Origin of the sequence: Yoonia maritima (assembly GCF_043641945.1) — a bacterium.
GTDB classification, from domain to species: domain Bacteria; phylum Pseudomonadota; class Alphaproteobacteria; order Rhodobacterales; family Rhodobacteraceae; genus Yoonia; species Yoonia maritima_B.
The window spans coordinates 56,578-111,890 of the sequence record NZ_JBHZRX010000001.1; the positions used below are offsets into that span (position 1 = coordinate 56,578).

A 55,313-nucleotide genomic window follows, 5' to 3' on the forward strand; every position below is an offset into this window, starting at 1 on the left:
CAAATGTTCAGCGCCCATATTTGGGCACTGTCGCACGGCGTGGTCGAATTATTTGCCCGCGGAAACCCCGGCACCAAAAGCCCCTTTGCCCCAGAAGACCTGCTTGAAAGCGGGATTGGTATTTATTTACGCGGCCTAGGGCTGCTTGACGCCGACAATTAGGTATTACGACGATGGACGGCACACTTGCGTTAATTTTTCTTCTCACCAGCCTTAGCGATATGGGGCTAAACGATTGCAAAACAGGTGGTTGCCTTCAACAGCACGACGCAACTGCACGTGTGTCGGTCCAAGGAGCGCGGGTGGTGTTTCAGGAAGAAGAACAAAGCGACGAAATCTATTTTGGCTACGATATGCCTAATCGGCTCGGCCCTTTTCAGCCAACGATTGGTGGGTCATTGACTGGTGAGAACGCGCTTTGGGTCGGCGGTGGGCTAAAGTGGAGTAGCCAAAACTTCAGTGACTTCCCTATCTTTATTGAAACGTCTTTGATGCCTGGGCTTTACGCGCGCGGTGGCGGCGAAAACCTCGGTGGCAGTCTGCACTTCCGGTCCGCTTTTGGCCTCGGGTATAGGTTCGATAACGGAGCGACGCTTTCGGTACTGTACGATCACCGGTCAAATGGCGACACTCAAGCCCTTAACCCAGGGTTAGAGACAATCGCGATCCGCTATGCGTTTGTGATCGACTGATCGCTATTTCAACAAGACCAGAGAACGTTCATCCCAAATCACGCGTGTCTTGGCGCCAACATCTAGAACCGGACGACCAATCAGGTTCTTCATCGCGATATTCAACGGTTGCGCGACGCCATCGACCCGGACGTCGTAATAGGTCATATCACCGTAATAGACGACCTCATCCACGACGCCATCGACCAACTTACGATCAGTGGTTTCGCCTTCAAACAGAATACCCAGTGTCTCGGGGCGAATACCCGCAACTGCAGGACCAACCGAAACTTCCTCAGGTGCTTGTTCCGCCGATATTTTCAGTGGGCCTAACCCCTGAACTGTCACATCGATCTCCTCAGATACCGCTTTAACTTCAGCATCTAAGAAATTCATCTTACCTATAAAACTTGCTACACGTCGAGAATTTGGACGACGGTAAAGCGTTTCGGGGTCGGCCAGCTGCCCAATCTCGCCTTCGAACATAACTGCGATACGGTCAGACATAACTAGCGCTTCTTCTTGGTCATGGGTAACCAGAATAAAGGTGATCCCGACCTGACGCTGCAGCCGGATCAATTCGACCTGCATCTGTTCGCGCATCTTTTTATCCAAGGCTGAAAGCGGCTCGTCCAGCAACAGCACCTTTGGTTTCAAGATCAGGGCGCGCGCCAGTGCTACCCGCTGCCGCTGCCCGCCTGACAATGCGTGTGCCGCGCGTTTACCATAGCCAGCAAGACCAACCATCGTCAGCGCTTCCTCGACCATCTTCGCCTTTGTTGGCTTATCAAGGTCTTTCGATTTCCGAAGCCCAAAGGCCACGTTTTCGGCAACAGTCAAATGCGGAAAAATCGCATAAGACTGAAACACCATATTCGTGGGCCGCAGGTTGGCGGGAACATCTGCCATGTCCTTTCCACCGATCATCACAACACCGTCCGAGACGCTCTCAAAACCTGCAATGGTGCGCAGCAACGTGGTCTTACCGCAGCCCGAAGGCCCCAGCAGGGAAAAGAACTCTCCGGCATTGATGGTCAGGTTGATATCACGCAACGCGTGGTAATCAGCGTAGTATTTGTTAACGCCCGTAAGCGTGATCAAAGCGGTCACAGAAAGCCCCCTTCGTCTTTCACACCTGCACGGGCCAATCCCCGGCGGCGCAAAAGCTCTGCAATAGTCAAAAGCACGATGGACAAGGCCACCAAGATCGTTCCAAGCGCCATCACGACCGGCAATGATGCAGGAAAGCGTAGCAAGCCCCAGATATAGACGGGCATCGTCGGGCTGGACCCGGATAAGAAGAATGCGATGATGAATTCATCCAGCGAGATCGTGAACGCAATCAGCATCGACGAAATGATCCCTGGCATCACAAGCGGCAAGGTCACTAGGCGGAACGCGGAAAACCGGCTTTCGCCAAGGTCCATCGCTGCTTCTTCCATTGCTGGGTCAAGGTTTTGGAACGCACCATTTAGGATTGCGATACAAAACGGCGTACAGATCAGCACATGCGCCGCGATGATCGTCCAATTCGACAGTCCCAGATCAAGGATTTGCACCACAACAACCAGCAATGACACGGCGACAATGATTTCAGGCAAGACCAGTGGCAACATGATGAACCCCATGATCCCCGCCTTGAACCGAAAACGATGCATTGCCCCTGCCCGCGCGGCACAAACGCCCAGAATTGTTGACGTCACCGCTGACACCAAAGCAATGAAGAGAGAGTTTTTGACCGCTGCATGAAGGGATTTGTTGCTTGCCAGTTCTGTGAACCAATCGGTCGTAAAGCCACTTAGTGGAAACGCAATAATCGTTGCGTCGTTGAACGCAAAGATCGGCAGCAAGATGATCGGCGCATAAAGAAAGATCAGATAAGCGATGGCATAGATACGAAGGCTCATGAACGCCCCTTTAGCCAGCGACGGTTGATTAACACAAAGGTCAAGCTGATCGCTGTGACACACAACATTGCGACAATAGCCAGCGCGGCGCCGAGTGGCGCGTTATTCAGTGCCAAAAACTGCGTCTGGATCATATTCGCAATCAGCTTACCACCAGCACCACCCATCAGCTCTGGTGTTACGTAATCCCCGATGGTCGGGATAAAGACGATCAACACCGCACCAACCACACCCGGCATCGCCAGTGGTAGCGTGATACGCATAAACGTCATGAATTTGCTTTCCCCAAGATCTTGCGAAGCCTCAAGCAGCGAGCGGTCGATTTTTTCAAGCGCCACGAAAATGGGCAGGATCGCAAACGGGGCAAATGCGTGCGCAAGCGTGATGATCACAGCATTCACGTTATACAAAATGAACGTCAGTGGTTCGTCAATCAGCCCCACATTGATCAGCCCAGTGTTGATCACGCCATTATAGCCCAAGATGACTTTCCAAAGAAAAACCCGGATCAAATAGGATGTCCAAAAGGGAATCGTGATCAGGAACAGCCAGAGCGACTTGCGATCTGGACGCACATGGAAAGACAGGAAATATGCCACCGGAAAGGCCAGCAACACTGTCACAGCCGTGACCGACGCCGACACGAACAGTGACCGCTGTAGCAGTGCGCCATAAATCGGCTTTTCGGCTATTTCGCGGTAGTTATTCAACGTGAATGTCGTATCCAGCGTCATAAAATCTTGCGTCCAAAAGCTGAACAAGAAGATCGCGATCAATGGGAACGCCATAAGCAACATGGCGTAAAGAAATGGCGGGCTCACCATCAAAAGCCCGCGACCATTTTCAGAAGAGAGGAATTTACTCAGCATGGACCGATGCTTTCACTGAAGCACGGAAAAGATCAATATCCAAAATGAAATCTAGTCATCGGCTTTACAAATCAGCGGACAAAACGTGCAGAATTTATGCCTGTTTGTCAGTTGGCTGCATTTTGCGGCTTAGCCCAACTTTGCCGGCCGTATTTAACTGCGATGCGACGCTTTCAATGTCATCGGACGATCTATTTTGGCTTAGCTTCGATTTGGCTAAGACTTTGGTAACCTCGATCTCAAACGCGACGATATTGTCTAACATGCCCGCCATGAATTCCTTTGGCGCGTCCGACATCTTCCAAGCATCGACGCCATTCACGACCCGTTCATGTTTTTGTGTCAAACGACCGACAGCCGCGATTTTGGATTTGTTGTCGTGCTGAAACGTAATCTTGCCGTGGATATGAACTGTTTGGTAATTCCATGTTGGAACAGCCTTGTGATGCTCGGCCTTTGATGGATACCAATTAGGTGAGATATAGGCGTCATCCGATTGAAATATAGCCATAATATCTGATCCGGCTGGCAGCAAACGATGTAAGTCATTCGCTAAAGCCAAATGACCTACCAATTGATCTTTACCGACTGCGATCAATGGAAAATGGTTCGCAACCAAACCATGATCCGTGTGCGCCACCAAAGTCGCCAATGGAAACTCGGTTATTAATGCCTGCACAGCTTCCGAGTCAGTTTCATTGAAATGTGCCGGAATATACATCGGGCTTCCTTTTCTGCAGCCAAACCTGCAATGCAATCTGGACCAACACAATGCAAAAAGGGCGGCCCGCTGGACCGCCCCTTTCGAAAACATGTAGCAGCGATTAACGCTTAGAGAACTGGAAGCTACGACGCGCTTTGCGCTTACCGTATTTCTTACGTTCAACAACGCGGCTATCGCGTGTCAGGAAGCCAGCAGCTTTCAGAGCAGCGCGCAGTGACGGATCGTACAACTGCAGTGCTTTAGAAACGCCGTGCTTAACCGCACCAGCTTGACCGGACAGACCACCACCAGCAACAGTTGCCATGACGTCGAATTGATCAACAACACCAGCAACTTGGAAAGGCTGACGCAGGATCATTTGCAGAACTGGACGTGCAAAATATTTGTCCATGTCTTTGCCGTTCACGGTGACCTTACCAGAACCTGGCTTGATCCAAACGCGTGCAACCGCGTCTTTACGCTTACCAGTTGCATAAGAACGACCTAGTTCATCACGAACAGGCTCGCGTGGTGCTGCAACTTCAACAACAACTTCAGCTGCTTCAGCGACTTGGCCCAGCTCTTCGAGAGAATTCACTTGATCAGCCATTATGCAGTCCTCGTGTTCTTTTTGTTCATGGATTTAACGTCCAGAACTTCGGGCTTCTGGGCTTCCATGCCGTGCTCTTCGCCTGCAAAAACGCGCAGGTGAGTCATCTGCTGGCGAGACAGTTTGCCGCCGGGCAGCATGCGCTGAACAGCTTTCATAACAACGCGCTCTGGGTGTGCACCCTCGAGGATCTCAGCCTTAGTTTTAGACTTGATCCCACCTGGGTGGCCAGTGTGCCAGTAGTATTTCTCATCACGCTTGTTACCAGTCATCTGGATTTTTTCAGCGTTGATAACAATCACATTGTCGCCCATGTCCATGTGCGGTGTGAAGGATGGTTTGTGCTTGCCGCGCAAGCGCATAGCGATGATCGAAGCAAGGCGACCAAGAACAACGCCTTCAGCGTCGATCAGGATCCATTTCTTGTCGATATCCGCTGGGGTAGCGGTAAAGGTTTTCATATCTCACCAAAGGTTTGGGGTGGCACGAGGCCACAGTCATTCGGATTGGGGCGTTATATAGCGGTTACAAACGCAGTCAAGCACGCAGGACAATGATAAGGCCAACAATAACAACAACTTATAAATTAGGTATTATTTTACCCCAATTAAATTGCGATCCTTTCTGGCGGATGATCCAATAAGTCACGCAAACGTTCCATTGCCTGAACGAAATGGGCGTGCGGCACCAAACCATTTACCGCAATTCGCACAGCGTGCACCGATCTGCTTTCTCTTAACGCAAAGTCATCGGCGGATTTAATCAAGACACCAGCGGCCTCGGCCGCCTGACAGAACTCTCCTGCCCGCCAACCCATCGGAAGATCGAGCCATAAGAACGGAACCGTCTCTGAATACCGCATATCGTAACCGTCCAATATACGAACCGCTGCAAGAATATCGTCGCTGATACGCGCCTTTACGCGATCGACGATCACATTCAAATCCGGGTGCCGAATGATCGCAGTATAAAGATCGGTCACAATCCGCGTCACACCAAACGATGTAAACGTCGCCGTCCGCGTCAGCGCCTTGCTCCATCCTTTCGGGGCGACAGCAAAACCGATCCGCAGCGCAGCTGTGATAGATTTCGAAGGTGACGTTAGATACCAACCCAAGCCCGGCAAAAGCGCACGGTAACTTGGGCCGACACGTTCTGTATTCATTAACCGGTAACAATCATCATCAATGATATGAACACCATGCGCCTGCGCAAGTGCTGCAATCTGTTCACGTCGTTTCGGCGTCGTTTGCTTTACTGTCGGGTTACATACCTCGGCAGAGGTACAGAACACCTGAATTTTATGCTCTCTGATTGCTACTTCCAGCGCATCAACCATTGGGCCGTCATCGTCCCACGGAATACCGATAACCTCGGCGCGGCACAAAACTCCGGCTGACCGAAACCCACCATAGCTAAGTTCGTCAACGGCGATAACGGGGTTCGCGCCTTCCAGCACACTTTGTAAAATCATCAAAATTGCGTTCTGGCCACCATGGCTTGCAACGATGTTATGAATATCAAACGCGCCAATATGCTTTGGGTCGAGAGTTTCCGCAAAAGCCTCTCGCGCTGGGAGATCGGTGTCGCGAGTCGGATAACGCAGTAACATGTCGGGCGCAGTCGTATCCGCCAGTTCATGCATAGCGGCACGGATGATTTCGCCCTGCCCGACGTCTGGCATTTTAGGGCTAAGAAGATGTGCCTGACCATCACGATCTAGCGCAGGATCAAAAAACCGATCCGCCGATGGCAGGCTACGCACTGGCTGAACCTTGGGCTCCGAAACGAATGTGCCACGACCGACACCCGCGTGCAGATGCCCTTCGTCAATCAGCAGCTTGTAAGCGCGCGCAACGGTTCCCGGCGTCACACTGACGCGGTAAGCCAAATCGCGGACCGGCGGCAGCTTTTCTCCCGGCAACAACTGACCGGTCGTGACGCCTTCTCGGATCGCCTGAGCAAGCGCCTGATATTTCGACTTTCCAGACTCGGCAAGATTTGGCTGCCAAATTGTATCGGATACAATCATTTTATAGACCTACACAAAAACACTTTGTATCAATTCACCTATAGCATTTCGCTATATTGTGTCAATACAATTGAGGGAATTTCCATATGTCACACGCGCTCCCAGCGGCGCAGTTCGCCGCACTTAGCTCCCAACCTAGCATGCCACTTGTGGCGCGCATGGCGGTACGCTTTGCCGTGGCCGTGACGAAATGGGATATGCGGCGCAAGACGCGACGCCACCTTAAGAACCTAACACCACACTTACTCAACGATATTGGCTTGGATGCGTCCACTGCCCACGCAGAACTGTCCAAGCCTTTCTGGCAAGCCTGACACGTTTGCATCTTCCTGACTGGGCCGGATACTCTCCGGCCCATTTTTTATGTCTGGATTGCAGACATTGTACCGACACATAACATCTGAATTGGTACAATCAGACACAGGGCGTGACTAAAGCCCGTAAATGCCGCCAAATTTCTTTTCGAGATAGTCAAGAAGCGGTGCTTCTGACGGTACAGCGCCAGTCGCATGGGAAATTGTATCAATCGGCGTGCGCAGCCCGCCATGCTGTTGTAGGTTTTCACGCAACCACCCTGTCGCGGCCGATGTATCACCGCGCGCCAGATCCGCATCAAGCGAAGGAACAGCAGTCCGCAGCGCCTCATGAAGGCAACCGGCATAGACGTTGCCCAGTGTATAGGTTGGAAAATACCCAAACAATCCTTCGGACCAATGCACATCCTGCAGCACACCGTTAGAAGGTTTATCCACGGCAAACCCGAAATCCGCGGCAAAACGGTCGTTCCATGCTGCCTCAAGATCATTCACGGCAAGATCGCCAGAAATCAATGCGCGCTCTAAATCAAAACGCAGCAAGACGTGCAGGTTATACTGGACCTCATCAGCGTCGGTCCGGATGAACCCATTGTTCACGCGGTTTACCGTCGCATAAAACGCGTCTTCATCCGGTATGCCAAAGTCACCAAAACTGTCGCGCATTTGCCCATAGAGCCAGCCAGTGAAAGCGCGACTGCGCCCTAACTGGTTTTCGTAAATCCGGCTTTGACTTTCGTGAACGCCCATCGAAACACCCGCCCCCAATGGGGTCAGTAGGTGCTGTTCGTGGATCCCCTGCTCATATGCGGCATGGCCCACTTCATGAATAGTCGAGTAGAAGCAGTTAAACGGATCGGTGGCATTCGTGCGTGTTGTGATCCGCACATCAAGGCCCGAACCAGATGAGAACGGGTGCACCGCTTTATCAATCCGGCCATGGTTTAGGGTATAGCCAAAAGCCAGCGCCAGTTTTTCTGATAACGCCAATTGGGCGGTTTCATCAAAGCTGCCAGACAAAGCCTCGGGCGCTTCGCTATCAAGAATCGCAGCGCGCAACGCCACCAATCGTGGACGCAGCGCATCAAACATCGCACTTAAACTCGCGCCTGTCGCACCGGGTTCATAGTCATCAAGCAAAGCGTCATAAGGATCGGTATCGCCCGCAACCGCCGCCGCTTCTTCTTTGCGCAGGTCAACGACCTTTTGCAGGATCGGCAGGAACCCGGCCACATCTTCTTCGGCGCGAGACTTGGCCCAAATCCGATGTGCGAGCGATGTCGTTTTGGCCAGTTCTGCGGCAAGTGCAGCAGGCACTTTTGCGGTACGTTCAAAACTACGCTTAATATGGCGCAGGTTCGCGGCAGCGACATCATCAACTGCCTCTGCTTTTTCCAGCCATTCACCAACGCGTGGATCAATGCGACGCGCATGCAGAATATTCGCCATCGCGCCATGTTCCTCGGCGCGTTGCGGTGTCGCGCCTTCGGGCATCATCGTTTCTTGATCCCAACCAAGACGGCCCGCAATCTGACCTAAGGCTTCGGTCTCACGTTGGAATTGCATCAAGTCATCATAAGCAGTCATAAGTTAGCCCCGAACAGATTGAGAAATAGGATATTGCGCTAAGAAACGGCCACGCAGGATCAAACCCCAAAGGGCAACCGCACCGATCTGGTGCACAATCGCGATATGCCATGGCGCAGAATAGATGACAGTAAAGATGCCCAAAACCATTTGCAGGAACATCATCCCAAACACCCCGTGGAATGCCGCGCGGATTTTACGGTTCGCGGATTTGCGCGCGCGTAGGAACACGAACAGGCCATAAGCAAACAGCGCATACCCAGCCATGCGGTGCATGAACTGCACCAGCCCGTCGTTCTCAAAGAAATTCCGCCAGACCGGAGTGATGTCGAATGGCTGCGGCGGAAGGAACCCACCAGCCATCAACGGCCAATCAGGATATCCGCGCCCGGCATCAATCCCCGCAACCAATGCACCAAGGATAATTTGGACGAACGCCATAACGACCAACACATTCGACAGGACCACCATGCGCTTATCCGCGCTACGGCGCGCCTGCAGGAGGTCAGCTTGCGAACGCCCTAGACGCAACGCATAGACCATCATCATTCCTACAATGATAAATGCGAGCCCCAAGTGGGTTGCCAAACGGTAAGACGCGACATCCAGCATGCCCTCACCAAGACCAGAGGACACCATCCACCAACCAATTGCACCCTGAACACCAATCAACGCGCCAATACCGAACAATCTTCCGGTCCAGCCAGTTGGTACCTTGCGCATTGCAACTAATACAACAAACCCGACAGCCCACACCAAACCAATCAAACGGCCAAGCTGGCGGTGCCCCCATTCCCACCAGTAGATGGATTTGAATTCAGACAAGGACATACCTTTGTTTTGTAACTGGTATTCCGGAATTTGCTGATATTTCGCGAATGCGTCCGCCCAAGCGGCCTCGCTCATCGGCGGCACAGCGCCCGTTACAGGCTTCCACTCAGTAATCGACAGGCCGCTATCGGTTAGTCGCGTTAGACCACCAACTGCGATCATGACAACGACCATCACCAAAAGCGCTAACAGCCACCGGCGAATACCGCCACGGGCACCCTGCCCGGCACGATCAATCGCACCCGGGGCTGCGACCTGCTTTGGGGTATCCCCGACCTCTTCGAAAATTGAACGCTTTGTTGCCATCATGGCCTCCGGATGTGTCTTGAGGTGGAAACTAGGGCTGCGACTGGACCACTGCAAGCGGCAGTATGACGCAAGACCACGTAGGGTGGATCTTGATCCACCTACCCCCGGTCCTTCCATCGAACCATTTGGCGCATGACACCATGCAACATCTGAACATCAGCGCGCGTCAGCGGCATACGGGACCAAAGATTACGAAGGTTCACTTTCATACTTGCAGCCTTGTGTTCCGGGAAAAAGAACCCAGCATCTTCTAGGCGCTGTTCATAGTGTTCGCTTAACTTTTCAATCTCGATCTGCTCGGCCCAGTCGCCCGCAGCGCTCATTGTAACTGCCTCTGTAGGCACAGCCTCGCGGCGCCATTCATAACCGGTCAACAGCACACATTGCGCAAGGTTCAGTGAAGCAAAATCTGGATTTACAGGAACAGAGATGATCGCATTCGCCCGCGCGATATCATCGTTTTCCATGCCAGCACGTTCCGGGCCAAACATCACAGCGACCTTTCCACCTGCTGCGATCCGTTCACGTGCGTCTTTCATGGCGGCCTCCGGTGTCAAAACCGGCTTGGTCAAATCCCGCGGGCGCGCTGTTGTTGCATAAACATAGTCGCAATCGCCAATGGCACTTGGGGTATCGTCAAAAAGCTGTGCCTCGTCCAGCAACCGACCTGCACCGCTGGCCATCGCTACAGCCTTTTGGTTCGGCCACCCATCACGCGGATCAACGATCCGCATACGATCCAAACCAAAGTTCCACATGGCGCGTGCGGCAGCACCAATGTTTTCACCCATCTGCGGGCGGATCAGGACAAAAGCAGGTTGAGGATCAGGGCTTGGCATCGGACTTCCTTTGATATCGGCTGGCGTGATACGCTGGCAGGTAACACAACGCAAGGAAACCCGATGGCTTATGATGAAGGTCATGCAGAACTGCTGCGCCAAGAATTGGTCGATGAGCTTGGGCTGACCGAAAAAAAGATGTTCGGCGGCCTGTGTTTCCTTATTCACGGCAATATGGTTTGCGGCGTTCACAACGGCGGCGGCATGGCGCGTGTCGGCAAGTCACTTGAGCCAAAAGCGCTTGAAATAGAAGGTATTCAACCCTTTCTTTTACCGGCAGAAAAATGGGCGGTATGGTTGATGTTGCCGAAGAGGTCATGGATGACGATACACGTCGTGGCCAAATCATTGGACTTGCGCTCGAATATGCGCGCAGCCTCCCACCGAAGCCATAGCCAAGCGTCGCAAACCCAGATAGAACGCCCTGAAGCAAGATTAACTCGGAATATACGCCCATGTCAGACGCCCCTGAGCAGCCACAAATCTACCTGATCACACCTTCAGAATTCGATTTATCGACCTACCCGGATCAATTGGCCGCCTGTCTAGACAGCACCGAAGTGGCCTGCGTGCGCTTGGCACTTGGCACCAAAGATGAATCGCGGATCAGCAAAGCAGCGGACGCTCTGCGTGAAATCACACACGCCCGCGATGTGGCGCTTGTGATCGACAGCCATATTATGATGGTCGAACGGCTTGGCCTTGATGGCGTTCACCTGCAAGACGCTGCGAAATCTGTGATTAAAACACGCAAGGAACTGGGCGAAGAAGCTATTGTTGGCACATTCTGCGGCACATCCAGCCATGAAGGCATGTCAGCAGGTGAAATGGGCGCCGACTACGTCAGCTTTGGCCCGATTGGGAAATCACCGCTGGGCGCTGGCGAACAAGCCGGGCTTGATCTGTTCGAATGGTGGTCAATGATGATCGAAGTACCTGTCGTCGCAGAAGGCGCATTGGATGCTGATTTGATCCGTGCTTTCGCGCCACACACAGATTTCTTCGGTATCGGGGACGAAATTTGGCGCTCTGACGATCCAGCAAAGGCTCTAGCTGATTTTCGTGTGGCTATGGCCGTCTAGGCCAGCCCGCACTGTATTTTCTAGTGTTTTTGCAAGCGTCTTGCGGTCATCAAAATCACTAAGCTGAACTGGCGGGTGGTAGACTACGGTCACGCCACCTTGCCGTTTTGCGGCCAATGTCGACAAAAGATGCGGCCCGAATTCCATATCCCCCCACCAGCCGTAAAACCGCGGATCTTCGCCTTCCGGGGCTTGATAGATCAATGTGACCGGCTGAAGCGCCATTTGATCGCGTATCGCTGGGTCAAAGAAAGCTGCAAACAATGTTGGCTTAAACGGCAACACGCGCAGGCCGTCTGTCGATGTGCCTTCGGGGAAAAACAACAGCCGATGGCCAACGCCCAAGCGCTCTTTGAACATTGCAACCTGCTCGGCGGCTTCTGTTCTTGAACGCCGAATAAACAAAGTACCTGTTGCACGTGCGAGCCAACCAATGCCCGGCCAGGCGGATACTTCATGCTTTGCGACGAAATAGATGCGCTTGCGTGCATTAAGCGCGAAAATATCAAGCCACGACGCGTGGTTCGCAACAACGGCGCCCCCACTCTTCATTGGCGAACCGACACTTTTGAAACGGATACCAAGCAGGATAAACGCACCACGGCATACAAATTGCGTGATATAGGGCGTAACAGGCCGCCCAACCCCGCAAATTGGCCGCTCAAACAGCCTAACAAGCAAAAGCACGATAAGCCCGCCAAAAACCAAAATGATCAAAGGCACGGCGCGGGCAATGACACGTAACCAGTCCACCCAACCAATGTGGAGTTGAGGCGGTACATCTTGGCTGGTCCAGACATTAGACACGGTGTTCACCTTTGCCATAGATACTACCCTGCAAAGTAGAGACCGCGTCAGCAGCCAAAATCAAACAAATATCCACCGTGTTGAAGGCGTGGTCGACAAACGCGCCTTGGCCCACAGTTCCGCCAAGCCGTAAATACGCCTTGATCAACGCAGGAGTCTCACGCATAGCGGCAACACGATCAATTTGATCCTCTGCCAGCATATCCATAGAAATTGCATTCGCTCCGGTTGCGCGGACACCCATTTCTGGCGGTGCCAAATGACGGTGATGAAGCAGGCTCAGCGGCCCCGCTAATGCATCTATATCGGTTCCATGAAATGACGCTGCACCGAACATCACGTCGATGCTTTCGCGTCGCCCATAATCGGCCAGCGCACCCCAAAGGTGCATCATAGCCGTGCCACCACGATAGTCCGGATGCAAACACGAGCGCCCTAATTCTAGCAAGCGCTTACCACTTTGTTTTAGAACCGATAGGTCGAATTCATCTTCGCAGTAAAACTGCCCTACATCTTTCGCGCGTTCTTCAGTCAAAAGACGATAAACACCCACAACCTGATCATCGCTTGGGCGCGTCACATCACGCAGCAACAGGTGCGTGGCAAATGGATCAAAGCGGTCTTTCTCAAGCCCGGCATCATGATCAACCATGTCGCCAGCACCCCCAAGTTCACGCACAAACACGTCATAGCGCAAACGCTGTGCAGACCGGATTTCATCTGGGGATTTTGCCAACGCAATCTGAAACTGTGGTGTGTGGTAAGACATTGATACCTGTGTCAGAGCCTTTGGCCTCGGGCGCGTTTTCTACTGCGGCGTTAACGATTTGACAACCTTTGTGGCACTACGTCTAAACAAGGAACATTAATCAACGATCAACCAGGATGAGCCCAAGCTGTGACCCATCAATGACAACCTTGCCCTCTTCTCGAAAGTTGACGGTAATTTTTCCGCCAATGTTTGACTGCACTTGTCCAACGCCCCAATCTGGTTGGGCGGGATTGCGTACCAACATACCGGGTTCTAAAATGGCGTTCATGCCGATCATTCAACTTCCCTCCAAAAGGAGACCACGCCATGCAACCTGATCTGGCCGCGCTTGTGGGTTCACGTATTTGCCACGACCTTATTAGCCCTATTGGGGCAATCGGCAATGGGGTCGAGCTTTTATCGTTAACTAATGGCAGCACCGCCCCGGAAATGGCGTTGATAAATGACAGCGTGCAAAATGCGAATGCACGCATCAAACTGTTCCGCATCGCGTTTGGTAGCGCAGCCGAAGGCCAGCGGATCAGCAGCACCGAAGTGCAGAGCATCTTGACCGCAATTTCGCAAGGCGGACGCAACAAATTTCACTGGGACATCCAAGGCGATCAGCAGCGGCAATGTGTTCGGCTGGCCCTTTTGGTTCTGCTTTGCTTTGAAACAGCGCTTCCCATGGGCGGCGAAGTCACAATCACCCAGCAAGGCGAAACGTGGTTCTTCACGGCCAAAGCAAAGCGTATTAACTTTGACCCGGACCTTTGGAACAGCACCGGCAACGCCACAAACGGACATGTTCACACAGCCGCACAGGTGCAGTTCGCGCTGCTGCCAACGGCCTTAGCCGAGGCAGATCGCGAACTAACTTTCGCTGCCAGCGATACGGGACTAACTGCGCAGTTTTAACTGCGCACGGTCCCGTCACCTGTCACCAAGTATTTAAAGCTGGTCAATTGCACCGCACCAACAGGCCCACGCGCGTGAAGTTTACCGGTGGCGATACCAATTTCTGCACCCATCCCAAATTCACCGCCATCCGCGAACTGCGTCGAAGCGTTCCGCATCAAGATCGCACTATCAAGTTCGCGGAAGAACTTATCGGCCACACTGTCATCTTCCGCAATGATAGCGTCGGTGTGATTTGACCCAAATTCGCGGATATGTGCGATTGCACCATCAATACCATCGACCACTTTGGCAGCGATAATCATATCCAAAAACTCGTGCCCAAAGTCGTCGGGCTGCGCCGCGACTGTACCTACGGTTTCAGCGAGCTTACCAGCTGCCCGCACTTCGACACCCGCGCCCAACAAGTCCCGAGTCAGAATATCGCCGTGCTTGTCAAAAAACGCCTGATCAACCAGCAGACATTCCGCAGAACCGCAGATCCCGGTGCGACGCGTTTTGGCATTCAGTAGAACCGCGCGCGCTTTTTCCAAATCAGCGCTCGCATCCACGTAGACGTGGCAAATCCCTTCAAGGTGGGCGAAAACAGGCACGCGAGCCTCGCGCTGAACCAATCCGACAAGCCCTTTACCACCACGCGGTACAATCACGTCAATGTAATCTGTTGCCTGAATCATAGCAGAAACGGCAGCGCGGTCGCGTGTTGGGATCAACTGAATTGACGTCTCTGGCAAGTTAGCAGCCTTTAGACCCTCAACCAAACACGCGTGGATCGCTTGGCTTGAATGAAAGCTTTCGGAACCACCACGCAAAATCACGGCGTTCCCCGATTTCAGGCAAAGCGCACCTGCATCAGCGGTCACATTGGGTCGGCTTTCGTAGATCACACCGATCACACCAATCGGCGTACGGACGCGTTTGATATTCAGGCCCGTTGGTTGTGTCCATTCCTCAGTCACGACGCCAATCGGATCCTCTTGTGCCGCAACAGCGCGTAGACCCGTTACGATACCGGCAATCCGGTCTTCATCCAGCATCAGACGGTCCATCATTGACGGTGAAAGACCTTTCTCCGCCCCGAATGCCATATCTTTTTTGTTCGCAGCGATGATCGCGGCACGTTGTTCCCAAACGGCATCCGCAGCGGCATTCAGCGCCTTTTCCTTTGCCTCAGCCGGAGCAGTCGCAAGCACGGTTGCCGCAGCGCGGGCGCCCACACCAATTTGGGTCATCATCGTTGCAATTTGCGTTTGCTCGTTCATCTTTTTGCCCTCTTAAAGCACCATATCATCACGGTGCACCAATGCAGCCCGGCCTTCATAACCCAGTATCGTTGCGATGTCATGCGACCGACGACCAAGTATCTGCCGAGATTCGGCAGCGGTATAACGGGTCAATCCCTGCCCCAGTTGCACACCTAGCGCATCCATAATCGCAACAACATCACCGCGCCCAAACCGCCCAGAAACCTGCGTTACACCGGCTGGCAGTAGGCTGTTCCCGCGCATCAACGCGGCCTTCGCACCATCGTCAATCGTCACGTTTCCGGCTGGCTTCATCGACGCGATCCAACGCTTTCGCGCGACCTGCGGATCTGTCTGCGCCGCAAACCAAGTCGTGCGCGCCCCATTTTCGAGCAAAGCCAGCGGGCTGTTTTCAGTGCCCAATGCAATTGCCATCGCGCAGCCTGCCTCGGTCGCCATGCGCGCCGCCATGATTTTGGTAATCATTCCGCCCTTGGAAAGCCCAGAGCCGACGTCACCCGCCATACCCTCAATTTCCGGCGTTATTTTATCAACATTATCAAGGTGTTTTGCATCGCTATTGATGCGCGGGTTAGCAGTATATAGGCCATCAACGTCCGACAACAACACAAGCTGATCCGCACCAATTGTGACTGCGACCTGCGCTGCAAGCCGGTCATTATCACCGTAACGAATCTCGTCAGTGGCAATCGTATCGTTTTCGTTCACAATGGGTGTTACGCCAAGCGATAGCATCGTTTCCATCGTCGCACGACTATTCAGATAACGACGACGATCATGAGAATCTTCAAGAGTAACCAGTACTTGACCGGCAATAATACCGTGAAGCGCGAGCACCTCTTCATAGGCCCGCGCGAGTCGAATTTGTCCGACAGCCGCCGCCGCTTGCGATTGTTCCAACGGCAAGGCAGCTGGCGGCAAGCCGAGAACACCACGCCCCAGAGCGATTGATCCGGATGACACTAGGACAACGTCAGTGCCACGTTCACGAATGCGGGCAACATCAGCGGCTAAGGATTTCAACCATTCTTGGCGCAGCGCACCAGTCTTTGCGTCGACCAGCAACGCAGAGCCAATTTTAACAACAAGCCGCTTGGCGTCGGTTAGGGTTGCCATGGGGCGTCCTCTTCCGCTTCCTCCGCAGCTTTGCGATGACGCAGACGGTTGTCGTCAATCTCTGCACGTAGCGCGCGCAGCACCTCAGGGATACCCTCTCGGCTAACACCAGACATCAATAGCACCGGACCTTCGGCCACGGCTTCGATCTCTTCTTTAAGGAACGCACGTTCTTCTTCGTCGAGCGCGTCGATCTTGTTCAGGACTGTGATACGCGGCTTTTCGGCCAGTTCACCGCCGTATGCTTCAAGCTCGCCGATGATCGTTGTCAAATCGCCGGCAGGATCTCCAGACGTCCCATCGATAAGATGCAACAGCACAGCGCAGCGTTCGACGTGGCTTAGGAATGTATCGCCAAGACCACGTCCCTCTGACGCGCCTGCGATCAGGCCGGGGATGTCCGCAACAACAAATTCCACCTCGTCAATACCTACGACGCCAAGGTTAGGGATCAACGTTGTGAACGGATAATCAGCAACCTTTGGGCGTGCGTTCGATGTCGCAGCGAGGAAGGTAGACTTGCCTGCATTCGGCATACCAAGCAGGCCCACATCGGCGATCAGCTTAAGGCGTAGCCAAATCGTGCGCTCAATGCTTTCTTGGCCCGGATTCGAACGACGCGGTGCTTGGTTCGTGGCAGACTTAAAGTGCAAGTTCCCCCAACCACCGTTACCACCCTTGGCAATAACGATACGTTGGCCAACTTCGGTCAAATCAGCGATGACGGTTTCTTCGTCCTCGTCAATGATCTCGGTCCCAACAGGAACGCGCAGCACCTTATCTTCACCGTCTTTACCGGTACGTTGACTGCCCATACCGTGCTGGCCGTTACCCGCAAAAAAGTGCTGCTGATAACGAAAATCAATCAGAGTGTTCAGGCCTTCGACGGCCTCGACAATGACATCACCGCCATTGCCGCCGTCGCCACCATCTGGTCCACCGTATTCGATGAACTTTTCGCGTCGGAAAGAAATACAGCCACCGCCGCCGGCGCCGGACCGGATATAGACCTTCGCTAGATCAAGAAATTTCATAGGTTTTGCTTTCCGCGCTGTTCAGATGTGGCGATAGTCTATTGCGCGCCGCTTCTCAAGCGCTGACAATCGCATGCAATGCATCCGCATCCCCGGCACACAGATCGCGGTAGGTTAGGTTATGCATCTGATTGATCCCACCGTGCGCGTGTTAATTCAACAAGCCGCGCAGCCACATTCGCATTCCGCGCTTTAGAAAACTGGACCTTCTCCCCAACTTCAACGAACCCTAACTTTTCAAGCACACGGGCAGAGGCGCGATTTCCTACGAAATAGCTGGAACAAACCTTTCCAACACCCCTGTTAAGAAAATGCGAACTTAATGCCGCCCCTGCGGCCTCGGTCATGATGCCTTGGCCCCATGCAGGTTGGCCCAGCCAATAACCCAGCTCTTTTCCGATAGAAACGACCCCAAGGAATGCATCATTTTGCTTGATGACCCAAAGGCTACCCAATTGGCCGAGGCGATCCATTTCAAGAAACGCGTCCGCATCTGATTGGGTGTATGGATGGCACACCGGTACGAGCCACTTCGAGACATCATAGTCCCCAGCATACCGAACAACATTATCAAGGTCTGCACGGCAAAGCTCACCCAAAACAAGACGTTGCGTCCGCAGAGTTGGGACGGTCATTAATCCACCTTAAGGGTATATGTCCACGTCGGAACCGTCGCATTGCGCGCCACAGAAAACGCCTCTGCATCTCCAAGATAGTCAAAACCGCAATTTGTCAGCACACGTGCTGAACCCGGGTTATCTTGGAACACCTCAGCAAAGATGCGTTCAGATTGGTGTGGGTTCGCAGCGATCAAGGCGCGAACGGCCTCTGATGCCAATCCTGTATTCCAGAACGCGGGCGCGATCCAATAGAACACCTCGGATTGCTGACGGTCCATGCGCTCAAGGCTGATCAAACCCAAAGCTTCTGCATGGCCATGTTCTGAACCGTCGATGACCCATATATCCTCTGTCCGATCGGGCTGCGCGGCACGATCAATCATTGCCTCGATTGTGCCGGGCGGCAGCGGATGGGGAATAGAGCGCGTACCGCGAGCGACACGTTCGTCGGCCGCATACATCGCAATCAACCCGGCATCGGACTTACGACACGGGCGCAGAACGAAACGTTCTGCGTTTATTGTTTCTTGAACTGTAATCTCTTCATGAATCACTGCTTTCCCTCCTCGAAAACATGATCACCCCGAGGCACGTATAAATAAACAACGTGGCAAGAGTATGAATAAAAAAAGGGACCGGCTATCGCCGATCCCCTGAAATTTGCTACCTGAGGTAATCGGCTTATTCAGCGGCCTCCGCCACTGGGAGAACCGAAATAAAGGTACGGCCCTTGAGGCCTTTGTGGAACTGTACGTTGCCTTCGACGGTCGCAAAGATCGTGTGATCCTTGCCCATGCCAACGCCTGCGCCTGGCCACATCTTTGTGCCGCGCTGACGCATGATGATGTTGCCAGGAATGACAACTTCGCCACCGAATTTCTTAACGCCAAGACGACGACCAGCTGAGTCGCGTCCGTTACGGGATGAACCGCCTGCTTTTTTATGTGCCATTGGTGTCTCTCCTTAGCTTTGAGCGAATTCAGCGGCTTGCTTCAGCCACTCGTCGCGATCGATGCGGCCTTTGAACGAAAGCTTTTCGTCCATGTCAGCCACTTCTTCAGGTGTCCATGCAGCGATCTGTGCAAATGTTGTCACGCCAAGTGCGTGCAACTTCTTCACGATCACGGGACCAACACCGCTGATTTTTGTCAGGTCGTCACCACCAGTAGTCGCAGCAGCCTTCTTCGGTGCAGCAGCTTTCTTAGCAGGTTTTTTCGCAGCAGGTGCAGCAGCAACAGGCGCAGCGCCGTTTACAGCAGCTTTTACACCAGACTTATCAGCGCCTTTTTCAAGGATATCGCCAATACGTACCAGTGTCAGTTGCTGACGGTGGCCTTTTTTGCGTGCAGACGAGTGCTTACGACGACGCTTTACGAAATTGATAGTCTTTGGACCTTTGATCTGGTCGATGACTTCGGCTTGTACGCCTGCGCCTTCAACCAAAGGTGCGCCCACAGTGGAGCCAACCATCAGAATCTCGTTGAATTGTACTGTTTCGCCAGCAGCAGCTGCCAGCTTTTCTACGCGGAGCACGTCGCCAGAAGCGACTTTGTATTGCTTGCCGCCGGTTTTCAAAACCGCAAACATATGATCTTCCTTCGTTTTTCGCGTCTCTGAGGCCCCGGATCATTCCGGCGTTAGTGGCTGATGCCGCCTGTAAACAGCGCGCCCAATGGGCGTAATTTCGCATATACCCGCACAAAACCCTTGTACGGATGGCGGCTTATCTGACCAATACCCCTATAAGTCAACCCAAAAGAAGGTGAAAAACCCATGCGGCGTTTTCTGATCACATTGACCGCCCTAGCTGGATGCAGCACCGAGGCAAATCATCTGGGCAATCCGCTCATGCTACCGATATCGGGCATTTCGACAGGCCTTGGTAATGCGGTGTATAATCAACGTCGCGGCCAAGTCGAGGTTTATGTCAAAACCAACCACCCCGCGCTTTTGACCGACATATCAAACGAGGGCGGCCCGCATATTACCGAAGCAATGGATATAGCGCGCATCCCAGTGTCAGAGCGCCCTGCCCGCCTGATCCAACTCAAGTCCGATATCGGGCTCTACGAAACCAGCCCAGAGGCGCTTGTCGTCGCTCTCATGGTTTATTCGTCATAACCCCAACAGTGGATACGTAGTTAGGTTTGGAATTACAGTCCTTGCGCAGTGAATTTCCTCGCAAGGACTATTTGCGTTGCAGCTTAGAAACTGGCGTAGGCTGAATCGCGCTGCGCGACCAAATCCCAAAAGGCCTTTGACTTAGAAATATCGTCCGCCATCGCCGTTGGAATACCGCGTGCGATCATGCGCTCATACAGCGTCTCTGGATACCCCGGTGTAACTGGCGGCACGCTGACCATTGGATTGATGTCCGCAGCTTTCGCACGCGCCTCAATCGGGCAATCCTTTGTCGGGTTACCATTCGCAGCTTGCCCCGTCTGCTCTAGCTTTGCGACGGCGGCGTAATAAATCGCACATTCGCTTATAACGAGGGCCTGCTGACGCGGATCATCAGCGGGCAAATTATCCTCTACCACAATTGGCGGTGTCTGATCACATGCTGCCAACAAACATAGTGCCAGCGCGGATGTCTTGAATAGTGACAATACACTTTCCTTTTCTTGATTTTATGCGGTCACCATACGTCTCCAATCTGAGATTCCAAGACGTCAATCAACATCAAATTGTGATGCTTACTCCATGCGTTACAAATTGCCCTTGCACACAAACGCCCCCCATATTAGGACGCCGCCACCCCCCGCGGAGAGGTGCCGGAGTGGTCGAACGGGGCGGTCTCGAAAACCGTTGTGGATGCAAGTCCACCCAGGGTTCGAATCCCTGTCTCTCCGCCACTAAACTGCCCGTATGCTGGGCGTTTAATCACGAATTATTGTATCTTTTCAGTCCTGTAAGGATTTCTAAACCTTTGAGGGCAGTCTTTTTCGCATGAATTCCCGCATATAAGGTCAGGCCCAGAAAACAGGCTTTGCACAACAAATACATCCTGCCCGCGCACGCTCACCATCGGGCGTATTTTGGATTCACCATCGGAAAAGTCACGGTGTTCCAACGCGGACAATTCAATCCCCAACGCCTTTGCGATCCGCTTGCCGAGATAGCTACTTTCATTCAGCGCAAAGACTCTCATGTTCGCTTCCTGCTTTCAGCAGCCTGCAGCTCAGATACAGGCCATTTTGCGCAGAGCCTCATCGCCGCGACAACTTCGCTATCCGATGTTTGCGGAAAGCGCTGATAGGCGGCTCCAACAGCGTAGAACGGCTCTGGCTGATAAAGACACACGGTCTGGTCGGCGAGATTCGCCAAATCGGACAGCCTGTCAGGTGCAGCGACGGGCAAAGCCAGAATGATGTGGCTTGCGCCGGATTCGCGCAATGCCAACAAGCTAGCCCGGACAGTTGCACCCGTGGCCACCCCGTCATCAACTACAATCAGTGTTTTTCCTTTTAGGTCGGGCCGTTTAATTCCTTCCATATATAGCTCTCTACGTCGGGCAATTTCAGGCAGCAACGCCTGCCCCATCGCTTCGACATCTGCCCGTGTCCTGCCGAATGAATTAGCTATACGCTCGTTCACTGTTACTTTTGGGTGTGCCCCATCAGTCACCGCACCTATCGCGAGCTCGGGTTGCCCTGGCGCACCGATCTTACGCACAAAAACGAGGTCAAGTGGGAGATGAAATGCCTTACAAATCTCTTCTCCAACGGGAACACCCCCGCGCGGCAAGGCTACAACAACTGTATTCCTAGGGTCGACCGAAGTGAGAGCGGCGGCCAACCGTCGTCCAGCCTCGCGGCGATCCTTGAATAGAGGCAACCCTGTCATTCTATAACTCCTCTGGCCGTCCTACACCGCAATCGCCGCGCTGCTAGAGCAACTCCAATTACTTTTGTACCGATCCACGTTTCGCAATTTCCTTAGGACAAGCTAAAGTAACTCTGTGCCTTAGAATTGATCCCCCTCAATCAACGACGTTTCAAAGCGCATATGACCGAAAACAAAGCTAAGGGATCGTGCCTTGACCATGACAAAAATTCTGACCATTACTCTCGCCCCCTCAATTGATCTGGCTACATCTATTGATCGGGTCATTGCAGGAGCAAAATTGCGTTGCCCACCGCCTAGGATGGATCCGGGCGGCGGTGGCGTGAACGTTGCGCGCGCCATCAAGCAGTTGGGGGGAAGTAGTCAAGCACTGATAGTGGTTGGTGGTGCGACAGGAAATCAGCTGATCGACCTTCTGAACGCCGAGAGCATTGAAACTATCCCCGTTCAAGTCGCACAGCACACGCGTCAAAGCCTCGCAGTCACAGATAGTACAACAAGTGAACAATATCGGTTCAGCCTGCTGGCCGAACCGCTTGGCGCGGACGATGGTGTGCAGATACTCAACAGTATCACAGAGGCCACGTCAGACGGTGCGCTTGTGGTGTTAAGCGGAAGTGTCGCCCCGGGACTTGATGTTGAATTTCCGCAGCAGATTCAGGCTGCCATCGCAGATAGGACCAATCGGTTGATCGTTGATACCTCTGGCCTGCCACTTGCCCATTTGATCGCCCATCCAACCCAACCTTTACACTTGCTACGTGTTGACCAAAAAGAAGCTGCAGATGCCGCCGGAGTCCCTCTTGATACTGTACAATCGAGCGTAGAATTCGCCGCTGGATTGGTGGATCGTGGTGTAGCTGAAATAGTTGTCACCGGGCGTGGCGCTGATGGGTCCATTCTAGTTACCAAGGATAAACACCTGTTCTGTCATGCGCCTAAGGTGTCCGTACGCAGCAAAATCGGGGCGGGTGATGCATTTGTCGGTGCCATGGCACTTAGTATGTCGCGCAACGAACCGTTACAACGGACCTTGCAGTGGGGTGTCGCAGCCGCCAGCGCGACCGTAATGACCGAAGGGACTGCACTTTGTAGATTGGAGGATGTGCAAAGGCTGTTACCAGCCTGCACAATAACCGAAACTTGATCTTACAGCGCCTATCCGCGTTAGAAGATCGGTTCGCCTAGAAAGCTTTTCGTGCGACAAAAAACGGGTATGGAACGGTTTCGGTAATTTCCTAGAGCGAATATACACAAGCGCTGTCAAAGATGTTGACGTACGAAACCCTCAATATCTGCGGCTGGTCGTGCTCCGGAAAGACGGGCGACTTCGCGGCCATTGGCATAAAGGATGAGTAACGGGATGCCCCTTATGTTCAGGCGGCTTGAGATTTCTGGATACTGTTCGGTGTTTACCTTCGCAAACCGCGCGCGAGGCTTAATGGCCTGTGCTGCCTTAGCGAATTCCGGCGCCATCATTTTGCAAGGTCCGCACCATTCAGCCCAATAATCTATAAGCAGTGGCAACTGGTCCGTCCGCCTGGCTTTGTCGTGCACCTTGAGATCAAGCTCTGCAACATTGGCGGCAAACATCGGCGCGCCGCATTTGGCGCATTTTGGCCCTGAGTTCAGCTTTTCGGCTGGAACACGATTGCCCTGACCGCAGGCAAGGCACGTTAATACGACTGTTTCAGGCATGCTCACTATTCCTTAACTTCACAGGGAAAACTCCGACACATGGACTTCCCCCTGTTACATCAATCATTACCGAGTTTTGAAGCCGTTGAATTGATGGGGATCAAGACGCGATTTCGGTTTCAACATAGGCAATGTCAAATACTGTAGAGAACTGATGTCCATTGACCGGGAGAACCAGCACTTGGCCAAGAAGCAAAACGAGTGAGACAGGATGCGCATTGAAACCGTGCTAGACCTGCCGACAATCACCCTGCTTTGGGTTGGCAGTGTCGTCTTCATCGCCTCCTTTATACGGGGGTATTCCGGTTTTGGCTTTTCGACTGTGTTTATGGCTGCGCTATTGCCCGTGCTTCCCGTTTCACAGCTTGTCCCCCTGTCCATCCTTCTAGAAATCGTCGCGTCCAGCAGTCAAGCGCCGCGCATTATCAAGGATATCAACCAACGTTTTCTGGTCATTCTGTTGGGTGCCAGTGTGTTAGGTGCGCCTGTCGGCGTCTATATGCTGTCATTCGTTTCAGAAACCAGCCTACGGTTCATCGTATATAGCGTCGTTCTACTTTCGACTGCTGCCTTACTGCTCGTGAAAACACGTCCTCTTTCGACAAATTCGATCGGCCTATTTATCGCCGGCTGTATCGCGGGTGTCGTCAACGGGGCAACCGCGCTAAGTGGATTGGTGCTCGCACTATTCTTCAGCACGTCGACGATCGGAACGAAAATGATGCGGGCGACGATGATCGCTTACCTGTTTTTTACCGATATCATTACGGCGATAATGCTGTGGATTGCAGACTATTTTTACGTGCAAACGTTGCTGCGTGGTCTGGCGCTTTTGCCAATTATGTTTGCTGGTCTCTGGTTGGGATCGCGATATTTCTCCAAGGCTCCGGTCGAAACCTTTAAGACAAGGATCATGTGGCTCCTGCTCATATTCTGTACAGCCAGCCTGATTCAAATGCTGTAATCGCGCTAGTGCACGCCCTAACGCCCTACCAGCATTGGTCCAAAAAAACTTTCACTTCTTGATTTCTGTCAACGGACAATTTCACGTGACTTGGCAGAGTGTTTTCACAGCCCAACAAGAATGTGAAACGATGCCCAATACCACACAGCAAGATCAAAACGACGGGCCGGTCGGCCCAAGATGGCAGGTCTGGCTTTTGCTGACTTGGTTTTTGGTGGCGATGTTCGTTTCAGGCTACTGGCTCGAATCCGATTCGAGCCAAACCACCCTTCCATATAGCACCGTCAAAGAAATGATCCGTGACGGTGTCGTCGTATCAGCAGAGCTGCATGAGCATGCGATCATCATAACAAATAGTGTGACTGGTTCGGAGACCGCTGAGGTCTATCGCGCAGTAACACCAACACAGGACGATCCCGAGCTACTGCCACTATTAGAACAACATGGGGTTGAGATTATTGCCGAAGCCCCGGCTGAGGTGTCAATACTCTCTTATATACTGCCCTGGGCTTTGATCCTTGGGGGCTATTTGTGGCTGCAGCGGCGTATGATGGGAAACATCGCCGGTGGACCGCGCGGCGTGACAGGTGGTCTACTGGGCGGGCGCTTTGCCAAACCCAGCCCAACGCGCGAACAAATCACCTTTGATGATGTTGCAGGACAAGATCAGGCAAAGAAAGAGGTCGCAGAACTCGTCGAATTTCTACGTGAGCCTGAACGGTTTGAAAAAGTTGGCGCCGAGGTGCCTCATGGCGTCCTACTCGTCGGACCGCCGGGCACCGGTAAAACACTACTAGCCAAAGCGTTGGCCGGCGAAGCTAATGTACCATTCTTTTCGACGTCTGGTTCAGAATTTATCGAAATCTTCGTTGGCGTTGGGGCTGGCCGAGTACGTAAGATGTTTGAAGCAGCGCGCAACGCCGCACCATCAATCATTTTCATCGATGAACTTGATAGCATCGGACGCACCCGCGGCACGGGGCTCGGCGGCGGGCATGACGAGAGAGAGCAAACGCTAAATCAGATTTTGGCCGAGCTTGACGGCTTTGCAGGTCGAGAGGCGGTTGTTGTTCTCGCCGCGACCAACCGGCCCGATGTGCTAGACCCTGCTTTGTTGCGGCCCGGACGGTTCGACCGTCACGTCACTTTGCATCTGCCGGACAAAACAGCACGGCGCGCGATCCTTGATATCCATGCGCGAAACCTCCCACTCCAAGACACCGGTGACTTGGATGTCATGGCTGCCGGCACACCCGGGTTTTCCGGCGCTGATCTAAAGAACCTCCTGAACGAGGCGGCAATCAACGCCGCACGTCGAAACGGCGACTTTATTACCTCGGACGACCTAGGCGAAGCCCGCGATAAAGTCATGATGGGTACAGTCCGTTCACTTGCAATCCGGCCCGAAGAAAAACATCGCCTCGCCGTTCACGAAGCAGGCCATACTGCGGTCGCTTATTTTACGCCCGGTGCAGATCCACTGTACAAAGTGACGATCATTCCACGTGGCCACGCCTTGGGCGGCACGCATATGCTTCCCGAAGCTGAACGGCACACGCTCGACGAAGACTATCTGCGCACGCAGATTGTGACGCTTCTCGCAGGACGCACAGCTGAAAAGCTTTTGATCGGCACGGTCAGCTCTGGTGCTGATGACGACATTCGGCGGGCAACTGACCTAGCCCGATCCATGGTCGCGCGTTGGGGTATGACCAGCGAACTCGGGCCGATTGATCTGCGCCAATCCGAAGATCACCCGTTTCTTGGCCAGACCATCGCGCAACCGCGTGACCATGCCGATGCCACAGCTGCACAGGTCGATGCCGCAGTGATCGCCCTCCTCAAAGAAGCGGAGAAGAAGGCATCAAAAATTCTGTCCGACCATCGTCCTCAGTTAGAAAACCTTGTCGCGGCCTTGGAGGTCAAAGAAACGCTGAATTACGATGAAATGCGGGCCTGCCTCGACCCCGACAGCAATGTTACCCGACTAAAACGCACCGTTGGAAACGTCGATAAAATCCCCCCAGTGCGCTGAAATATAGTGATGGATCAACTGATTGATACTGGCACGGTCCAGCGTGAACGACTTGGTGTGATGATCTAAACCCTACCGCACGATCTTACCAAAGCGCTGGGCGTGACGTCACACAGGGTGCAATCGTAACTCAGGTCGAACCCGGCACTCCTACTGATGCATCCGGTTTACAGGCGGCGATGTCATCGTTGCGGTTGATGCGAAGGCAACAGACGGTGCGAGTGATCTACGAAGCAGGATCGCGATGTACCACGGAACGCACCCGCTTCAATAAGCACACATATTTTCAGGACGCTGCCAAAACCTTCTCGATCGCCGCCATCATATCTTGTCTGTTTACTGGTTTTTGCAGCCGAATGACGTCCTGCTCAAGGAAATCGGGTGAGAGCGTGTTCTCGTCCGTGTAGCCCGAGATGATTATCACTGGCAGTTCTGGTTGTGTTTTGCGCAACGATTGGACCAACATTGGTCCTTGAATTGGTCCGGGCATGACAACATCCGTGATCAGCAGGTCGAAAGCCGGGTCCGCCTCAAATAGCGTGGCGGCTTCTTGTCCGCTGGTCGCTGAAGTCACCATATAGCCTGCCCTCGTCAGCGTCTTCACCATGACAGTAAGGACGGCTTCGTCATCTTCTACGACCAAGATACGAGCCGATTTATTCGCAGGTTTGTTCGTGGGTAAGTCGTCGTTATTTTGACGTTCAACAAAGCCCAAAGCCGCCTTAAAATACAGGCTAAACGTTGTGCCAATCCCCACTGCAGATTCCACGCGCACATGTCCGCCCGCCTGCTTCATGTAACCCATCACCATCGACAGCCCCAACCCAGAGCCAGAACCAATAGGCTTTGTGGTGTAGAACGGTTCAAAGATGCGTTCGATCACATCTTCGGCGATACCAGCGCCTGTATCACTGACGGTCAAAACCACATAACGACCTTTGGGAATGAGTTCGTTCGCATCGTCATGCTCATCTTCTGTAAGGATGAAATTTCCGGCATTGATCGTCAGTTCTCCACCGCCGGGCATCGCATCGCGAGCGTTAAGGATCAGGTTTAGAAGTGCGCTCTCAGTTGAGCTCGCATCACCTGATATCTTCCATAGATCTGCAGGGAACGTGGTCTTTAAGCTAATCGTTTCTGGCAAGGTACGCCCAATCCAAGCGCCCGCGCTCTTAATCAACTCAGCGAGATCAAGCGGCTCCAATTTTAATTGAGATTTGCGCGCAAATGCCAGCATGTTTCGGTTCAATTCGGCGCCCCGGTTCACGGCAGCAATGGCATTATCGATCAGTTCGCGTTGGCCGGCGATGTTTTCTTCCGACTGCAGCAAATCGAGATTTCCGAGAATAACGGCGAGCACGTTATTGAAGTCATGTGCAATACCACCAGTTAGTTGGCCAATTGCCTCCAACCTTTGACTGTGGGCTAGGGCCTGCTCTGCGGCATGACGCTCTGTTACGTCAAGCATAATCCCCTCGAATTCGATTGTACCGTCGAGCGCTTGTACTGGTCGTCCTCGGTCCGACACCCATCGTTCTGATCCATCTGCAAGTAAAACAGGATATTCCATCTCGTATGGGGTGCCCTCGGCTGTGCTTTCACGCAGGGTCATATTAATCCGTGCCCGATCTTCGGGACGAAGTGTTAGTGCAGTAGTCTCACCTTCCTCCCCGTAGTCATCACCATAGAGGAACTGGCGTGCAAACCCTGGACTTCGATAAAGCGGTGTAAAATTTGCATCATCTTTTACGCGGTACAACGCACCCGGTATATTCGCTACGATACTGTCAAGCTGCGCCTCTTGGCGCTGTAATCTTGCATCCAATTCGATACGTTCCGTCACATCCTGCACGACGCCTGACGTTGCCACAAAGCGACCGGCGGAATCGAATACCGCTTCGGTGTTTTCATGCAAGGTACGAACTTTGCCATCGTCACGAACGATACGGACGATAGTTTCGTATCCGGTCTGATCACGTACGGCTTCTCGGATCAGTTTGGCATAGTGATCGCGGTCATCAGGGTGGATCCAAGAAAGATCACCATCTACCGAAGATAGTCTCTCAAGCAAATCCTCTACAGTGACGCCGTAAATCTTGGCGAATTCGGGAGAGCAGTAGCTACATCTGTTTTCAATTTCGTTCCAAATCCAGCTTCCCAATCCGCCTATTCGCGCAGCGGACCGATACCGCTGTTCGCTTTGTGCAAGTTCCATCTCGCGGCGCATGCGAGCGGTGACATCTTTGGCTGTTCCCCAGTACCCAATAAAACTGCCGTCTTCAGCATACTTCGGGAACCCCGCCAACTCTGCGTAATGCGCCATCCCATATGGATCAGTTGACGCTACAACAAAGTCGTAGATCCGTTTTCTTTGTCGCACGCGATCCTTTAGCCAATCCCACGAACGTAAGACCGGAGAAAGATGGTCAACCTCCCAGAGAATTTTTTCAACAAAGCTATCAGGTGTCTGCCCGTCTCTTGCGTCGTTTCCATAGACGCGTTGCATACGAAAATCTTCGTCAGTGTCCCAATACCAATCTGTAGCTAAGCTGGTGTAATCGCGCAGACGGTCTTCATGAGCACGTGCAGACCTTTCGGCTTTCAGACGCTGATCATGCTCCATTGTCAAAGATATCAGCCCTGACACCGCCAACGCAAAATTGACCTCTGCCACCGTCCAGTCGCGTGGTGCACCCGTTTCTTCGATGCAGACGACCCCAGCCAGACCACCGAAAGTCCGAATAGGACAATCAAGCATGGCACGCACATTATTTTTGGGCAGATATTCCCGGGCGAGTTCCGCACAGCGCGGATCGTTCATGGCGTCGTTAATCTTTAGGACAAAGTCCCCCTTAACTGCATCAATGTATTTAGCCGCATCTTCCGAGTTTAATCGCAGGCTGTTGAAATGTGGTCCACCACCCCGATCCCACATCAAGATCGAATGCAAGCTGCTTCCGTTATCTACGAGTTCCCAAACGCCAACCCGTGAAACATTGAGCCCATCCGCCAGACGCTCTACAAGATATAAAAGCGCCTCATCAGTACTCAGATTACTAAACTCGCGCTTTGTAACCAATTCGCGCAAGATACCGTCAAGCCGCGCCTCGGTTTCCGAAGGACCTGATTGCTCGCGACGGCGCCGAATTATACTAGACTTCAAGAACTGTAACCCCCATCACACCCACGCCTCAGCGTATCGCAATCAATGCCGACTAGTAAAGAAATTGCCTGTTTCGCAAGGATGCTCCGCCAATACTGGTGATCTCAAGCACCTGTTGCGTTCAAAAACAAATACTAAAGACGAGTGACAGTAACGTATAAAAAATTGTGCTATAGCTAGAATAATCCAGTCAAATCAATTGATCTCTATCAATACATTTTCAGAACAAGCCGGATAGAAAAGTAGCATGAACATAGCCATCGCACATCCACTTGCCAGAATTATTGGCGCGCCAACTGAGCGGGCTTCATGAGTGTTTTGCCGACTGCGTCATGTCATTTTGACGATGAAAACTGTCTTCATATTGCCGGGACGTTGACGATACGCACCCTTTCGTCAGTTCAGGAAGCAAGCAAAGCAGAACTGAATTCCGGCCACCCAAAACGCATTGACATTCACAGCACCAAAATCCTGGACACTGCTGGCGCTTGGTTTTTGATTGACCTTAAGAAGCGATCAAGAACCGCCTCTGGCGAACCAACGGTTGACGGTGCAACGCCAGAGCAAGCCGAACTTATCGCGACGGTCGAGGCTGCTATGGTCGACGAGCCACTCGTTCTAAAGCAACCTCACGGTTTGTTCGTTTGGCTCGAAGAGCTAGGCGAGCGAACAGTATACGAAATTCAGCGTCTGCTGGAAATCCTCAGTTTTATGGGGCTTGTCATTTTACGTACCTTTGGTGTGCTAGTCAGGCCATGGCGCATGCGGTTCACATCGCTTGTTTACCACATGCAAAGTATTGGCGTGAACGCCATCCCAATCGTATCGCTTATGGCGTTCTTAATCGGTGTCGTCCTCGCTTTTCAGGGGGCAGCACAGCTGCGGCAATTCGGTGCCGAAGTCTTTGTCGTCGATCTGATCGCCATATCAATCTTGCGCGAACTCGGTATCCTTTTGACCGCAATCATCGTGGCTGGGCGCACCGGATCGGCGTTTACCGCCTCTATTGGGTCGATGAAAATGCGAGAAGAGATTGACGCGATGCGTACGCTTGGGCTTGACCCGATCGAAGTGCTCGTCGCGCCGCGTGTGCTGGCGCTTATCTTGGTGCTGCCGATCTTGGGTTTCATTGCCGATATGGCTGGTCTCGTTGGCGGCGCGGTGATGTCGTGGATTGAATTGGGCGTATCGCCCGGCATGTTCCAGACGCGGATGATGGATTCGATCTCGGTCACACACTTTTGGATCGGGTTGGTCAAAGCCCCGTTCTTTGCGATGATTATAGGTGTTATCGGCTGCTATGAAGGGATGAAAGTCGAAGGCAATGCTGAATCCCTTGGACGCTTAACATCGCAATCCGTGGTCTTTTCGATCTTTATGGTTATCGTTGCAGACGCATTGTTTTCTATCTTTTTCGCACTGGTTGGACTGTGATGACAGACGCCCAAGAAACCATCATCGAAGTACGCGGCTTAGTGACCCGTTTTGGGGATCACACGGTCCATGACGGGCTTGATCTGGATGTGCATCGCGGTGAGGTGCTGGGTGTGGTTGGCGGCTCTGGCGCAGGCAAGTCGGTTCTGCTGCGCGCAATTGTCGGGCTGTTGAAACCCGCCTCCGGACACGTCCGGGTTTTGGGCTGCGACATGTTGAACGCCCCGGACAACATGCGCCGCGAAATTGAACAGCGCTGGGGTGTCATGTTCCAAGACGGTGCGCTGTTTTCATCGCTTACCGTGAGACAAAACATCGAAGTGCCGATGCGCGAGCAGCTTGATCTTGATGACGCCACGCGCGCGGCGTTGGCCGATCTCAAACTCCGCTTGGTCGGCCTGCCGCTAAACGCCGCCACGAAATATCCGTCTGAACTCTCTGGCGGAATGCGTAAACGCGCGGGTCTTGCCCGTGCGCTCGCACTTGATCCAGAGATTGTATTTCTTGACGAACCAACCGCCGGCCTTGATCCAATTGGGGCGGCAGCGTTTGATACACTTATCCTGAAACTCCAAAAGGCACTTGGATTGACTGTCTTCTTCGTGACCCATGACCTCGATAGTTTGTACACCATCTGCAACCGCGTGGCCGTTTTGGCCGAGAAAAAAGTCCTTGCAACTGGCACGATCGAAGACATGCAAAATATTGACCATCCTTGGGTTCATGAATACTTCCACGGCCCCCGCGCCCGGGCCGTCACGAACCCAGCCACGAAAGTTGCTGGCTGATGGAAACACGCGCCAATTACATCCTCATTGGGGTATTCGCCCTATTTGGCATCTTGGGCACGCTTGGCTTTTTTGTCTGGCTCGCAAAGGTCGAGGTTGATCGGCAATACGCCCACTATGACATTCTGTTCGAAAGCGTGTCTGGGCTCGACCGGGCGGCGGATGTGCAGTTCAACGGCCTTTCTGTAGGACGTGTTATTTCGCTAGATCTATATCCCGACGACCCAAGCAAGGTCATCGTCCGCATTGAAATTGCATCAGAAACGCCCATCAAGACCGACACAAAGGCGCAGATGCAATCGCAGGGTTTGACGGGGGTTGCCTTCGTTTCACTTGCGGGTGGCAGTCCACAAGCCGCTTTGCTTCGCGACACGGCCGGGACAGAAGTTTCAATCATCGAAGCAGAAAGGTCGATGGTGCAAACCTTGACAGCCGAGGCCCCCGATTTGATCGCAGAGGCAGTGAACCTTATGCGCCAGCTTGAAGTGCTAACCAACGAAAAGAACCAAGCGCATTTTGCCAACATATTAGAGAACATCGAAGAGACGACAGAGCTACTCCCTCCCCTCGCCTCCCAAACTGAGACGACGATGGCAGCCGCAGCACAAACGCTTGAAAGGATCGACACTGCAATGGTCGATCTCGAAGACGCCATTGACGCAATCGAAACAACCTTCCAATCCGCGAATGAAGCTTTCGAACGCGCGAACAGTATTTTGGATGATGACGCCGCGCCTGCCATCGCTGACATGCGGTCCGCCGCTGCCCAATTCGAAGAAGCGATGCGCGGCATCGCAGAGGACATACCCGACATTTCTGCAGAACTCACCGCAGCACTCGACACCGCAAGCGCCGCCGTTGACCAAATCAACGAAACAGTGTCGGCCATCGGTCCACCGTTTCAGAGTTTCGTCGAAGACGGCCTGCCCCAATATGCGCGGCTCGCACGTGAAACACGTGACTTAGTAGACAACCTGCAACGACTAACGGCCCGTATACAACGGGACCCGGCCCGGTTTTTCTTTGGAAGCAACGTTCCAGAGTTCAGGAGATAGTAAATGATAAAACATGCGAAAAACGCCCTCGGCATGTTCAGCGCCTCAATTCTCTTGGGTGGCTGCGCTGCACTAACCAGCGTTGAAAACGCGACCGTTCCACTTAATGTGTACGAACTCCGCGCCCTAGAATTTGATCAGTCAAACCAGACCCGCAGCAGCCAAAGTCTTTTGATCGAAACACCTACTGCTTCAGGCACTCTGGCAACGGACCGGATCGTTATCAAGCCATCTGATCTTGAGGTTAAGTACCTTCCTGATGTGCGTTGGACGGATGAAGCACCGGTGCATTTCCAACGGCTTTTGGCAACATCATTCACAAACTCCGGCCGCTTTGGTGCCGTCGTGCTAAACGACGTAGGGATCACGCCCGACTACATGTTGCTAAGCGACCTTGGCGCATTTCATGCCACGATTACACAAGATGACAGCACAAACTTTTCTGTCGTAATCAAAGCGACGCTGACGCTTGTTCGCGACGATGATCGTGCCGTTCTTGGTACGCGTAGCTTTTCAGCGACCGCGACAGCAGGGTCCGACGATCCATCCGTCCTCCTTCCTGCTTTTGATACAGCAATGCAAAATCTGCTGAACGAGTCCTTAGACTGGCTCGTCAGGCTGACGCGATAAGCAGTCGGCCGGAACCGCAAAAAATAAGGGGGCAGTTAACCCTGCCCCCTGTAGTCACGCGACGAGAATTCGCGAATTAGTTAAATGAGTAGACCAAAGACAGGCCAAAGGTATTATCCGTGTCCTTGAAACCGGGCTCTGGGTCCGAGTGGAATTCGGTCAGAACGCTCGTCCGCAACGCAAGTCCATCTGCCATTCTAACGCTCAGCGCCAAATCGTTAAAAACGACGGTGTCGGATTCCGACCCAATAATATCCGTATCGTTGGTCAAGAACACGGTTTCCGTCAAATCCTGGGCGTAGTCAGAGGAGATGCCAAAGGCCGCTTCGCTGATGTCGGCGGAGGTCACGTCACTTAGCTCAGCAAAACGATAGCCGGGTCCGGCCTGCACCGACCATTGGCGGTTTGCTTCGTTGAAGATGCGGTAACCGGCACCAAGGATCACAAACGTATCGCTTTCAAATGACGAAAACTCATCGATTGACCCTTGAAGCTTTGCAAAGCCAAAGAGGCGCGGATTGAAATCGCGTGTGTATTCCAGACCGTAGAAAAGGCTCTCTTCATTCTTGGTCCCATCGTCCTCGCCGTAGGTATAGCTTAGCTGGAGTTCAATGCCATTTGGCCCCCAGACATAATTCAGGTCAGAACCGATACCCAAATCGGCGCTGTCAGTGTTGCCAGAGCTGGCGGTGCCGCGCAGCGCAACCGAGCCTGTAAACCCTTGCGGGCGCCCTTCGTTACCAAGCCGGTCAAGATCACGCTCGGCGTCATCTTCAATAGCTTCAAGCAGATCTTCGTTACGATCTTCGGCAATATCCGAGTTCAAGAAAACGTCTTGCGCTGATACCGATGATGCAAGTGTCGTTGCCAAAGCAGCGGCCAGAACAAAGGTGAGAGGTTGCTTGTCTTCATTCCGTGTTTCGATAGTTTTCTTCATAGCCCTATCCTTTTCTAGAAATAATCGCCCTGGCACGCGGCTCGGAGCGCACTAAACTTTAAGCAGTGTAAGGTCTTCAAATTAGCGAAAATTGATTCATCTCAATTAGAGAAGCAAATCAAAGGAGTTTTACGTCATCTTCTGGCCGACGAAACAACAAGAAAAGAATCATCGTCGAAATAATTCAACTTTATCGCTTACAATCAAATACTTAATGCTTTAAAGTGCAAACGCGGTGTCAGGAAGTCGCTTAATCAAAATGCAGACATTCACAGCACATTTCAACTCCTAAGATAAGAATCGAAACGAGTTAGTGCGTCTGGATCCCATTCGTCACTCTATCTAGGGCTGTCCCACACTAAATTCGATTGACGCAAACCAAGCTGCGAGGTCCGATATCTGATCGTCGGACAATGGCCCTGCGATCAATGTCATGCGGCGGTCTTGCCTTGCACCGTTTCGATAATCCTTGAGGCTTTTTTCGAGATAGAATGCGTGTTGTCCGGCGATAATCGGCACTTCAGGGTCATTTGAGACCCCCTCCCGGCCATGACAGACGGAGCATTGACGTGCGAGTTTTTGGCCGTTTTCGATGTCATCGGATAGGACGCTGGTGCCAATCCAAGGTAAAGCGACAAGTAAAGCCAACAGAATGCGTGTCATGAGTAATCCTTGCGAAATGCCCGGCAGCGCTTGCCGCCGGGCGGGTACATTTATTCCGAATACGTGATCCGATAGATCGCGTTGGCAAAGTCATCAGATACAAGGATCGAACCGTCGCGCATCATCGCAACATCGACCGGGCGACCGTCATATTCACCGTTTTCGTCTATCCAGCCTTCCGCGAACGGCTCTGTTGTCGCGTTGCCGTCATCATCGATAAACGTAACCATCACGCGCGCGCCGACCGGTGTGGTCCGGTTCCATGACCCATGCTGTGCAGAAAAGATCGCGTTGCGATATTTTTCAGGGAACATGTTGCCCGTGTAGAAGGTCATCCCAAGATCGGCCGCATGTGCAATCGTTGCGACCGCTGGCATTACCACATCTACTGGCACCTCTTCGCCCGCGTATTCATTGGTGCGCGTGTCACCACCACCATACCACGGGTGCCCAAAGTGTTGTCCTGCCGCGGTTTGCCGGTTGATCTCACCCGGTGGAATATCATCCCCCATTCCGTCAACTTGGTTATCAGTCCACCAGAGTTCACCGGTCACCGGATGAAAGTCATGGCCAACCGAATTACGGACGCCGTAGGTATAGACTTCGCGGTCACTGCCATCCCTGTTCATCCGAATGATGCCGCCGATGCCGACCTCATTATAGAGATCAAGCTTCTCACGCGGCGCGACGTTAAAGGGCTGCCCTAGCGAAATGTACAACTTATCATCTGGCCCGATTTTAATCACACGCGCTGTATGGTTATAGCTTTCTTCTTCGACCGGAATAAGCGTTCCCTGCGGGACAATAGGCACCGCAACAACATCCGGGCTTTCATGAAAGAACTCGGCGGCTGGATACATCATGACCCGGTTGCGTTCCGCAATAAACAAGAACCCATCGTCCGAGAATGTCACCCCGTTTGGGACGTCAAATTCGAGTGATGGCGCGAAGTCTTTGACCTCATCCGCGACCCTGTCACGATCCCGGTCCATGACAGCCCAAACCTTGTCTTTCTTAGTCCCTACAAATAGCACCGTGCCTTGGGGTGCCATCGCCATGTGGCGGGCGTCTGGCACCAAGGCATATAGTTCGATCGAAAAGCCTTCGGGCAGGCTGATCCCTTCGAGCACACGCCTGATGGAATCCGCCGCTGGCGCGTTTTGGTCGATGTAGGTGTGCTCTTTCGTTCCGGTGACCTTGAACTCTCCTAAAAGCTCAAGGTTACTTTGCGCGGTCGCACCACCCGTCAGCAGAGCGGTCGCCGCAACGGCACTTAACAAATATCTCATTTGATCCTCCCAGTCTGATTATTAGCGACGGCGCAGATGCGACTATCGCTCTTTCAAAACTGCTCTGATCCTTGCCTCAAATATCCCGCGATTATTGTCGCGGCGTGATTGGCAAACACGCGTTGCACGGGTGGATAAATCTTTAAGCGTCCCCGTACCTGAAATAGCTAAAACAGCAACAAAACCTTACCTTAACTCATCTACACGGGCAGACCGCACCTGCCCCTATCTTCTTTCACCTTACAGCAAGTCACCCGGTGCGCGCCCTGCAAAGAATGCATCCAGATTATCCAGCGCACGAAAACCCATTGCATCGCGGGTCTTTCGGGTCGCGCTTCCGATATGAGGAAGCATGAAGATGTTATCGTACTGCGCAAACGCAGGGTTTCCGCCCGGTTCGACCTTGAAGCAATCCAATCCCGCTGCCGCGACATGACCACTGTCGAGCGCCGCCATCAAAGCATTCTCATCCACCAGCGCCCCACGTGCAGTGTTAACGACGACTGCCCCTTTGGGAAGCAGTGCAAACCTGTCTGCGTTCATCACGTCGGTGGTCTCGGGCGTAGCTGGGCAATGCAGCGACAAGAAGTCAGCCACACTAAGCAGGCTTTCGATCGACTTGTGATATGTGGCCCCCAGCGCTTGGTCAGCTGGTAGTTCACTGCGGTTATAGTAGTGAATATCCATCCCGAAGCCACGTGCCTTAGCTGCAAATGCCTGCCCCACACGGCCCATTCCGATTATTCCCAAACGCGAACCCGTGACTTGCTTACCGACCATAAAAGCAGGTGACCAACTATCCCAAGCGCCTGTCCGCACGATACGATCCCCGGCTACCGCATGACGTGCCGCGCCTAGCATCAACAGCATGGCAAGTTCAGCAGTCGCATCAGACAACACATCTGGTGTGTTCGTGACCGCAATCCCGCGTGCCTTTAGCGCATCAAGGTCACAATGATCGACACCCACAGAATGGTTCGCGACGATCTTAAGACGCGGTGAAAACTGGGCCACGACCTCGGCGCTGAAATGTTCAGAGTGACACGGGATAATCGCGTCGAAATCCGCGCTTGCGGCGATAATCTGCGCGGCAGTGCCGGGTTCATCCTCGTAATTGATCACAACATCATAATCCCGCGCTGCGCGTTCAAGCGTGGCGTCAGACAAGCGACGGGTGATCCAGAGGCGCGGTTTTGTCATTTCTTGCGCACGCATTCATCCCAAAAGTCGAAAAGCGCAGCAGAGCAAACGACAATTGCGATTATCATAAACGGTAGCCCGCCGGAAAATCCTGCAAACCCGGTTGAGATGCTGTGCGACAGCCCGGCGATAAAGATCACGAACAACGCGGTACCAATCAAGCCCACAAGAAGCCTAACGCGATATGACATCTAGTCGTCCTTTCGTTCAATCGGCTTGCGCCAGTTGCATTTGTAGCCATCGCGCGGTGCGCAAAAGCCGGTCGTCTTTTTCAGCGGGGCCAATCAGCTGAACGCCAATCGGCAACTCATTGGCCCCCACCAATAAGGGTAACGTCACACAGGGCAGCCCCGCCAAGGTCCACAAAGTACAAAAAATCGGATCACCAGTCCCCACGCCAAACAGCGGCGCCTCGCCCGCCGCGGCAGGTGCGATGATGGCGTCAAATTCGGTGAACAGGTTCGCAAAGAATTCTTCGGCAGAGGCTTTGACGCTTAACGCGTCTTCATACTCGGCTTTGCTGATTTGGCGACCTCTGGTCACGATTGGTTTTAACGTATCGCTTAGATCATCCCAATGCGCGTCGAATGTCGCCGCTAAATGCTGACAGATTTCGTATTCGTGAATGCGGGCCTGAACCGCGACAAGGTTCGATAATGTGTCAGCAGCTGTCATCCGGCTAACCTGCGACCCCAGTAGGTCAAGGACCGCGCCCAGCCCGTCCCGCGCTTCATCCGAAAGACGGTCGTTAAAAGGTAAATCGAACCAAGCGAGATGCGGTGGCACCGGGGCGTCAGCAACAGCGCCCGCCCCCATGTTTGGTCGCGCATGTGTAAAACTGCATGGATCGCGTTGGTCCGCGCCGCTAATTGCATCGGTCAGCAAAGCAACATCCGCAAGCGACCTGCCAAAGCAACCAACCTGATCAAGCGAAACTGAGGTCTGCAAAATTCCTGTTCGCGAAATCACACCGCGCGTTGGTTTGAACCCGAAAGTCCCGCAAAATGACGCTGGCCTGATGACAGAACCGTTTGTTTGTGTCCCAATCGCAAGCGGTACATGTTGCGCGGCAACTGCAGCCGCCGAACCACTCGACGACCCTCCCGGGCTGTGATCTGGATTATGCGGATTGCGGGTTTCGTTGGCGTGCACGAAAGCCAATTCCGTGGTGACTGTCTTGCCCATAATAACCGCGCCTGCTTCGCGAAGATGTTCGACGATCCGCCCATCCGTGTCAGTTTGGCGACCCGAGTATATCGAGGTGCCGCGCTGCGTGGGCATATCGCGCGTGTCGATAATATCCTTTAGCCCAACAGGGGCACCATGCAACGGCCCCATTGCGAGCCCCGCTTTGCGAATGCGGTCCGCCTCTGATGCTTGGGCCAATGCGGCATCCGGGTCCAGATAGGCCCATGCATGGATCGCACCATCGGTTTCAGCAATCCGCGCGAGGCACGACTTTACCAAATCAACAGAGCTAAGCTGCCCCGAGGCTATCGCCTCGACGGCTTCGGTTGCGGTTAAACTGTAGGGCGCAGGTCTCACGGCACGTATTCACCAAACAGATAATCAGGAAACCAAAGTGCGATACCAGGGAAGATATACATCAACACCATAGTCAGGATGACGATGCCCAGATAAGGCATGATCCCTTTGAAGATTTCGATCAGTTCGATCTGCTTCTTTAAAACGCCCTTGAGATAATAAGCCGACATCGCCATTGGCGGGGTCAAGAATGATGTTTGCAGGTTCAGCGCAACGAGCATCGCAAAGAAGTATGGGTTCACGCCGAATGGCTCTAGCAGAGGCAAGAAAATTGGCACGAAGATAATCAAAATCTCGGACCATTCTAACGGCCAACCAAGCACAAAGATGATCAACTGAGCCATGATCAAGAACTGGATCGTCGTAAGATCCATCCCGATGACCCATTCGCTGATGAGGTCATGACCGCCAAGGTACGAAAACACGGACGCAAAGGTCCACGACCCGACAAAAAGCCAACACACCATAGCGGTGGCTTTAGCGGTCAGGAAAACGCTTTCTTTCAGCTTTGTCCAAGTCATCGACCGATAAAGAACTGCAAGCACCATACCACCAAGCGCACCCATCGCTGCCGCCTCTGCCGGGGTGGCAAGACCACCCAAGATCGAACCAAGGACGAGCGCGATCAGCACGGTCAGTGGAACAAACGAGATGAGTAGATCCAGATAGATTTTCATGCGCGGCGGCACGTCTTCTTGTTTCGGCTTAGGTGCCAAACCCGGATTCAGCCAAACCCTTACCATGACGTAGACGATGTAAAGGCTGGCTAGCAACAAGCCCGGAAACACTGCTGCCGCATATAGGCGCAGCGGCGACAAGTTACCGATTGCCGCATATACGATCAGCATAATCGATGGTGGGATCAAGATACCCAACGTCCCGCCAGCGCAAATCACGCCAGAGGCAAAACTGCGGTTATATCCCGCCGTCGCCATCGCCGGATATGCCAGCAGCCCCATCAACGTGACAACCGCCCCAACGATGCCAGACGCTGTTGAAAACACAGCGCAGGTCAACAGTGCCGCGATGGCAAGCGACCCCGGCAAATTGCGCGCCGCCATGTACAATGAAAAGAACAAACGATCTACGATATTAGCTCGTTCAACCACATAACCCATGAACAAAAACAACGGGATCGCGACAAGCGTATCGTTCTCCATCACCGAATAGGTATTCTGGTTCAGCAGGTAGAAAATATTGTTATTAAAGATGTCAGAAAAGACTTCGGGCGGACCCTGATAATAGGCGTAATAGCCAAACCCAACACCCATTGCGATCAAGGTGAAGGCAATTGGAAATCCTAGCAATACCAGCAGGATAAACATGCAAAGCATGAGGATGGCGACTTCGGGATTACTCATCTTTTGTTCTTTCGATTGAAGCGAAGTCGCTTATTTATCCGCAGGTACGATGTTCGGGATCTTGGCCTCGTCCATGTGCATCAACATGTCTTCTGTCTCACGCACGTCATCTAGACGCTCCATCCAGACACCAGTGCGCATCGCGCTCCAGCAGCGGACAAGCTCGGCCACGCCTTGCAACAGCAACAGGCCACCCGCCAGCGGGATCAAAGTTTTGAAAAAGTAAATTTGGATGCGTGCAGGGCTGTTCCAGCTAACTTCTTGATAGCGCCAGCTATCTGACGCGATCTCCCATCCGTACCAGAATAACGCCAGAATGCCGGGAAAGAAGAAAAGGAAATACAGCACGAAATCGACCCGTGCCTGCCATTTCACCGAGAACAGGCGATACAACACGTCGCCGCGAACATGGCTGTCTTGCGCCAACGCGTATGGTCCCGCCATCAGAAACAGTGCGCCATACATCTGGACCATCATATCAAACGCCCAGACGGTCGGCGAATTAAGGGCATAGCGCATAAAGACTTCGTATGAGACTGATAAGGTCAGGATCAGAATGCACCAACCAAATGCACGGCCGACCCAAACGCTAAGCCCTTCTATTGCGTGAACGAATTTAGTCACCACTGCCCTCCCGTAGGCCGTCAATGATCCGGGGGCCTTTGACGCCCCCGGAACCTGTCATTTAATGCGGATCACGCGAAGTAGTGATTATAGGCCAGCTTATAGTCAGGCTGGTTCAGGTTCAGATAACCCATCACGTTCTTGGCATAAGCCTTTTGGCTTTCGATGACCCGAGCAAAGAACGGGTCTTCGGCCGAGATACGGTCAACAACGACATCCCAAGCAGCCAGCTGCGCCGCCATGACATCATCAGGCGTACGCCAGACATTTACGCCCTGCTCGTTCTGCAATGTCTGCAGATCGTCGGCATAGCGTTTGGTGTTATTCCAGTAGAAGTTGGAATTCTCAGCCTCAGACGCATATTTCAAGATCGCTTGCAGTTCAGCAGGCAGGCCATTGTATTTGTCTTTGTTGAACGTAACTTCGAAGAACTCTTGCGACTGGTGGAAAGACGCAAGGTGATAGTCCTTGGACACATCCTGCATACCAAAGTCGCGGTCAGAGGTTGGGTTGTTGAACTCGGCCGCGTCAATCAGGCCAGATTTCATCGCTGGCTGGATTTCACCACCTGGTAGCTGCACAACAGACATGCCCATCTCAAGAAGAACGTCAGCGGCAAGCCCCACGGTGCGGTATTTCAGCCCGTTCATTTGCGACACATTGGTGATCTGTTCTTTGAACCATCCCAGCGGCTGAGCCGGCATTGGTGAGTTAAAGAACGATACGATGTTTAGCCCCAGCTCTCCCATCAGCTCATCGAACAGCTCTTGGCCGCCGCCGTAGTTCACCCAACCAAGAACCTCCTGGCTGGACCACCCAAAGCATGGACCAGTGCCAAACAGCGACGCTGTTTTGGATTTCGAATACCAATATGCGGGCACGTAATGCGCCGCATCCAGCACGCCACGGTGAACGGCGTCCTGCATCTGGCTTGTCTTAACGACCGAGTCGACGGCAAGCAGATCAATTTTCAGCGCATCCCCCGCCATCGCATGAACGCGATCAACATAAGACTGCGCGTTCTCAAGAAAAATGCCGCCGCCCCACGCAGCTTGCATCTTTAATGTGGTGGTTGCGTTTTGTGCGATTGCTGGCGTCGCCAACGTCGCAGCGCCCACAACAGCGGAGCCACGCAGGAATTTTCTGCGGTTCAAAGTATCAGTCATGTTTCCTCCCAAGGATTTAGTCTTGTTGGATGCTGGTTCTTTGACGCCAGCCGACCATATCTTGGATGCAATGTGGCGACCGGCACCGATCTCCGCGCTCCTCCCCGAGCCGTTTTTCGTGCCGTTCCCCCATGATCCAAAGAAAGTTTGAGGCAAACAAACGTGAACTGACAAGCATTTACTGCGGGGCGAACATAGGACTTTCGTCACAGTTTGCGCTAACAGCAGGCAAGAGACAGGGCGCTACAAATCCGGAAACATTGGTCGAGACATTTTGCATGTCAAGTTCAACGACGCCCCTTAAGGCAATGTAATAAAAGACATTTACAACACCAAAACTTACGCTACGTAAAGATACTGACAACTAATCAACGTAGAAAAACGGTGAAAACCGTGGAAGCTGACCGAAACTGAAAAGAATTTTGCCTTGGCACCGATGGGCAGAGCATTACATGCCAAAATCGAAACATATCACTTATAGCACACGATGACTGATGCCAGTTTTTACGAATCGCAGCACATATGCACGCTGCGACTTGCGACTGAAACGCTGCTAACGTGATATAGATTTGGGCCAGACTGAATCCTGCCCAAATCAAGTAACACTTACAGTACGCAAATGAAGAATGATTAGCGCTCTACTCTGATACCTCGTTAATCGCGTCGTGGCTCAGGCGTCTGTAGTTCACGAAGGAATTCGTGCTCATGATCACGTAGAAACTGTCCATGTCGATGAGCAGATAACCCCTCTCAAACAGTGTGCGATGCAGGCGTTCGATGTCGTCCGCATATAGCCTTCTTACGCCAAACATCTCGCGCAAAAGCTTTTGCGGGACCCGGTAGCGCCCCGATGCTTTTCCCCCAAATGACTGTGCATATAGCCGCGCCAGCATATCCGCGACAGAAGCTGTTTTATCTGACATGTTTCCCCATATGTTATTTTTTATTGTCTATAGACAAACTTATATTGCCTATTTAAACACCCGTCAACTACGGAGATGGATTCGAAATGCAACAGGATACATATCAAGAAGAGATCGACCTAACAGCACAGCTGCGTGATGCTGCTGAAAGCGGCGATGCTGAACTATTGAATGCGCTGCTTGATCCGCTGCCCTACAGCGAGGCGCTGCGCGAGCTACTGACGTTGTCACCTGAGCAGCGCGATATCGTGCTGTCACTTGTTTCGCCCGAACTCGCTGCTGAACTGGTCGAAGAGGCTCCACATGAGTTGGGTGCCGACCTAATCGAGCGGCTCGAAGCAACCCGCGCGGTCGAGATTTTTGACGAACTGGATTCCGACGTTCAGGCCGACCTTTTGGGCGACATGAGCGATGCGGATGCTGAAGCCATTCTATCCGAAATGGATGCGCAAGACGCAGAAGACGTGCGTCGGCTTGTCGAATACGATGATGACACCGCTGGTGGCCTGATGATGTCTGAGGTCTTTAAGTTCTCGGATACACAGACAGTGGGCAACGTTCTTAAAGAACTTGCTAGCGAAGATGACGATTTTGACCGCTATCGTGGCCAGCACCCATATATCATGGATTCACAGGGCCGCCCTGTGGGCGTTGTCTCCCTACGCGGACTGCTGACGGCAAAACGTTCAATGGCTTTGACCAGTATCATGGTCGAACCAATGACTGTGACTGTCGACACGAAGCTTGAAACGCTGGACGATATCTTCAACGAACACCCATTCCTTGGGATTCCAGTTGTTGAAGGTGACGGGCGTCTTGTCGGTGTTGTTTCGCGCTCGGCTGTGAGCCAAGCATTGCTGGAACGCTCTGAAAGCGAGACGCTTAAACTGCAAGGTGTTGTCGGTGACGAACTACGTTCTATGCCAACTTGGCTACGATCACGTCGCCGTCTTGCCTGGTTGTCCGCGAACATCGTTTTGAACATCATCGCAGCTTCGGTCATTTCGGCCTATGAAGACACGCTAACAGCTGTGATTGCTATCGCGATTTTTCTACCGATGGTGTCGGATATGTCCGGCTGTTCAGGCAACCAAGCAGTTGGTGTGACGATGCGTGAACTGTCACTTGGGCTTGTTCGTCCAGTCGACGCCGTGCGCGTTTGGTTCAAAGAGATCACAGTCGGTGTTATCAACGGGATCGCCCTTGGCATCTTGATCGGCTTGGTCGCTTGGATCTGGAAAGGTCAGCCAGCGCTTGGGCTTGTTATCGGCCTTGCATTGGCTCTGAACACAATGCTTGCTGTATCCATCGGCGGCGTGGTTCCATTGCTGCTGAAACGCTTGGGCCAAGACCCTGCCGCGGCAAGTGGCCCCCTACTCACGACTGTAACCGATATGGCTGGGTTCTTCTTTGTCCTTAGCCTTGCAACATTGATGATGCCATGGCTGATCTAATGACACAGAACAAAAAAGTGAAAAAACCCAAACCAGAACTGACCGTAATCGGATGGATCGAAACTGTCGGGCTACCTCAGCTTGATCTACCGGGGGTAAAGGCAAAAATCGACACAGGTGCGCGTACGTCTGCGTTGAACGCTCAGAACATCGAACCCTTCGAACGAGACGGCCAAGCATGGGTCCGGTTTCAAGTTCAGGTCTCAGATGGAGATCCCTCACTTTGGGTTGAAACGCCGCTTTATGACCAACGGCACATTAAGAACACGAGCGGCATTCCTGAAGAGCGATACGTCATCAGAACGACTCTGAAAATCGGCGAACAACAATGGCCAATTTCAGTGTCACTGACGGATCGCAGCAACATGCGCTTCCCGATGATTGTTGGGCGCTCTGCATTGAAACACCGCAATATCGCTGTGCATACGCGCCGCGCATATTTGACAACCGATAAAACCCGCAACGCCTAACGGCTGAAAGGACTATTCCATGAAAATCGCAATGATGGCACGGAATGCCAACCTCTACTCTCACAAACGCCTGAAAGAAGCGGCAGAAGAACGCGGCCACGAGCTGCACATCATCAATACGCTGCGCTGCTACATGAACATCGCATCGCGTCGCCCGGAAATGTATTATAATGGCGAAAAGCTCGAAGGTTATGATGCAGTCATCCCGCGGATCGGTGCGTCGATCACGTTCTATGGCTTGGCTGTGCTGCGCCAATTCGAAATGATGGGCGTTTACCCATTGAACGAAAGTGTCGCAATTGGTCGAAGCCGCGACAAGCTGCGTTCGATGCAATTGCTTGCACGTGATGGTATTGGCTTGCCCGTAACGACATTTGCGCATGATCCAAAGCAGACCGATGAAGTACTGGAACTTGCCGGTGGCGCACCTGTTGTGATCAAGCTACTAGAAGGCACGCAGGGTATTGGTGTTGTTTTGGCCGACACCAAACGTTCTGCAAAATCCGTGGTCGAGGCGTTCCGCGGTGCTGGTGTGAACATCCTACTACAGGAATTCATCAAAGAATCCGGCGGCACCGACATCCGTGCCATCGTTGTTGGCGGCAAAGTCATCGCAGCGATGAAACGCACCGGCGCTGAAGGAGATTTCCGTTCTAACCTGCACCGTGGTGGTTCGGCTCAGCTTATCAAGCTATCCCCAGAAGAGCGCTCAACAGCAATTCGCGCTGCGAAATCAATGGGCCTAAATGTATGCGGCGTTGATATGCTACGCGCTAATCATGGCCCCGTCGTGATGGAGGTTAACTCTTCGCCAGGTCTCGAAGGTGTTGAGAAAGCCACTGGCTTGGACGTTGCAGGCAAGATTATCGAGTACATCGAGAAATCAGCCAAACCCGGCGCGACACGCACAAAGGGCAAAGGTTAATGCCCAAACGCGCTGCATTCGAAATCGGGGGCCAGTCCATTGCGGCTGGCTCTCGGCAGACGATCGACCTTCCTGTAAGTGTATTGTCGGATCACACACCTGTCTCAATGTCTGTTCACGTCATTCACGGCAAAATGGATGGACCAACCGTCTTTGTCAGCGCGGGGATTCACGGCGATGAAGTCATTGGCGTTGAAATTGTACGACGCATTCTGAACACGATAAAAGTTGCTTCTCTTCGTGGAACGCTGATCGCGATCCCGATTGTAAACGCTTTTGGCTTTATCAACCACTCGCGCTATCTACCCGATCGTCGCGATCTTAACCGTTCTTTTCCGGGCAGCTCGGGTGGTTCACTCGCCTCTCGCCTTGCGCATTTGTTCCTAAACGAGATCGTGGCGCGGTCTGACCTTGGCATTGACCTGCACTCTGCTGCGATACATCGCACCAACCTTCCACAAATCCGCATTTCTCCGGACAACCCGGTCACAGCGGAACTTGCCGAAGTCTTTGGTGCGCCTGTGATCTTGCGGTCACCACTCCGTGAAGGATCTTTGCGTGGTGAGGCAAAAGAGTTGGGTAAAGATGTACTGTTATACGAAGCAGGCGAAGGGCTTAGGTTCGATGAAATGTCCGTGCGCGCTGGCGTGGCAGGCATTATGCGTGTGTTGCGTCATCTAAATATGGTCCCCGCGCGCGGCATCGCCAAACCCAAATCTAAACCCCACTATTGCCAATCAAGCAAATGGCTACGTGCACCCGCAGGCGGGCTTTTAAGAACATTTAAGGCGGACGGCGATGTCGTTCAAACTGGCGATGTCATGGCAATTGTCGCGGACCCGTTTGGTGAAAGCGAAAAGGAAATCACCGCCCCTTTCAACGGAATCGTAATCGGGCGCGCGGTCATGCCAATCGTCAACGAAGGCGACGCCGTGTTTCACCTTGCGAAGGTGAAATCCATGGAGGCGGTCGAAGGCGCAGTCGAAGACCTTCAAACACAACTCATCGAAGACCCTCTCTTTGACGAGGATGAAATTATTTAGGTTGCTGGGCGACCTTATGCCTAAACCTGTCGGCGCTGAGTGTCTCTATATTACGGCACTCAGCTCTAACTACATCATGTGACGTATTTAGCATATATTTGGGCAAATCAGAAATTGGCGCACCCGAGAGGATTCGAACCTCTGGCCTCTGCCTTCGGAGGGCAGCGCTCTATCCAGCTGAGCTACGGGTGCTTGCGGTTCTGATACCGATGCTGTCTCGCAGGCGCAAGTCATTCCGCCCTCAGAGACAACCAATTTTTTCTAACCTAGGAAAACAGCTCGCGGCAGAGCTCCAGTGCGTCGACCAATACGTCGACGTCATCCTTCGTATTGTACATAGCGAATGATGCGCGGCAGGTTGCACCTACCCCCATGTGCTCCATCAGCGGCATGGCACAGTGGGTCCCTGCCCGCACTGCAACGCCCTTTTTATCAAGCACGGTCGAGATGTCGTGCGCATGTGCGGCACCTTCGAGCGTGAATGAAAAGATCGCGCCTTTGGTGGCTGACTTGCCCTGAACGTTCAGCCAGTTCAGCCCGTCCAACTTCGTACGCGCGTAGGCACATAGATCATGTTCGTAGGCGGCGATGTTCTCCATCCCGATGCCCATCATATATTCCAGCGCAACACCCATCCCGATGGTTTGCACGATGCCGGGTGTGCCGGCCTCAAACATCATGGGTGGATCGTTATAGGTCACTGCATCGCGTGACACTTCGCGGATCATGTCACCGCCTCCCATAAAGGGCTGCATTTCTTTCATGCGTTCCGGGGTCACATAGATCGCGCCTGATGCCGAGGGACCATATAGTTTATGCCCCGTAATCGCATAGAAATCGCAACCGATATCAGCGACATCAACAGGCATGTGGACGGCGGCCTGCGAGCCATCGACCAAAACAGGCACGCCCTTGGCATGTGCGCCTGCTGTGATTGCTTTTACATCAACGACGGTGCCAAGCACGTTAGACATATGCGTCACTGCAACCAGTTTCGTTTTTGGACCAATTGCATCAATTACTTTTTGCGGGTCAAGGTCACCATTCGCGTCCACATCGACCCACTTGATCACGACACCCTGTCGTTCGCGCAGGAAATGCCATGGCACGATGTTGGCGTGGTGTTCCATGATCGACAGAACAATTTCATCACCGGCCTTCAGACGCGGCATCGCCCATGAATAGGCGACCATATTGATGCCTTCGGTCGTGCCGGTATTGAAGATGATGTCATCCTCAGACGGTGCATTCAGGAACTTAGCGACAGTACCGCGGACGGCTTCGTATTTATCGGTCGCGAGGTTGCTGAGAAAATGCAGGCCCCGATGCACGTTTGCGTATTCTTCGGCATAGCCACGCGTGATAGCGTCAATGACGACCTGCGGCTTTTGCGCGGACGCCCCACTATCAAGGTAAACCAAAGGCTTGCCGTTCACTTCGCGTGACAGAATAGGAAAATCCGCGCGGATTTTTTGCACATCAAAGCTCATGTCGCTTCTCCTAGAGGGGCAATGCCAAGCAGAGCCATCAATATGGCCGCTGCGAAAATTGTGCCAATCATGGCGATAAAAAATGCGGCTGCGGCTTTGCCTAGGCTGTCAAACCCGTGCAGTGTTTTCACAAAGTGAACCATGGATCGCAAAAGCACCATCAGCGCGCCAATGCCCACAAACACCGCCAAAAACGGGCTAATTAGCATGACGAGGATCTGCGCCACATCAAATGTCAGACCGACGGCCTGCATCCAAATGACAATAGTTAATGCGCCGTCAAAACTTCCTGTACCGCCAAACATGATCCCTGCCCGCGATATGGCGGTTGCAAAGATAAGCATGCTGCCAGCGATCAACAGGGCAAGTGCGAAGGGCGTTACTTGCAATGTGTTGGCTTCGGAAGTGGCCGTCGCCATCATAGATGCCACTGCAAGCAGCAATACGTTGGCGATTGAGACAACGATGGCCGCCTGTACCAATACAGGCCTTGCGAAACGGTATTGCAGCACGCGCTCTGCCGTTTCGCTGGGCGCGTTCACCGTCATCGCGACAGCGCGCAACCAGCCTTGTAAAGTCAGGTTCATTGCCCGCGTTCCGTTGCGATCATGCATTGGATCCAGATATAGGCGAATGCTAATGCCCATACCGCGCCAACCAAGATAGACTGGGTTCCCGGCCCGATAAAACCACGCACGAGGCCATGCAAAAGCAACAGCGGAGTCGTCGTAAGCAAAGCCCAAAAGAACGACAGCCGCGCCGAGTACCAGCTGCCTTGCCCACGAAATGCCTTGGCGATCAAATGCGCAACCGCAGCCATGCCATAGAGCGCAAGCGGCAGCATGATGACGACAGCATAGAACGTGTAAGTCATCATGCCTTCAAAATTGATCTCAGGCGGCCACGGCGATGGCTCGTAGCCATTCGCGATACGTGACAGACGCGGCCATTGCGCCACGAAGATCAGAAAACATGCGATCATAACAAAGGCGACGGCGCGATCTTCGCGCCGCCCCTGATCCAATAAATCGCGGATCACAGCGCGCGGTGCGCGCCATGTCCGGATGATATCGGCAGTCAGTGCCATCAGCTACGCCGTGCCAGCCAGCCCTCGAGCCGGTCGCGCAGTTCTTCGGCCAGCGTCGGGTCAGCAATTTCGTCCAAAGCCTCGGCCATAAACGAAAGCGTCAGAAGGTTGCGCGCATCGTACTGCGGAACACCACGCGAACGCAGATAAAACAGGGCTGTTTCATCAATCGCACCCGATGTTGACCCGTGTGAACAAGCCACGTCATCCGCATAGATTTCCAGCTCTGGCTTGGCTAAGAACTGTGCATCATCATCCAACAAAAGCGATTGGCTGATCTGATAACCGTCAGTCTTCTGCGCACCTTCTTTCACAAGAATTTTCCCTTGGAAAACGCCTGTCGCACCATTGCGCAGCACTTTTTTGAACACCTGACGGCTTTCGCCGTTCAATGCATCATGTGTAATAAAGACGGTATCATCGTGGTGGAAATCATTGCCATCACCGACACAAACGCCCGCAACATGTGCAATCGCATCGTCGCCGATAATCTCAAGAACGCATTCGTTGCGCGTCATCACACCGTTAACGGTCAGCGTAAATGACTTGAACGAAGATTCCGCGCCAACCCTTGCAAAACAATGAGTTACCGCGCGACGTTCATGATCACGACCTTGCGCGCGCACGTGGTGGAATGAGCCGCCGTCGGCAACTTCGACCTCAAGACAGCCAGAAAAACGCGCCGCGGCAGGACCGTTTTCAAGCAGTGTCACTTCGGCACCCGTCTCTACTTTAACCAAGTTGTGCAGCACGGCATCTGATGTCTCGTCCTTATGGAGGTAGACAAGGTGAATTGGCTTGGCGACTTTACCGGTTGCCCGGATCACCACACCGTCGGTTGCAAGCGCTGTGTTCAGCGCTGCCAAAGGACGCTCAACAGGTGTCTGACCACGCGTTTCCAAAACACCGTACAGGTCTTTTGCCCAGTGAATGTCTGCTGCCATCGCATCAGCAAGGCGTTCAATCTCAACACCCTCGCCTGTCAATTCGTCAGAGGCATCAGCATCAAAAACACCGTCGACAAAGACGATCTTCAAACGATCAACAGCATCAAACAATGGTGTTTCACCGGCGTGAAAAACAGCTGCTTTTGGCGCTTCAGCTGCGGTCAGCTCGGACGGGTTGGTGTATTTCCAATACTCGTCGCGCTTTGTAGGCAGCCCCATTTGGCGCACGCGTGCTAACGCATCAGCACGTGCCGCATTCGACCATGCAGCACCTTCTGGCAGGGTCACCCCAGCCAGACGCGCCTCTGTCGCATCAGATTTCAGTTTAGCTAGGGCCATTAGGACACCTCTGCCAAAATGTCAGAATAGCCGTTGTTTTCAACTTCCAAAGCAAGCTCTGGTCCACCTGTTTTCACGATACGACCGTCGGCCATGATGTGAACCACATCGGGCTTAATGTGATCTAGCAAACGCTGGTAGTGGGTGATCACGAGGAACGAACGCCCTTCTGAACGCAGCGCATTAACTCCATCTGCAACAAGTTTCATCGCATCAACGTCAAGACCAGAGTCCGTTTCATCCAAGATGCACATCTTAGGTGACAACATCGCCATCTGCAGAATCTCGTTCCGCTTCTTCTCACCGCCAGAGAAACCAACGTTAACTGGACGTTTCAGCATATCCGCGTCGATTTTCAGGTCTTTCGCCTTCGCACGTACTTCCTTCAAGAAGTCACCAGCGCTTAGCTCTTCTTCACCGCGCGCTTTGCGCTGTGCGTTCACCGCTGTACGCAGGAACGTCATGTTGCCAACGCCGGGAATTTCGACCGGGTATTGGAATGCGAGGAAAAGACCAGCCGCAGCACGCTCTTCTGGTTCCATATCCAGCAGATCTTCACCTTCGAGCTCCGCAGAACCGTCAGTGACCTCATAACCATCCTTGCCGGACAGCACGTAAGACAAAGTCGATTTACCTGACCCGTTTGGCCCCATAATCGCATGAACCTTGCCGGTTTCAACGGTCAGGTCCAACCCCTTCAGGATTTGCTTATCTTCATCTTCAAGTTTGACCTTTAGGCCTTTGATTTCTAGCATTTTTCTTCCTTCGACGTATCAGCACATTTTAGTGCATGTGGGGTATGGCAGCGCGAGTTAGGCCGCGCTGCGAATAGGTGAAAATTGTTGGATGACGCATCACCAACGACCGCCTGCTTACCAGCGGACAGGTACATGTGTGATGTGGATGATTGTAACGCCCGCGTTAGAACGTAAAGACGTTGCCCTGAAACAGAATTGATCCGGCTGTGGTCGTTGACTTGATCTCGGCCACATACTCTGGCGTATAGATTTTGGCCATCAGATCCGGCCATTTCCAAACAAAGTTGTGACCTGCGACCAGCATGAGACATAGGCCAGCGATTTGTCCAAAACGAGCAAGCAGTTGTTGGCGTTTCATAAGAGCGGAAAACAACAGAACCATCCACAGACCGATCAGAAGATCGGAAAAAGTGATCGCCGAATTGCCCCCGGTCATTCCCAGATAGCGCACGCGCACGACCTGCGCGCAAAACATCGCGGCCCCGCCGATAACCATCGACACGAGAATGGCAGACATCGCCTGACTGCTTTGTGACGGCGGTTTGACGATCTTGGCGCGCGTTACCTTTTTCGGGATATGCATTCCCAAATCGGGGTCGTAATAGGAATTGTTGCGCGGATTGTTGATACGCTTGATCCGCGCGTCGAAATCCTTTTGCCCCATATTCGCCATCTTGAGACACCCTAACCTGCTGTCGTTGCGGAGTTAATCGCAACAAACTGCGGCAAGAACTGGGCCGCGCCGGGGCACTTAATGGGCGTTGCTCAAAAAGATCCCGCCGATCAACTTCACAATTCATTCCACCGTAAGCTTGCAGATTCCCCCCGCCGCTTTTGGTCTGGACTGCCTTCCAAGCAACTTTGTCGTGATGAACTTTGCTCATATCGCCACCGTTACACCGTCAACATCGCGACATAGTCGCGCAAAGTACTGGCAGAAATAGCGCCGCGCGCGACTAATCGATCAAGACAGTGGCACGTTAGATCGGGGCTATCGAACACATCATCCGCAAATATCGCCAACTTCTTCAGTTGTTCGTCACTCACCGACTCGTGGTCACGTAAATCTCGAATATAGACCGCATCTGCATCAATCAAATGGCTCTTTGAGACCACGCCACGCAGTTGCGATTTGACTGTGCTGCCGACGCGAAGAGAAGTTGACGATAGAAATTTATGCATCATAAATCCCTGCCCGCGCAACGTAAGATCTAGCCCAGCGAACATCGGCTCACCTTCATACAGCTGATTAAAACGTACTTCTGGAATCACGACAACCGCTTCAGAGAGCTTGCGCGCGGCGTTATCAATGATCATTTTCTCCGCGCCCTGAACGTCAATCTTTAGACAATCAATTTGAGGTAGCTCACGTAGATCATCCAAACGCACAGTCTCAATAGAATGCTCTGTTACGTCGCGCGCCCGAGCACCCCAAAAGCCAAAAGTCGTAAAGCCTTTTTCGTGCAGCGGATAAATCGATGTAAAACCGCTATTCCGAGAAACAAACAAAGTATGAGGCTTCCCGTCACCCACGGCATGCGGAAAATAAGTTTCGTTCGTTCCTTTGATTTTTTGCAGCTCGTCAAATGCGTCGAACTGAGGCTCAAACCCCCAGACATGACAAAGCCCGCGATCCAAAAGCGGTTTATATGGCGGATCACTTAGTGGATTCGCCCCGACATCGACAACGCGCAATTCTTCAGCTAGCCGCAGCGCGCCCACCAAAAAATCAGCCCGTGATTTCGCTGTAGATGTCATTTGATCAGCCAACCGAACCTTCCAACGAAATCGCGACAAGTGCCTGCGCTTCCATCGCGAATTCCATTGGTAGCGCTTGCAGGACTTCTTTACAGAAGCCGTTAACGACCAATGCGACGGCTTCCTCTTCGTCCATACCACGTGCGCGGCAATAGAACAGTTGCTCGTCATCCACCTTTGATGTGGTCGCTTCGTGCTCAACACGGCTGCTGTTATTTTTGACTTCGATGTAAGGAACAGTGTGTGCGCCACATTTGTCACCGATCAGAAGGCTGTCACACTGAGTATAGTTGCGCGAATCTTTTGCTTTGGGGTGCATCGACACGAGCCCACGATAGGTGTTTTGCGCCTTACCAGCCGAAATCCCCTTGGACACGATCCGAGACTTCGTGTTTTTGCCAAGATGCACCATCTTTGTGCCCGTATCGGCCTGTTGCATGTTGTTTGCGATGGCGATGGAATAGAATTCACCTTGTGAATCGTCGCCACGCAGGATGCAGCTTGGGTATTTCCAAGTGACAGCAGAACCAGTCTCAACCTGTGTCCACATGATCTTGGCGCGGTCGCCGCGGCAATCGGCACGCTTGGTCACAAAGTTATAAATCCCACCTACCCCGTTTTCATCACCGGGATACCAGTTCTGAACTGTCGAGTATTTCACTTCAGCATCTTCTTCGATGATGATCTCAACCACGGCAGCGTGCAGCTGTGCTGTGTCGCGTTTCGGGGCGGTACAGCCTTCTAGATAAGAAACGTAGCTGCCTTTATCGGCGATGATCAGTGTACGTTCGAACTGACCAGTGTTTTCCGCGTTGATACGGAAGTAAGTGGACAGTTCCATCGGGCAGCGCACGCCCGGAGGCACGTAAACAAACGACCCATCCGAGAATACAGCCGAGTTCAGCGTAGCGTAAAAGTTGTCAGATGGCGGCACGACAGTACCAAGGTACTTCTTGACCAACTCAGGGTGCTTTTCGATAGCTTCTGAGATTGAACAGAAGATCACGCCAGCCTTTTCCAGTTCTTTCTGGAAAGTAGTACCAACAGACACGGAATCGAAAACAGCATCAACAGCGACCTTACGGCCCTCGGCTGGCATGTTCTCAGCACCTTCTACGCCTGCAAGAATCATTTGTTCCTTCAGGGGGATGCCCAGTTTTTCGTAGGTCGCCAGCAGCTTGGGATCGACCTCGTCCAAAGACTTAGGTTTTTCTTCCATGCTTTTCGGACGAGCATAGTAATAGATGTCTTGGAAATCGATGTCTGGGTAGCTGACCATCGCCCATGTGGGCTCTTCGATCTTTTCCCAACGCGCAAACGCTTCTAGGCGCCACTCGGTCATCCATTCGGGTTCATTGTTCTTGCCAGAAATCAGACGCACGATATCCGTGTTCACGCCTTTAGGGGCGTAATCCATCTCGATCTCAGTGTTCCAACCGTATTTATAGGTGCCAGA

61 protein-coding genes and 2 tRNA genes (2 of these 63 only partly in view) are annotated in these 55,313 nt (G+C 52.9%); 19 read left to right on the forward strand and 44 right to left on the reverse strand.

Annotation, left to right across the window (positions count from 1 at the left end; all coding sequences use genetic code 11):
* Positions 1-162, forward strand: partial view of a TetR/AcrR family transcriptional regulator gene (locus ACHUEV_RS00295; RefSeq protein WP_394177088.1) — the end only. It extends 456 nt beyond the left edge of the window; 162 of the gene's 618 nt are visible here — the last part of the coding sequence; its start codon lies off the left edge, out of view; the stop codon is at positions 160-162.
* A gap of 11 nt (positions 163-173) precedes the next feature.
* A complete protein-coding gene (locus ACHUEV_RS00300) occupies positions 174-692 on the forward strand; it encodes an acyloxyacyl hydrolase (RefSeq protein ID WP_394177089.1) in 519 nt (172 codons plus the stop codon).
* Between the two features lie 3 nt (positions 693-695).
* On the opposite strand, the gene ACHUEV_RS00305 is transcribed toward ACHUEV_RS00300, so the two are convergent.
* The 7 genes from ACHUEV_RS00305 to ACHUEV_RS00335 form a co-directional block, all read right to left on the reverse strand.
* Entirely contained in the window at positions 696-1,781 is a 1,086-nt protein-coding gene (locus ACHUEV_RS00305) for an ABC transporter ATP-binding protein (RefSeq protein WP_394177090.1), read from the reverse strand.
* Entirely contained in the window at positions 1,778-2,578 is an 801-nt protein-coding gene (locus tag ACHUEV_RS00310; protein WP_394177091.1) for an ABC transporter permease, read from the reverse strand. Before ACHUEV_RS00310 ends, ACHUEV_RS00305 begins: the two co-directional genes overlap by 4 nt.
* The gene (locus ACHUEV_RS00315; RefSeq protein ID WP_106744182.1) at positions 2,575-3,447 is read right to left on the reverse strand and encodes an ABC transporter permease; all 873 of its coding nucleotides are present in this window, start codon (positions 3,445-3,447) and stop codon (positions 2,575-2,577) included. The genes ACHUEV_RS00310 and ACHUEV_RS00315 overlap by 4 nt, the downstream gene beginning before the upstream one ends.
* A 94-nt stretch (positions 3,448-3,541) precedes the next feature.
* A complete protein-coding gene (locus tag ACHUEV_RS00320; RefSeq protein ID WP_106744181.1) occupies positions 3,542-4,168 on the reverse strand; it encodes an FMN-binding negative transcriptional regulator in 627 nt (208 codons plus the stop codon).
* A 103-nt stretch (positions 4,169-4,271) separates the two neighbouring features.
* Positions 4,272-4,760: a 30S ribosomal protein S9 gene (gene rpsI, locus ACHUEV_RS00325; RefSeq protein WP_394177092.1), complete on the reverse strand. Its 489-nt coding sequence runs from the start codon at positions 4,758-4,760 to the stop codon at positions 4,272-4,274.
* Positions 4,760-5,221, reverse strand: coding sequence for a 50S ribosomal protein L13 (gene rplM / locus ACHUEV_RS00330; RefSeq protein WP_394177093.1), 462 nt, complete (start codon positions 5,219-5,221; stop codon positions 4,760-4,762). Before rplM ends, rpsI begins: the two co-directional genes overlap by 1 nt.
* 146 nt (positions 5,222-5,367) lie before the next feature.
* The gene (locus tag ACHUEV_RS00335) at positions 5,368-6,792 is read right to left on the reverse strand and encodes an aminotransferase-like domain-containing protein (RefSeq protein ID WP_394177094.1); all 1,425 of its coding nucleotides are present in this window, start codon (positions 6,790-6,792) and stop codon (positions 5,368-5,370) included.
* An 86-nt stretch (positions 6,793-6,878) separates the two neighbouring features.
* On the opposite strand from ACHUEV_RS00335, the gene ACHUEV_RS00340 reads away from it, so the two are divergent.
* Positions 6,879-7,106, forward strand: a complete 228-nt coding sequence (locus ACHUEV_RS00340) for a DUF1127 domain-containing protein (protein ID WP_394177095.1) — start codon at positions 6,879-6,881, stop codon at positions 7,104-7,106.
* Between the two features lie 117 nt (positions 7,107-7,223).
* On the opposite strand, the gene ACHUEV_RS00345 is transcribed toward ACHUEV_RS00340, so the two are convergent.
* The 3 genes from ACHUEV_RS00345 to ACHUEV_RS00355 all read right to left on the reverse strand — a co-directional run bounded on the left by ACHUEV_RS00345 (position 7,224) and on the right by ACHUEV_RS00355 (position 10,672).
* On the reverse strand, positions 7,224-8,693 hold the full coding sequence (locus tag ACHUEV_RS00345; protein ID WP_394177096.1) for a carboxypeptidase M32: 1,470 nt from the start codon (positions 8,691-8,693) through the stop codon (positions 7,224-7,226).
* A 3-nt stretch (positions 8,694-8,696) separates the two neighbouring features.
* A complete protein-coding gene (gene ctaA, locus ACHUEV_RS00350; RefSeq protein ID WP_394177097.1) occupies positions 8,697-9,830 on the reverse strand; it encodes a heme A synthase in 1,134 nt (377 codons plus the stop codon).
* Between the two features lie 101 nt (positions 9,831-9,931).
* A complete protein-coding gene (locus tag ACHUEV_RS00355) occupies positions 9,932-10,672 on the reverse strand; it encodes an RNA methyltransferase (protein ID WP_394177098.1) in 741 nt (246 codons plus the stop codon).
* Positions 10,673-10,735: 63 nt separating this feature from the next.
* On the opposite strand from ACHUEV_RS00355, the gene ACHUEV_RS00360 reads away from it, so the two are divergent.
* Complete coding sequence (locus tag ACHUEV_RS00360; protein WP_394177099.1) at positions 10,736-11,164, forward strand: TfoX/Sxy family protein; 429 nt, start codon at positions 10,736-10,738, stop codon at positions 11,162-11,164.
* Complete coding sequence (locus ACHUEV_RS00365; RefSeq protein WP_394177100.1) at positions 11,128-11,754, forward strand: thiamine phosphate synthase; 627 nt, start codon at positions 11,128-11,130, stop codon at positions 11,752-11,754. The genes ACHUEV_RS00360 and ACHUEV_RS00365 overlap by 37 nt, the downstream gene beginning before the upstream one ends.
* On the opposite strand, the gene olsA is transcribed toward ACHUEV_RS00365, so the two are convergent.
* The 3 genes from olsA to ACHUEV_RS00380 all read right to left on the reverse strand — a co-directional run bounded on the left by olsA (position 11,722) and on the right by ACHUEV_RS00380 (position 13,610).
* Positions 11,722-12,579 carry a lyso-ornithine lipid O-acyltransferase gene (gene olsA / locus ACHUEV_RS00370; RefSeq protein ID WP_394177101.1) on the reverse strand — a complete coding sequence of 286 codons (858 nt, stop codon included), beginning with the start codon at positions 12,577-12,579 and terminating at the stop codon, positions 11,722-11,724. The two genes, ACHUEV_RS00365 and olsA, sit on opposite strands and share 33 nt — an antisense overlap.
* Positions 12,554-13,330 (reverse strand): L-ornithine N(alpha)-acyltransferase, encoded by a 777-nt coding sequence (olsB, locus tag ACHUEV_RS00375; protein ID WP_394177102.1) that lies wholly within the window; start codon positions 13,328-13,330, stop codon positions 12,554-12,556. Before olsB ends, olsA begins: the two co-directional genes overlap by 26 nt.
* Before the next feature lie 100 nt (positions 13,331-13,430).
* Entirely contained in the window at positions 13,431-13,610 is a 180-nt protein-coding gene (locus tag ACHUEV_RS00380; protein WP_394177103.1) for a DUF3553 domain-containing protein, read from the reverse strand.
* Between the two features lie 29 nt (positions 13,611-13,639).
* On the opposite strand from ACHUEV_RS00380, the gene ACHUEV_RS00385 reads away from it, so the two are divergent.
* Positions 13,640-14,230 (forward strand): histidine phosphotransferase family protein, encoded by a 591-nt coding sequence (locus tag ACHUEV_RS00385; RefSeq protein ID WP_394177104.1) that lies wholly within the window; start codon positions 13,640-13,642, stop codon positions 14,228-14,230.
* Here the strand turns inward: ACHUEV_RS00385 and ACHUEV_RS00390 are convergent.
* The 7 genes from ACHUEV_RS00390 to ACHUEV_RS00420 all read right to left on the reverse strand — a co-directional run bounded on the left by ACHUEV_RS00390 (position 14,227) and on the right by ACHUEV_RS00420 (position 19,852).
* On the reverse strand, positions 14,227-15,492 hold the full coding sequence (locus ACHUEV_RS00390; protein WP_394177105.1) for a glutamate-5-semialdehyde dehydrogenase: 1,266 nt from the start codon (positions 15,490-15,492) through the stop codon (positions 14,227-14,229). The two genes, ACHUEV_RS00385 and ACHUEV_RS00390, sit on opposite strands and share 4 nt — an antisense overlap.
* Before the next feature lie 12 nt (positions 15,493-15,504).
* A complete protein-coding gene (gene proB / locus ACHUEV_RS00395) occupies positions 15,505-16,611 on the reverse strand; it encodes a glutamate 5-kinase (protein WP_394177106.1) in 1,107 nt (368 codons plus the stop codon).
* Positions 16,599-17,645 (reverse strand): GTPase ObgE, encoded by a 1,047-nt coding sequence (gene obgE, locus ACHUEV_RS00400; protein WP_394177107.1) that lies wholly within the window; start codon positions 17,643-17,645, stop codon positions 16,599-16,601. Before obgE ends, proB begins: the two co-directional genes overlap by 13 nt.
* Before the next feature lie 119 nt (positions 17,646-17,764).
* Entirely contained in the window at positions 17,765-18,280 is a 516-nt protein-coding gene (locus ACHUEV_RS00405; RefSeq protein WP_394177108.1) for a GNAT family N-acetyltransferase, read from the reverse strand.
* Positions 18,280-18,819, reverse strand: coding sequence for a GNAT family N-acetyltransferase (locus tag ACHUEV_RS00410; RefSeq protein WP_394177109.1), 540 nt, complete (start codon positions 18,817-18,819; stop codon positions 18,280-18,282). The genes ACHUEV_RS00405 and ACHUEV_RS00410 overlap by 1 nt, the downstream gene beginning before the upstream one ends.
* A 127-nt stretch (positions 18,820-18,946) precedes the next feature.
* Complete coding sequence (rpmA, locus tag ACHUEV_RS00415; protein ID WP_056031912.1) at positions 18,947-19,216, reverse strand: 50S ribosomal protein L27; 270 nt, start codon at positions 19,214-19,216, stop codon at positions 18,947-18,949.
* A gap of 12 nt (positions 19,217-19,228) precedes the next feature.
* Positions 19,229-19,852: a 50S ribosomal protein L21 gene (locus ACHUEV_RS00420; protein ID WP_106359016.1), complete on the reverse strand. Its 624-nt coding sequence runs from the start codon at positions 19,850-19,852 to the stop codon at positions 19,229-19,231.
* A gap of 186 nt (positions 19,853-20,038) precedes the next feature.
* Between ACHUEV_RS00420 and ACHUEV_RS00425 the strand changes: the two genes are divergently transcribed.
* Entirely contained in the window at positions 20,039-20,386 is a 348-nt protein-coding gene (locus ACHUEV_RS00425; protein ID WP_394177110.1) for a hypothetical protein, read from the forward strand.
* An 83-nt stretch (positions 20,387-20,469) separates the two neighbouring features.
* On the opposite strand, the gene ACHUEV_RS00430 is transcribed toward ACHUEV_RS00425, so the two are convergent.
* Positions 20,470-20,874, reverse strand: a complete 405-nt coding sequence (locus ACHUEV_RS00430) for a hypothetical protein (RefSeq protein WP_394177111.1) — start codon at positions 20,872-20,874, stop codon at positions 20,470-20,472.
* A 156-nt stretch (positions 20,875-21,030) separates the two neighbouring features.
* On the opposite strand from ACHUEV_RS00430, the gene ACHUEV_RS00435 reads away from it, so the two are divergent.
* A tRNA-Ser gene (locus ACHUEV_RS00435) sits at positions 21,031-21,120 on the forward strand.
* Positions 21,121-21,155: 35 nt separating this feature from the next.
* Here ACHUEV_RS00435 and ACHUEV_RS00440 read toward each other — a convergent pair.
* Together ACHUEV_RS00440 and ACHUEV_RS00445 are read right to left on the reverse strand one after the other, a co-directional pair.
* Positions 21,156-21,416 carry a ribose-phosphate pyrophosphokinase-like domain-containing protein gene (locus tag ACHUEV_RS00440; RefSeq protein ID WP_394177112.1) on the reverse strand — a complete coding sequence of 87 codons (261 nt, stop codon included), beginning with the start codon at positions 21,414-21,416 and terminating at the stop codon, positions 21,156-21,158.
* Positions 21,413-22,111 (reverse strand): phosphoribosyltransferase, encoded by a 699-nt coding sequence (locus ACHUEV_RS00445; protein ID WP_394177113.1) that lies wholly within the window; start codon positions 22,109-22,111, stop codon positions 21,413-21,415. Before ACHUEV_RS00445 ends, ACHUEV_RS00440 begins: the two co-directional genes overlap by 4 nt.
* 199 nt (positions 22,112-22,310) lie before the next feature.
* Here ACHUEV_RS00445 and ACHUEV_RS00450 point away from each other — a divergent pair, with 199 nt between their 5' ends.
* On the forward strand, positions 22,311-23,258 hold the full coding sequence (locus ACHUEV_RS00450) for a 1-phosphofructokinase family hexose kinase (RefSeq protein WP_394177681.1): 948 nt from the start codon (positions 22,311-22,313) through the stop codon (positions 23,256-23,258).
* A gap of 116 nt (positions 23,259-23,374) precedes the next feature.
* On the opposite strand, the gene ACHUEV_RS00455 is transcribed toward ACHUEV_RS00450, so the two are convergent.
* Complete coding sequence (locus ACHUEV_RS00455) at positions 23,375-23,809, reverse strand: thioredoxin family protein (RefSeq protein WP_394177114.1); 435 nt, start codon at positions 23,807-23,809, stop codon at positions 23,375-23,377.
* A 211-nt stretch (positions 23,810-24,020) separates the two neighbouring features.
* On the opposite strand from ACHUEV_RS00455, the gene ACHUEV_RS00460 reads away from it, so the two are divergent.
* Both ACHUEV_RS00460 and ftsH read left to right on the forward strand, forming a co-directional pair.
* Positions 24,021-24,773 (forward strand): sulfite exporter TauE/SafE family protein, encoded by a 753-nt coding sequence (locus ACHUEV_RS00460; protein WP_394177115.1) that lies wholly within the window; start codon positions 24,021-24,023, stop codon positions 24,771-24,773.
* A 130-nt stretch (positions 24,774-24,903) separates the two neighbouring features.
* A complete protein-coding gene (ftsH, locus tag ACHUEV_RS00465; protein WP_394177116.1) occupies positions 24,904-26,808 on the forward strand; it encodes an ATP-dependent zinc metalloprotease FtsH in 1,905 nt (634 codons plus the stop codon).
* Between the two features lie 286 nt (positions 26,809-27,094).
* Here the strand turns inward: ftsH and ACHUEV_RS00470 are convergent, their stop codons facing one another.
* Positions 27,095-29,971 carry a PAS domain-containing protein gene (locus ACHUEV_RS00470; RefSeq protein ID WP_394177117.1) on the reverse strand — a complete coding sequence of 959 codons (2,877 nt, stop codon included), beginning with the start codon at positions 29,969-29,971 and terminating at the stop codon, positions 27,095-27,097.
* A gap of 309 nt (positions 29,972-30,280) precedes the next feature.
* On the opposite strand from ACHUEV_RS00470, the gene ACHUEV_RS00475 reads away from it, so the two are divergent.
* Genes ACHUEV_RS00475 through ACHUEV_RS00490 form a run of 4 tightly spaced genes read left to right on the forward strand, consistent with a single transcriptional unit; the run spans position 30,281 to position 33,878 of the window.
* Complete coding sequence (locus tag ACHUEV_RS00475; RefSeq protein WP_394177118.1) at positions 30,281-31,405, forward strand: ABC transporter permease; 1,125 nt, start codon at positions 30,281-30,283, stop codon at positions 31,403-31,405.
* On the forward strand, positions 31,405-32,193 hold the full coding sequence (locus ACHUEV_RS00480; RefSeq protein WP_394177119.1) for an ABC transporter ATP-binding protein: 789 nt from the start codon (positions 31,405-31,407) through the stop codon (positions 32,191-32,193). Before ACHUEV_RS00475 ends, ACHUEV_RS00480 begins: the two co-directional genes overlap by 1 nt.
* On the forward strand, positions 32,193-33,248 hold the full coding sequence (locus ACHUEV_RS00485; RefSeq protein ID WP_394177120.1) for an MlaD family protein: 1,056 nt from the start codon (positions 32,193-32,195) through the stop codon (positions 33,246-33,248). The genes ACHUEV_RS00480 and ACHUEV_RS00485 overlap by 1 nt, the downstream gene beginning before the upstream one ends.
* 3 nt (positions 33,249-33,251) lie before the next feature.
* Positions 33,252-33,878 carry an ABC-type transport auxiliary lipoprotein family protein gene (locus ACHUEV_RS00490; protein ID WP_394177121.1) on the forward strand — a complete coding sequence of 209 codons (627 nt, stop codon included), beginning with the start codon at positions 33,252-33,254 and terminating at the stop codon, positions 33,876-33,878.
* A gap of 76 nt (positions 33,879-33,954) precedes the next feature.
* Here the strand turns inward: ACHUEV_RS00490 and ACHUEV_RS00495 are convergent, their stop codons facing one another.
* The 10 genes from ACHUEV_RS00495 to ACHUEV_RS00540 all read right to left on the reverse strand — a co-directional run bounded on the left by ACHUEV_RS00495 (position 33,955) and on the right by ACHUEV_RS00540 (position 43,586).
* Positions 33,955-34,815, reverse strand: a complete 861-nt coding sequence (locus tag ACHUEV_RS00495; RefSeq protein ID WP_394177122.1) for a DUF481 domain-containing protein — start codon at positions 34,813-34,815, stop codon at positions 33,955-33,957.
* Between the two features lie 342 nt (positions 34,816-35,157).
* A complete protein-coding gene (locus tag ACHUEV_RS00500; protein WP_394177123.1) occupies positions 35,158-35,478 on the reverse strand; it encodes a c-type cytochrome in 321 nt (106 codons plus the stop codon).
* Between the two features lie 50 nt (positions 35,479-35,528).
* On the reverse strand, positions 35,529-36,767 hold the full coding sequence (locus ACHUEV_RS00505) for a PQQ-dependent sugar dehydrogenase (RefSeq protein ID WP_394177124.1): 1,239 nt from the start codon (positions 36,765-36,767) through the stop codon (positions 35,529-35,531).
* Positions 36,768-37,007: 240 nt separating this feature from the next.
* Positions 37,008-37,967: a 2-hydroxyacid dehydrogenase gene (locus ACHUEV_RS00510; RefSeq protein WP_394177125.1), complete on the reverse strand. Its 960-nt coding sequence runs from the start codon at positions 37,965-37,967 to the stop codon at positions 37,008-37,010.
* Complete coding sequence (locus ACHUEV_RS00515; protein WP_394177126.1) at positions 37,964-38,158, reverse strand: hypothetical protein; 195 nt, start codon at positions 38,156-38,158, stop codon at positions 37,964-37,966. The genes ACHUEV_RS00510 and ACHUEV_RS00515 overlap by 4 nt, the downstream gene beginning before the upstream one ends.
* Positions 38,159-38,174: 16 nt before the next feature.
* Positions 38,175-39,512 (reverse strand): amidase, encoded by a 1,338-nt coding sequence (locus tag ACHUEV_RS00520; RefSeq protein ID WP_394177127.1) that lies wholly within the window; start codon positions 39,510-39,512, stop codon positions 38,175-38,177.
* Positions 39,509-40,873 carry a TRAP transporter large permease gene (locus ACHUEV_RS00525; protein WP_394177128.1) on the reverse strand — a complete coding sequence of 455 codons (1,365 nt, stop codon included), beginning with the start codon at positions 40,871-40,873 and terminating at the stop codon, positions 39,509-39,511. Before ACHUEV_RS00525 ends, ACHUEV_RS00520 begins: the two co-directional genes overlap by 4 nt.
* A 30-nt stretch (positions 40,874-40,903) precedes the next feature.
* Positions 40,904-41,497, reverse strand: coding sequence for a TRAP transporter small permease subunit (locus tag ACHUEV_RS00530; protein ID WP_394177129.1), 594 nt, complete (start codon positions 41,495-41,497; stop codon positions 40,904-40,906).
* Between the two features lie 71 nt (positions 41,498-41,568).
* Positions 41,569-42,663: a TRAP transporter substrate-binding protein gene (locus tag ACHUEV_RS00535; RefSeq protein ID WP_394177130.1), complete on the reverse strand. Its 1,095-nt coding sequence runs from the start codon at positions 42,661-42,663 to the stop codon at positions 41,569-41,571.
* A 638-nt stretch (positions 42,664-43,301) separates the two neighbouring features.
* A complete protein-coding gene (locus ACHUEV_RS00540) occupies positions 43,302-43,586 on the reverse strand; it encodes a hypothetical protein (protein ID WP_394177131.1) in 285 nt (94 codons plus the stop codon).
* An 86-nt stretch (positions 43,587-43,672) separates the two neighbouring features.
* On the opposite strand from ACHUEV_RS00540, the gene mgtE reads away from it, so the two are divergent.
* From mgtE to ACHUEV_RS00560, 4 genes are read left to right on the forward strand one after another with little or no spacing between them, the layout of a single operon-like run.
* On the forward strand, positions 43,673-45,040 hold the full coding sequence (mgtE, locus tag ACHUEV_RS00545; protein ID WP_394177132.1) for a magnesium transporter: 1,368 nt from the start codon (positions 43,673-43,675) through the stop codon (positions 45,038-45,040).
* The gene (locus tag ACHUEV_RS00550) at positions 45,040-45,510 is read left to right on the forward strand and encodes an ATP-dependent zinc protease family protein (RefSeq protein ID WP_394177133.1); all 471 of its coding nucleotides are present in this window, start codon (positions 45,040-45,042) and stop codon (positions 45,508-45,510) included. The genes mgtE and ACHUEV_RS00550 overlap by 1 nt, the downstream gene beginning before the upstream one ends.
* Positions 45,511-45,529: 19 nt before the next feature.
* Positions 45,530-46,435 carry a 30S ribosomal protein S6--L-glutamate ligase gene (gene rimK, locus ACHUEV_RS00555; protein WP_394177134.1) on the forward strand — a complete coding sequence of 302 codons (906 nt, stop codon included), beginning with the start codon at positions 45,530-45,532 and terminating at the stop codon, positions 46,433-46,435.
* Positions 46,435-47,478: a succinylglutamate desuccinylase/aspartoacylase family protein gene (locus tag ACHUEV_RS00560; protein WP_394177135.1), complete on the forward strand. Its 1,044-nt coding sequence runs from the start codon at positions 46,435-46,437 to the stop codon at positions 47,476-47,478. Before rimK ends, ACHUEV_RS00560 begins: the two co-directional genes overlap by 1 nt.
* Positions 47,479-47,593: 115 nt before the next feature.
* On the opposite strand, the gene ACHUEV_RS00565 is transcribed toward ACHUEV_RS00560, so the two are convergent.
* From ACHUEV_RS00565 to sufB, 9 genes are all read right to left on the reverse strand, one after another.
* Positions 47,594-47,670: transfer RNA gene (locus ACHUEV_RS00565), tRNA-Arg, on the reverse strand.
* 74 nt (positions 47,671-47,744) lie between these two features.
* The gene (locus ACHUEV_RS00570) at positions 47,745-48,968 is read right to left on the reverse strand and encodes a cysteine desulfurase (RefSeq protein ID WP_394177136.1); all 1,224 of its coding nucleotides are present in this window, start codon (positions 48,966-48,968) and stop codon (positions 47,745-47,747) included.
* Positions 48,965-49,555: a YIP1 family protein gene (locus ACHUEV_RS00575; RefSeq protein ID WP_394177137.1), complete on the reverse strand. Its 591-nt coding sequence runs from the start codon at positions 49,553-49,555 to the stop codon at positions 48,965-48,967. Before ACHUEV_RS00575 ends, ACHUEV_RS00570 begins: the two co-directional genes overlap by 4 nt.
* Positions 49,552-50,055, reverse strand: coding sequence for a YIP1 family protein (locus ACHUEV_RS00580; RefSeq protein ID WP_394177138.1), 504 nt, complete (start codon positions 50,053-50,055; stop codon positions 49,552-49,554). The genes ACHUEV_RS00575 and ACHUEV_RS00580 overlap by 4 nt, the downstream gene beginning before the upstream one ends.
* Complete coding sequence (locus ACHUEV_RS00585; RefSeq protein WP_394177139.1) at positions 50,055-51,341, reverse strand: SufB/SufD family protein; 1,287 nt, start codon at positions 51,339-51,341, stop codon at positions 50,055-50,057. The genes ACHUEV_RS00580 and ACHUEV_RS00585 overlap by 1 nt, the downstream gene beginning before the upstream one ends.
* Positions 51,341-52,096: a Fe-S cluster assembly ATPase SufC gene (gene sufC, locus ACHUEV_RS00590; protein WP_106354087.1), complete on the reverse strand. Its 756-nt coding sequence runs from the start codon at positions 52,094-52,096 to the stop codon at positions 51,341-51,343. The genes ACHUEV_RS00585 and sufC overlap by 1 nt, the downstream gene beginning before the upstream one ends.
* A 166-nt stretch (positions 52,097-52,262) precedes the next feature.
* Entirely contained in the window at positions 52,263-52,772 is a 510-nt protein-coding gene (locus ACHUEV_RS00595) for a hypothetical protein (protein ID WP_394177140.1), read from the reverse strand.
* A 221-nt stretch (positions 52,773-52,993) separates the two neighbouring features.
* On the reverse strand, positions 52,994-53,857 hold the full coding sequence (locus ACHUEV_RS00600) for an FkbM family methyltransferase (RefSeq protein WP_394177141.1): 864 nt from the start codon (positions 53,855-53,857) through the stop codon (positions 52,994-52,996).
* Positions 53,858-53,861: 4 nt separating this feature from the next.
* Positions 53,862-55,313: the 3' portion of a Fe-S cluster assembly protein SufB gene (gene sufB / locus ACHUEV_RS00605; protein ID WP_106354083.1), read on the reverse strand. It continues 72 nt past the right edge of the window; only the last 1,452 of its 1,524 coding nucleotides appear in the window; its start codon lies off the right edge, out of view; the stop codon is at positions 53,862-53,864.

Excerpts from the sequence above, each read along its gene's own strand:
- ACHUEV_RS00300 (WP_394177089.1), top strand. The coding sequence starts at position 174 with ATGGACGGCACACTTGCGTTAATTTTTCTTCTCACCAGCCTTAGCGAT.
- ACHUEV_RS00310 (WP_394177091.1), bottom strand. The coding sequence starts at position 2,578 with ATGAGCCTTCGTATCTATGCCATCGCTTATCTGATCTTTCTTTATGCG.
- ACHUEV_RS00315 (WP_106744182.1), bottom strand. The coding sequence starts at position 3,447 with ATGCTGAGTAAATTCCTCTCTTCTGAAAATGGTCGCGGGCTTTTGATG.
- ACHUEV_RS00320 (WP_106744181.1), bottom strand. The coding sequence starts at position 4,168 with ATGTATATTCCGGCACATTTCAATGAAACTGACTCGGAAGCTGTGCAG.
- rpsI (WP_394177092.1), bottom strand. The coding sequence starts at position 4,760 with ATGGCTGATCAAGTGAATTCTCTCGAAGAGCTGGGCCAAGTCGCTGAA.
- rplM (WP_394177093.1), bottom strand. The coding sequence starts at position 5,221 with ATGAAAACCTTTACCGCTACCCCAGCGGATATCGACAAGAAATGGATC.
- ACHUEV_RS00335 (WP_394177094.1), bottom strand. The coding sequence starts at position 6,792 with ATGATTGTATCCGATACAATTTGGCAGCCAAATCTTGCCGAGTCTGGA.
- ACHUEV_RS00340 (WP_394177095.1), top strand. The coding sequence starts at position 6,879 with ATGTCACACGCGCTCCCAGCGGCGCAGTTCGCCGCACTTAGCTCCCAA.
- ACHUEV_RS00345 (WP_394177096.1), bottom strand. The coding sequence starts at position 8,693 with ATGACTGCTTATGATGACTTGATGCAATTCCAACGTGAGACCGAAGCC.
- ctaA (WP_394177097.1), bottom strand. The coding sequence starts at position 9,830 with ATGGCAACAAAGCGTTCAATTTTCGAAGAGGTCGGGGATACCCCAAAG.
- ACHUEV_RS00355 (WP_394177098.1), bottom strand. The coding sequence starts at position 10,672 with ATGCCAAGCCCTGATCCTCAACCTGCTTTTGTCCTGATCCGCCCGCAG.
- ACHUEV_RS00360 (WP_394177099.1), top strand. The coding sequence starts at position 10,736 with ATGGCTTATGATGAAGGTCATGCAGAACTGCTGCGCCAAGAATTGGTC.
- ACHUEV_RS00365 (WP_394177100.1), top strand. The coding sequence starts at position 11,128 with ATGTCAGACGCCCCTGAGCAGCCACAAATCTACCTGATCACACCTTCA.
- olsA (WP_394177101.1), bottom strand. The coding sequence starts at position 12,579 with ATGGCAAAGGTGAACACCGTGTCTAATGTCTGGACCAGCCAAGATGTA.
- olsB (WP_394177102.1), bottom strand. The coding sequence starts at position 13,330 with ATGTCTTACCACACACCACAGTTTCAGATTGCGTTGGCAAAATCCCCA.
- ACHUEV_RS00380 (WP_394177103.1), bottom strand. The coding sequence starts at position 13,610 with ATGATCGGCATGAACGCCATTTTAGAACCCGGTATGTTGGTACGCAAT.
- ACHUEV_RS00385 (WP_394177104.1), top strand. The coding sequence starts at position 13,640 with ATGCAACCTGATCTGGCCGCGCTTGTGGGTTCACGTATTTGCCACGAC.
- ACHUEV_RS00390 (WP_394177105.1), bottom strand. The coding sequence starts at position 15,492 with ATGAACGAGCAAACGCAAATTGCAACGATGATGACCCAAATTGGTGTG.
- proB (WP_394177106.1), bottom strand. The coding sequence starts at position 16,611 with ATGGCAACCCTAACCGACGCCAAGCGGCTTGTTGTTAAAATTGGCTCT.
- obgE (WP_394177107.1), bottom strand. The coding sequence starts at position 17,645 with ATGAAATTTCTTGATCTAGCGAAGGTCTATATCCGGTCCGGCGCCGGC.
- ACHUEV_RS00405 (WP_394177108.1), bottom strand. The coding sequence starts at position 18,280 with ATGACCGTCCCAACTCTGCGGACGCAACGTCTTGTTTTGGGTGAGCTT.
- rpmA (WP_056031912.1), bottom strand. The coding sequence starts at position 19,216 with ATGGCACATAAAAAAGCAGGCGGTTCATCCCGTAACGGACGCGACTCA.
- ACHUEV_RS00420 (WP_106359016.1), bottom strand. The coding sequence starts at position 19,852 with ATGTTTGCGGTTTTGAAAACCGGCGGCAAGCAATACAAAGTCGCTTCT.
- ACHUEV_RS00425 (WP_394177110.1), top strand. The coding sequence starts at position 20,039 with ATGCGGCGTTTTCTGATCACATTGACCGCCCTAGCTGGATGCAGCACC.
- ACHUEV_RS00440 (WP_394177112.1), bottom strand. The coding sequence starts at position 21,416 with ATGAGAGTCTTTGCGCTGAATGAAAGTAGCTATCTCGGCAAGCGGATC.
- ACHUEV_RS00445 (WP_394177113.1), bottom strand. The coding sequence starts at position 22,111 with ATGACAGGGTTGCCTCTATTCAAGGATCGCCGCGAGGCTGGACGACGG.
- ACHUEV_RS00450 (WP_394177681.1), top strand. The coding sequence starts at position 22,311 with ATGACAAAAATTCTGACCATTACTCTCGCCCCCTCAATTGATCTGGCT.
- ACHUEV_RS00455 (WP_394177114.1), bottom strand. The coding sequence starts at position 23,809 with ATGCCTGAAACAGTCGTATTAACGTGCCTTGCCTGCGGTCAGGGCAAT.
- ACHUEV_RS00460 (WP_394177115.1), top strand. The coding sequence starts at position 24,021 with ATGCGCATTGAAACCGTGCTAGACCTGCCGACAATCACCCTGCTTTGG.
- ftsH (WP_394177116.1), top strand. The coding sequence starts at position 24,904 with ATGCCCAATACCACACAGCAAGATCAAAACGACGGGCCGGTCGGCCCA.
- ACHUEV_RS00475 (WP_394177118.1), top strand. The coding sequence starts at position 30,281 with ATGAGTGTTTTGCCGACTGCGTCATGTCATTTTGACGATGAAAACTGT.
- ACHUEV_RS00480 (WP_394177119.1), top strand. The coding sequence starts at position 31,405 with ATGACAGACGCCCAAGAAACCATCATCGAAGTACGCGGCTTAGTGACC.
- ACHUEV_RS00485 (WP_394177120.1), top strand. The coding sequence starts at position 32,193 with ATGGAAACACGCGCCAATTACATCCTCATTGGGGTATTCGCCCTATTT.
- ACHUEV_RS00490 (WP_394177121.1), top strand. The coding sequence starts at position 33,252 with ATGATAAAACATGCGAAAAACGCCCTCGGCATGTTCAGCGCCTCAATT.
- ACHUEV_RS00495 (WP_394177122.1), bottom strand. The coding sequence starts at position 34,815 with ATGAAGAAAACTATCGAAACACGGAATGAAGACAAGCAACCTCTCACC.
- ACHUEV_RS00500 (WP_394177123.1), bottom strand. The coding sequence starts at position 35,478 with ATGACACGCATTCTGTTGGCTTTACTTGTCGCTTTACCTTGGATTGGC.
- ACHUEV_RS00505 (WP_394177124.1), bottom strand. The coding sequence starts at position 36,767 with ATGAGATATTTGTTAAGTGCCGTTGCGGCGACCGCTCTGCTGACGGGT.
- ACHUEV_RS00510 (WP_394177125.1), bottom strand. The coding sequence starts at position 37,967 with ATGACAAAACCGCGCCTCTGGATCACCCGTCGCTTGTCTGACGCCACG.
- ACHUEV_RS00515 (WP_394177126.1), bottom strand. The coding sequence starts at position 38,158 with ATGTCATATCGCGTTAGGCTTCTTGTGGGCTTGATTGGTACCGCGTTG.
- ACHUEV_RS00525 (WP_394177128.1), bottom strand. The coding sequence starts at position 40,873 with ATGAGTAATCCCGAAGTCGCCATCCTCATGCTTTGCATGTTTATCCTG.
- ACHUEV_RS00535 (WP_394177130.1), bottom strand. The coding sequence starts at position 42,663 with ATGACTGATACTTTGAACCGCAGAAAATTCCTGCGTGGCTCCGCTGTT.
- ACHUEV_RS00540 (WP_394177131.1), bottom strand. The coding sequence starts at position 43,586 with ATGTCAGATAAAACAGCTTCTGTCGCGGATATGCTGGCGCGGCTATAT.
- mgtE (WP_394177132.1), top strand. The coding sequence starts at position 43,673 with ATGCAACAGGATACATATCAAGAAGAGATCGACCTAACAGCACAGCTG.
- ACHUEV_RS00550 (WP_394177133.1), top strand. The coding sequence starts at position 45,040 with ATGACACAGAACAAAAAAGTGAAAAAACCCAAACCAGAACTGACCGTA.
- rimK (WP_394177134.1), top strand. The coding sequence starts at position 45,530 with ATGAAAATCGCAATGATGGCACGGAATGCCAACCTCTACTCTCACAAA.
- ACHUEV_RS00560 (WP_394177135.1), top strand. The coding sequence starts at position 46,435 with ATGCCCAAACGCGCTGCATTCGAAATCGGGGGCCAGTCCATTGCGGCT.
- ACHUEV_RS00570 (WP_394177136.1), bottom strand. The coding sequence starts at position 48,968 with ATGAGCTTTGATGTGCAAAAAATCCGCGCGGATTTTCCTATTCTGTCA.
- ACHUEV_RS00575 (WP_394177137.1), bottom strand. The coding sequence starts at position 49,555 with ATGAACCTGACTTTACAAGGCTGGTTGCGCGCTGTCGCGATGACGGTG.
- ACHUEV_RS00580 (WP_394177138.1), bottom strand. The coding sequence starts at position 50,055 with ATGGCACTGACTGCCGATATCATCCGGACATGGCGCGCACCGCGCGCT.
- ACHUEV_RS00585 (WP_394177139.1), bottom strand. The coding sequence starts at position 51,341 with ATGGCCCTAGCTAAACTGAAATCTGATGCGACAGAGGCGCGTCTGGCT.
- sufC (WP_106354087.1), bottom strand. The coding sequence starts at position 52,096 with ATGCTAGAAATCAAAGGCCTAAAGGTCAAACTTGAAGATGAAGATAAG.
- ACHUEV_RS00595 (WP_394177140.1), bottom strand. The coding sequence starts at position 52,772 with ATGGCGAATATGGGGCAAAAGGATTTCGACGCGCGGATCAAGCGTATC.
- ACHUEV_RS00600 (WP_394177141.1), bottom strand. The coding sequence starts at position 53,857 with ATGACATCTACAGCGAAATCACGGGCTGATTTTTTGGTGGGCGCGCTG.